The sequence below is a fragment of the Syntrophorhabdales bacterium genome (assembly GCA_035541455.1).
In the GTDB taxonomy this organism is placed as follows: Bacteria; Desulfobacterota; Syntrophorhabdia; order Syntrophorhabdales; family WCHB1-27; genus JADGQN01.
The window spans coordinates 1-57,671 of record DATKNH010000138.1 but is presented as its reverse complement, the minus strand read 5'-3'; the positions used below and the strand labels follow the sequence as shown (position 1 = coordinate 57,671).

General features: G+C 54.2%; 53 protein-coding genes and 1 pseudogene (1 of these 54 running past the window's edge). 27 read left to right on the top strand and 27 right to left on the bottom strand.

Features of this window, described 5'->3' with window-relative positions:
• The 5 genes from VMT71_15230 to VMT71_15210 form a co-directional block, all read right to left on the bottom strand.
• Positions 1-36: the 5' end (the start) of an FAD binding domain-containing protein gene (locus VMT71_15230; GenBank protein ID HVN25324.1), read on the bottom strand. The gene continues 2,304 nt to the left of window position 1, outside the view; the window shows 36 of its 2,340 coding nt (coding positions 1-36); it begins with the start codon at positions 34-36; its stop codon lies beyond the left edge, outside the window.
• A complete protein-coding gene (locus VMT71_15225; protein HVN25323.1) occupies positions 36-2,321 on the bottom strand; it encodes a xanthine dehydrogenase family protein molybdopterin-binding subunit in 2,286 nt (761 codons plus the stop codon). Before VMT71_15225 ends, VMT71_15230 begins: the two co-directional genes overlap by 1 nt.
• Positions 2,311-2,862, bottom strand: coding sequence for a (2Fe-2S)-binding protein (locus tag VMT71_15220; GenBank protein HVN25322.1), 552 nt, complete (start codon positions 2,860-2,862; stop codon positions 2,311-2,313). The genes VMT71_15225 and VMT71_15220 overlap by 11 nt, the downstream gene beginning before the upstream one ends.
• A 354-nt stretch (positions 2,863-3,216) precedes the next feature.
• Positions 3,217-3,372 carry a hypothetical protein gene (locus VMT71_15215; GenBank protein HVN25321.1) on the bottom strand — a complete coding sequence of 52 codons (156 nt, stop codon included), beginning with the start codon at positions 3,370-3,372 and terminating at the stop codon, positions 3,217-3,219.
• The gene (locus VMT71_15210; GenBank protein HVN25320.1) at positions 3,369-3,713 is read right to left on the bottom strand and encodes an FmdB family zinc ribbon protein; all 345 of its coding nucleotides are present in this window, start codon (positions 3,711-3,713) and stop codon (positions 3,369-3,371) included. The genes VMT71_15215 and VMT71_15210 overlap by 4 nt, the downstream gene beginning before the upstream one ends.
• Before the next feature lie 166 nt (positions 3,714-3,879).
• Here VMT71_15210 and VMT71_15205 point away from each other — a divergent pair, with 166 nt between their 5' ends.
• From VMT71_15205 to VMT71_15170, 8 genes are all read left to right on the top strand, one after another.
• Complete coding sequence (locus VMT71_15205) at positions 3,880-5,067, top strand: IS256 family transposase (GenBank protein HVN25319.1); 1,188 nt, start codon at positions 3,880-3,882, stop codon at positions 5,065-5,067.
• 175 nt (positions 5,068-5,242) lie between these two features.
• Positions 5,243-5,800, top strand: a complete 558-nt coding sequence (purE, locus tag VMT71_15200; protein ID HVN25318.1) for a 5-(carboxyamino)imidazole ribonucleotide mutase — start codon at positions 5,243-5,245, stop codon at positions 5,798-5,800.
• A 52-nt stretch (positions 5,801-5,852) separates the two neighbouring features.
• Positions 5,853-6,824: a P1 family peptidase gene (locus VMT71_15195; protein ID HVN25317.1), complete on the top strand. Its 972-nt coding sequence runs from the start codon at positions 5,853-5,855 to the stop codon at positions 6,822-6,824.
• Positions 6,825-6,877: 53 nt separating this feature from the next.
• Positions 6,878-7,618 (top strand): NAD-dependent deacylase, encoded by a 741-nt coding sequence (locus VMT71_15190; protein HVN25316.1) that lies wholly within the window; start codon positions 6,878-6,880, stop codon positions 7,616-7,618.
• Complete coding sequence (locus VMT71_15185) at positions 7,605-8,324, top strand: YkgJ family cysteine cluster protein (GenBank protein HVN25315.1); 720 nt, start codon at positions 7,605-7,607, stop codon at positions 8,322-8,324. Before VMT71_15190 ends, VMT71_15185 begins: the two co-directional genes overlap by 14 nt.
• Positions 8,325-8,362: 38 nt before the next feature.
• On the top strand, positions 8,363-9,424 hold the full coding sequence (locus VMT71_15180) for a mannose-1-phosphate guanylyltransferase (protein ID HVN25314.1): 1,062 nt from the start codon (positions 8,363-8,365) through the stop codon (positions 9,422-9,424).
• Positions 9,425-9,437: 13 nt separating this feature from the next.
• Complete coding sequence (locus VMT71_15175; GenBank protein HVN25313.1) at positions 9,438-10,970, top strand: YifB family Mg chelatase-like AAA ATPase; 1,533 nt, start codon at positions 9,438-9,440, stop codon at positions 10,968-10,970.
• 279 nt (positions 10,971-11,249) lie between these two features.
• Entirely contained in the window at positions 11,250-12,413 is a 1,164-nt protein-coding gene (locus VMT71_15170) for an MFS transporter (GenBank protein HVN25312.1), read from the top strand.
• Positions 12,414-12,770: 357 nt separating this feature from the next.
• Here the strand turns inward: VMT71_15170 and VMT71_15165 are convergent, their stop codons facing one another.
• From VMT71_15165 to VMT71_15145, 5 genes and pseudogenes are all read right to left on the bottom strand, one after another.
• On the bottom strand, positions 12,771-13,151 hold the full coding sequence (locus VMT71_15165) for a PA2779 family protein (protein ID HVN25311.1): 381 nt from the start codon (positions 13,149-13,151) through the stop codon (positions 12,771-12,773).
• Positions 13,152-13,247: 96 nt separating this feature from the next.
• The gene (locus tag VMT71_15160; GenBank protein HVN25310.1) at positions 13,248-15,563 is read right to left on the bottom strand and encodes a nitric-oxide reductase large subunit; all 2,316 of its coding nucleotides are present in this window, start codon (positions 15,561-15,563) and stop codon (positions 13,248-13,250) included.
• Positions 15,564-15,671: 108 nt separating this feature from the next.
• Positions 15,672-15,836: a hypothetical protein gene (locus VMT71_15155; GenBank protein ID HVN25309.1), complete on the bottom strand. Its 165-nt coding sequence runs from the start codon at positions 15,834-15,836 to the stop codon at positions 15,672-15,674.
• Between the two features lie 379 nt (positions 15,837-16,215).
• Positions 16,216-17,223: an alpha/beta hydrolase gene (locus VMT71_15150; GenBank protein HVN25308.1), complete on the bottom strand. Its 1,008-nt coding sequence runs from the start codon at positions 17,221-17,223 to the stop codon at positions 16,216-16,218.
• A 126-nt stretch (positions 17,224-17,349) separates the two neighbouring features.
• Positions 17,350-18,455, bottom strand: a pseudogene (locus tag VMT71_15145) (MFS transporter).
• Between VMT71_15145 and VMT71_15140 the strand changes: the two are divergent.
• The 7 genes from VMT71_15140 (at position 18,384) to VMT71_15110 (ending at position 27,307) form a co-directional block, all read left to right on the top strand.
• Positions 18,384-18,566, top strand: a complete 183-nt coding sequence (locus tag VMT71_15140; GenBank protein ID HVN25307.1) for a hypothetical protein — start codon at positions 18,384-18,386, stop codon at positions 18,564-18,566. The pseudogene VMT71_15145 and the gene VMT71_15140 sit on opposite strands and share 72 nt — an antisense overlap.
• An 81-nt stretch (positions 18,567-18,647) precedes the next feature.
• On the top strand, positions 18,648-19,838 hold the full coding sequence (locus VMT71_15135; protein ID HVN25306.1) for a M24 family metallopeptidase: 1,191 nt from the start codon (positions 18,648-18,650) through the stop codon (positions 19,836-19,838).
• Positions 19,835-20,791 (top strand): D-2-hydroxyacid dehydrogenase, encoded by a 957-nt coding sequence (locus VMT71_15130; protein ID HVN25305.1) that lies wholly within the window; start codon positions 19,835-19,837, stop codon positions 20,789-20,791. Before VMT71_15135 ends, VMT71_15130 begins: the two co-directional genes overlap by 4 nt.
• A gap of 23 nt (positions 20,792-20,814) precedes the next feature.
• A complete protein-coding gene (locus tag VMT71_15125) occupies positions 20,815-21,807 on the top strand; it encodes a tripartite tricarboxylate transporter substrate binding protein (protein HVN25304.1) in 993 nt (330 codons plus the stop codon).
• 57 nt (positions 21,808-21,864) lie between these two features.
• On the top strand, positions 21,865-22,887 hold the full coding sequence (locus tag VMT71_15120; GenBank protein HVN25303.1) for a tripartite tricarboxylate transporter substrate-binding protein: 1,023 nt from the start codon (positions 21,865-21,867) through the stop codon (positions 22,885-22,887).
• Between the two features lie 67 nt (positions 22,888-22,954).
• Positions 22,955-24,994, top strand: a complete 2,040-nt coding sequence (locus tag VMT71_15115; protein HVN25302.1) for a tripartite tricarboxylate transporter permease — start codon at positions 22,955-22,957, stop codon at positions 24,992-24,994.
• A 168-nt stretch (positions 24,995-25,162) separates the two neighbouring features.
• A complete protein-coding gene (locus VMT71_15110; protein ID HVN25301.1) occupies positions 25,163-27,307 on the top strand; it encodes an ATP-binding protein in 2,145 nt (714 codons plus the stop codon).
• Here VMT71_15110 and VMT71_15105 read toward each other — a convergent pair.
• Genes VMT71_15105 through VMT71_15095 form a run of 3 tightly spaced genes read right to left on the bottom strand, consistent with a single transcriptional unit; the run spans position 27,269 to position 30,534 of the window.
• The gene (locus tag VMT71_15105) at positions 27,269-28,114 is read right to left on the bottom strand and encodes an alpha/beta hydrolase (protein ID HVN25300.1); all 846 of its coding nucleotides are present in this window, start codon (positions 28,112-28,114) and stop codon (positions 27,269-27,271) included. The genes VMT71_15110 and VMT71_15105 overlap by 39 nt on opposite strands.
• Positions 28,101-30,038, bottom strand: coding sequence for a DUF4105 domain-containing protein (locus VMT71_15100; protein ID HVN25299.1), 1,938 nt, complete (start codon positions 30,036-30,038; stop codon positions 28,101-28,103). The genes VMT71_15105 and VMT71_15100 overlap by 14 nt, the downstream gene beginning before the upstream one ends.
• A gap of 28 nt (positions 30,039-30,066) precedes the next feature.
• Positions 30,067-30,534, bottom strand: a complete 468-nt coding sequence (locus VMT71_15095; protein ID HVN25298.1) for a DUF3015 domain-containing protein — start codon at positions 30,532-30,534, stop codon at positions 30,067-30,069.
• A gap of 156 nt (positions 30,535-30,690) precedes the next feature.
• Between VMT71_15095 and VMT71_15090 the strand changes: the two genes are divergently transcribed.
• A complete protein-coding gene (locus VMT71_15090; protein HVN25297.1) occupies positions 30,691-30,897 on the top strand; it encodes a hypothetical protein in 207 nt (68 codons plus the stop codon).
• A 60-nt stretch (positions 30,898-30,957) separates the two neighbouring features.
• On the opposite strand, the gene pstB is transcribed toward VMT71_15090, so the two are convergent.
• The 8 genes from pstB to VMT71_15050 all read right to left on the bottom strand — a co-directional run bounded on the left by pstB (position 30,958) and on the right by VMT71_15050 (position 38,246).
• Positions 30,958-31,725: a phosphate ABC transporter ATP-binding protein PstB gene (gene pstB, locus VMT71_15085; protein ID HVN25296.1), complete on the bottom strand. Its 768-nt coding sequence runs from the start codon at positions 31,723-31,725 to the stop codon at positions 30,958-30,960.
• Positions 31,725-32,480 carry a phosphate ABC transporter ATP-binding protein gene (locus VMT71_15080; GenBank protein ID HVN25295.1) on the bottom strand — a complete coding sequence of 252 codons (756 nt, stop codon included), beginning with the start codon at positions 32,478-32,480 and terminating at the stop codon, positions 31,725-31,727. Before VMT71_15080 ends, pstB begins: the two co-directional genes overlap by 1 nt.
• Positions 32,481-32,483: 3 nt before the next feature.
• Positions 32,484-33,320: a phosphate ABC transporter permease PstA gene (gene pstA, locus VMT71_15075; protein HVN25294.1), complete on the bottom strand. Its 837-nt coding sequence runs from the start codon at positions 33,318-33,320 to the stop codon at positions 32,484-32,486.
• Positions 33,317-34,180, bottom strand: coding sequence for a phosphate ABC transporter permease subunit PstC (gene pstC / locus VMT71_15070; GenBank protein HVN25293.1), 864 nt, complete (start codon positions 34,178-34,180; stop codon positions 33,317-33,319). The genes pstA and pstC overlap by 4 nt, the downstream gene beginning before the upstream one ends.
• Positions 34,173-34,994: a phosphate ABC transporter substrate-binding protein gene (locus tag VMT71_15065; protein HVN25292.1), complete on the bottom strand. Its 822-nt coding sequence runs from the start codon at positions 34,992-34,994 to the stop codon at positions 34,173-34,175. The genes pstC and VMT71_15065 overlap by 8 nt, the downstream gene beginning before the upstream one ends.
• 2 nt (positions 34,995-34,996) lie before the next feature.
• The gene (phoU, locus tag VMT71_15060; protein ID HVN25291.1) at positions 34,997-35,677 is read right to left on the bottom strand and encodes a phosphate signaling complex protein PhoU; all 681 of its coding nucleotides are present in this window, start codon (positions 35,675-35,677) and stop codon (positions 34,997-34,999) included.
• 158 nt (positions 35,678-35,835) lie between these two features.
• Positions 35,836-37,566, bottom strand: coding sequence for an ATP-binding protein (locus tag VMT71_15055; protein HVN25290.1), 1,731 nt, complete (start codon positions 37,564-37,566; stop codon positions 35,836-35,838).
• Positions 37,563-38,246: a response regulator gene (locus VMT71_15050; protein HVN25289.1), complete on the bottom strand. Its 684-nt coding sequence runs from the start codon at positions 38,244-38,246 to the stop codon at positions 37,563-37,565. The genes VMT71_15055 and VMT71_15050 overlap by 4 nt, the downstream gene beginning before the upstream one ends.
• A 242-nt stretch (positions 38,247-38,488) precedes the next feature.
• On the opposite strand from VMT71_15050, the gene VMT71_15045 reads away from it, so the two are divergent.
• The 11 genes from VMT71_15045 (at position 38,489) to VMT71_14995 (ending at position 51,762) form a co-directional block, all read left to right on the top strand.
• Positions 38,489-41,002 carry a glycogen/starch/alpha-glucan phosphorylase gene (locus VMT71_15045; GenBank protein HVN25288.1) on the top strand — a complete coding sequence of 838 codons (2,514 nt, stop codon included), beginning with the start codon at positions 38,489-38,491 and terminating at the stop codon, positions 41,000-41,002.
• Between the two features lie 336 nt (positions 41,003-41,338).
• Positions 41,339-41,749: a cupin domain-containing protein gene (locus VMT71_15040; GenBank protein ID HVN25287.1), complete on the top strand. Its 411-nt coding sequence runs from the start codon at positions 41,339-41,341 to the stop codon at positions 41,747-41,749.
• Positions 41,750-41,843: 94 nt separating this feature from the next.
• Positions 41,844-42,386 (top strand): hypothetical protein, encoded by a 543-nt coding sequence (locus VMT71_15035; protein ID HVN25286.1) that lies wholly within the window; start codon positions 41,844-41,846, stop codon positions 42,384-42,386.
• 37 nt (positions 42,387-42,423) lie between these two features.
• Complete coding sequence (locus tag VMT71_15030) at positions 42,424-43,239, top strand: TIGR02757 family protein (GenBank protein ID HVN25285.1); 816 nt, start codon at positions 42,424-42,426, stop codon at positions 43,237-43,239.
• The gene (gene rimO / locus VMT71_15025) at positions 43,229-44,533 is read left to right on the top strand and encodes a 30S ribosomal protein S12 methylthiotransferase RimO (protein ID HVN25284.1); all 1,305 of its coding nucleotides are present in this window, start codon (positions 43,229-43,231) and stop codon (positions 44,531-44,533) included. The genes VMT71_15030 and rimO overlap by 11 nt, the downstream gene beginning before the upstream one ends.
• Entirely contained in the window at positions 44,517-45,980 is a 1,464-nt protein-coding gene (gene lysS, locus VMT71_15020) for a lysine--tRNA ligase (GenBank protein HVN25283.1), read from the top strand. The genes rimO and lysS overlap by 17 nt, the downstream gene beginning before the upstream one ends.
• A 210-nt stretch (positions 45,981-46,190) precedes the next feature.
• Positions 46,191-47,393 (top strand): lipoprotein-releasing ABC transporter permease subunit, encoded by a 1,203-nt coding sequence (locus tag VMT71_15015; protein HVN25282.1) that lies wholly within the window; start codon positions 46,191-46,193, stop codon positions 47,391-47,393.
• Positions 47,386-48,066 (top strand): ABC transporter ATP-binding protein, encoded by a 681-nt coding sequence (locus VMT71_15010; protein ID HVN25281.1) that lies wholly within the window; start codon positions 47,386-47,388, stop codon positions 48,064-48,066. The genes VMT71_15015 and VMT71_15010 overlap by 8 nt, the downstream gene beginning before the upstream one ends.
• Before the next feature lie 176 nt (positions 48,067-48,242).
• Positions 48,243-48,722, top strand: a complete 480-nt coding sequence (locus VMT71_15005; GenBank protein HVN25280.1) for a 4Fe-4S dicluster domain-containing protein — start codon at positions 48,243-48,245, stop codon at positions 48,720-48,722.
• 1 nt (position 48,723) lies between these two features.
• Positions 48,724-50,523: an aldehyde ferredoxin oxidoreductase family protein gene (locus tag VMT71_15000; protein ID HVN25279.1), complete on the top strand. Its 1,800-nt coding sequence runs from the start codon at positions 48,724-48,726 to the stop codon at positions 50,521-50,523.
• Between the two features lie 15 nt (positions 50,524-50,538).
• Positions 50,539-51,762, top strand: a complete 1,224-nt coding sequence (locus tag VMT71_14995) for an FAD-dependent oxidoreductase (GenBank protein HVN25278.1) — start codon at positions 50,539-50,541, stop codon at positions 51,760-51,762.
• Between the two features lie 32 nt (positions 51,763-51,794).
• Here VMT71_14995 and VMT71_14990 read toward each other — a convergent pair whose 3' ends face one another.
• From VMT71_14990 to VMT71_14965, 6 genes are all read right to left on the bottom strand, one after another.
• On the bottom strand, positions 51,795-52,439 hold the full coding sequence (locus VMT71_14990; GenBank protein ID HVN25277.1) for a DUF3786 domain-containing protein: 645 nt from the start codon (positions 52,437-52,439) through the stop codon (positions 51,795-51,797).
• A 165-nt stretch (positions 52,440-52,604) separates the two neighbouring features.
• Positions 52,605-53,270 carry a ribulose-phosphate 3-epimerase gene (gene rpe / locus VMT71_14985; GenBank protein HVN25276.1) on the bottom strand — a complete coding sequence of 222 codons (666 nt, stop codon included), beginning with the start codon at positions 53,268-53,270 and terminating at the stop codon, positions 52,605-52,607.
• 2 nt (positions 53,271-53,272) lie between these two features.
• Positions 53,273-53,974: a PASTA domain-containing protein gene (locus tag VMT71_14980; GenBank protein ID HVN25275.1), complete on the bottom strand. Its 702-nt coding sequence runs from the start codon at positions 53,972-53,974 to the stop codon at positions 53,273-53,275.
• Positions 53,971-55,281, bottom strand: coding sequence for a transcription antitermination factor NusB (locus VMT71_14975; protein ID HVN25274.1), 1,311 nt, complete (start codon positions 55,279-55,281; stop codon positions 53,971-53,973). The genes VMT71_14980 and VMT71_14975 overlap by 4 nt, the downstream gene beginning before the upstream one ends.
• Positions 55,235-56,089 carry a zinc metalloprotease HtpX gene (gene htpX, locus VMT71_14970; GenBank protein HVN25273.1) on the bottom strand — a complete coding sequence of 285 codons (855 nt, stop codon included), beginning with the start codon at positions 56,087-56,089 and terminating at the stop codon, positions 55,235-55,237. Before htpX ends, VMT71_14975 begins: the two co-directional genes overlap by 47 nt.
• Positions 56,090-56,154: 65 nt before the next feature.
• Positions 56,155-57,405 carry an MFS transporter gene (locus VMT71_14965; GenBank protein HVN25272.1) on the bottom strand — a complete coding sequence of 417 codons (1,251 nt, stop codon included), beginning with the start codon at positions 57,403-57,405 and terminating at the stop codon, positions 56,155-56,157.
• Positions 57,406-57,671: the final 266 nt, after the last annotated feature.

Here is a 57,671-nt window from a genome sequence, read left to right as displayed (position 1 = left end):
TATGGACCGTGCGTTGTGGTGTTTGAACGGCTTCATCACACACCCTCCTGCGCCACGCTCTCAACGTTGCCGAGCGCCTTCAATATCTTGTTCGGTGTCGCCGGGTAGTCGTGGAGCCACGCGCCGACAGCATTCGACACGGCCATGAGCACGGCCGAAGGACCGGGCGACGTCGATATCTCACCGACACCGACCGCGTGAAACCTGTGGCTCGGGAAAGGCGTTTCGAGAACGACGTTGTCGATGACGGGCAGTTCCGAAAAAGTTCGCCACTTGTAATCGATGAGATTGGCATTCACGATGTGTCCTGTCCGGCGGTCGAGGATTGTCTCTTCGAAGATGGCGCTGTCGATGCCTGCAGCACCGAAGCACCCGTTGAGCTGCCCCTCGAGGCCCGGAGGATCGATGATCTGTCCCACGTCGGTTGCGTTGACCACGCGCACAAGGTCTACCTTGCCCGTCTCCGTGTCGACCTCGACCTCGACGAAGCTCATCATACAGTTGCACATGGTAAAATCAGGCTCGAAACGTCCGTAGCCCAGTATGGTCCTGTCGTTGCCCATGGCCCTCCACTTGAGGCTCCGTTCAGGTTTCCCCTTCACGAAGACGACGCCGTCTTCTGTATCGAGGTTCGACGGGTCCTCGTTGAGCTTTCCTGCGGCCATCTCGAGGAGCTGCCGCTTCGCATCTTCCGCGGCATTGATTACGGCACTCCCGATCGCATAGGTTCCCCGCGATCCTACGGGGCCGAACTCGAAAGGAGTGACGAGGGAGTCGGCCGGGCTCATGGAGATACGCTCGGGCGGGATCTGCAGAACCTCGGCGGCCATCTTGATGTAGTTGCTCTTCTGACCTGTCCCGTGCTCCGCCACGCAGAGAAAGATGGTTGCGGTGCCGTTGTAGCCGAGCTGCACGTAAGCTTCCGACGCATCTTCGCCGATGTCGGCATTCCCGTGAACGCCGACGCCGATGCCGCGCCGCTTTGTTCCCCGGACTGAACTCGGTTTCAGCCAGCCTTTCCACTTCTCTTTCCACCCGAAGACCTCGGCACCTCTGTCCATGGCCTTCGAGAAATCGACTCCCCGAAAATCGTACCACTCTCCGTCCCTCCAGTAATAACCACCGCCCGGTTTGACGAAGTTCTTCTTCAGCACGTCAAAGGGATCGAGATCCGCCTTCTCCATGGCGAGACAAAGGAGGGGAATGAAAGAACACTTCAGCTCCTGGCCGCCGAAGCCCCTGGTAGCGCCGGAAGCGTTCCTGTTGGTCGCGACCACGATATTCTTCAGGTCCCAGTTGGGGCACTGGGCCATGATCATCAGCTCTCCCGACCCGATGGCGACCTGGGCCTGGGTGGTAAAGGAATAGTATCCGGTGTCGACGTACCACGTTCCCTGTATGGCGGTCAGGGTCCCATCTTTCTTCATGCCGACCCTGGCGTGAATACGGGAGCTGACCCTGAGGACAAAGGTCGCCATGTGCTCTTCTTTCGTGATCATCACCTTTACCGGCCTCCCTGTCGCCCGGCTCAAGAGGATTGCATAGGACTCGACCTGCCAGCAGGTGAATTTTGTGCCGAACCCACCGCCTACCTGGGTGCCTATGCTTCGTACCTCCACCTGTCTGTTGAACACATGGAAGAGTGTTACCTTATCCATGTACGGCGCCTGGCTCGTCCCGTAGACTGTGACCTTGTCAGGTTCCTCCCAGACCGCGATAGCTCCAACCGATTCGGGGGGAAGTGCATTCGGTATGTTCTCGTACCCGAACGTGCCTTCCGTGATCACATCCGCCTCGTCGAATCCCTTCGTCACGTCTCCCCGCACAACGCCTTTCAGGCAGTTGGGGCCATAAATGATCGTGCCTCCCGGGATGACGTTGCTGCCGAACTCCTCGTAAACGAGAGGTGCCCCCGGGGCGAGAGCCGAGTCGATATCGAACACCGCAGGAAGGATCTCGTATTCCACGTCAATCAGCGCAACGGCCTCTTCCGCAATCTCATCGGTTGACGCTGCCACAAGGGCGACAGCGTCGCCCACGCACCTGACTTTGCGGTCGAGGACTCGCACGTTTCTCGGTGTTCCACCCCGGTAATCGGGAATGTCCTCCCACGTGAGCACCGCCTTCACGCCGGGAAGCGCAAGGGCCCTGCTCTTGTCGATCCGTGTGATGACCGCATGGGCATGAGGGCTTCTCTTTACCTTTCCCACGAGAATGTTCGGAAACGTGATGTCATCCAGGTATTGCGCACTCCCCGTGACGATGCTCTCCGCATCCCTGCGCTTCATCGCTTTGCCGATGTACCTGTAGTTACCGCCCATCGCTCACCTCCTCAGGCTTAGCAACGGACATGACAGCCCGGATGACGTGGTAGTGGCTGACACACCGGCAGAAATTTCCCGACAGCGCTTCTTTCACCTCGTCTTCACTCGGCTGCGGGTTCTTGTCGAGGAGCGCCCTCGCCGTCACGATCATGCCCGGCGTGCAGAAGCCGCACTGAAAGGCAGTGTGATCGATAAAGGCCTGCTGCAGAGGATCAAGCTTGCCCGTCTCCCTGTTTCTCAAACCTTCGATAGTCGTAATTGTCTTGCCGTCGCACTCGACAGTGAGAATCTTGCAGGAGAGAACTGCCTTCCCGTCCATGATCACGGTACATGCCCCGCACGCCCCGTGATCGCATGAGATTTTCGTCCCTGTAAGGCCCAATGTCTCCCGCAGCGTATGTGACAGGGTGTGAAAAGGTTCAATCTCTCCTCGCCTCTCGCCGATGTTCAAATCGAACGTCTCTCCATTGACAACGAGTCGTACGGATTCACTCTGCGGAGTTTTCGCCTGTGCCTTTCTTGCTTTTGTTGCTGTCATATTCTCCCTCCCGGCGCGATGGAGCCGCGATCAGCAGTGCTAATGTACCATGCTACGAGATGTCCTGCAATTGTGTCGGCGGTGGGATGAGATCAAAAAATTAGGCTCGATGTGACTGACAGGGAAAAAGCAAACCAGGGTGCGTATCGACTATCCACAAACGATACAACGAGGCATTTATTATGGAAGTCAGCATCACGGGTTGGAAGGATGTCGCCAGAGACGACGCTGTTTTGTATCGCCATAGGAACATCATGCACTGCAGATGGTATCAGCAGAATTGATATAGAAAGTAATTGCGAAATGGCCCCGCAGGTTCCGCCGGGTCAAATCGCAGCTTGCAGCAGACGCCGATTATTCCTTGATATCTTTGATTTTTCTTTTGACGATCTTCTCTTTGTCTTTTGGGAAGTCTGCTTTGAGGTAAACTGATTTCGTGAAGAGCTTCTGAACTACACCTTCCATTTCCTTGCCTGCGAAGGTGAACTTCACCTTATCACCTGGTTTCAAGCCGCACCTCCGGATTTCTCAGCCGATTTTTCAGATTTGGATGTCTCGGGCTTTGGTGTCTCTGATTTCGATGTGTCACTTTTTGAAGAATCTGTCTTTGCCTCTGTCTTTTCTTCCTTAGTGGCGCCGCCCTTGCTGCCGTTTCCGGCAGAAGTTCCACCGCCGTGCTTGTAATCAGTCACGTACCAGCCGGTCCCCTTCAACTGAAACGAACATTGCGAGATGAGCCGGTGGACCCGCCCTTCGCAGAACTTGCATTTTGTGATGGGTTCATCGGTAATTTTCTGAAAGATCTCAAATTGTTTCCCACATTTGCTGCATTCATACTCGTAAATAGGCATGTACTAACCTCCCGCCGGGCACTAAGCCATTATTATAACCCCATTGAGCCGCTCCGGTCAAGGACTCCGGGTCTACGCTAGCGTATCATATCTTGTGTCAGAGAAGAAGAAAGGGTACCTTCCTTAGAAAGAACGACCAAATTCTTTAATAAGGAGGAGGTACCCCGTGGAACGACAGATTGTTATCAAGAATCTACCAGAGGCGTTGCAGGTGGTCAAGGAAATGAATCTTGCATCTCAGGAAGAGTGGACGGGTGAGTACCGGGATGCAGCGCGGAACACGATCGCCACGGTACTGAAGCAGCAGATGGACCGGCAGGTGGCCGGCCATCTTTCCTGGGCCTACCAGAAAGGGATCCCGGACAGGAAGAACGGGAGCTACGTGCGCCACGTGCTCACCGAGCTCGGGAACGTTATCCTTGCTATCCCCAGGACCCGCCACTTCAGCCCCCGGGGCATCATAGCCGCCTATGCACGGCGGGTCCGGGAGATCGACCATCTCATCCTCGCCTGCTTCCTTCTGGGCCTTTCCACCCGGAAGGTCGGCGTTTCCCTTCTTTCGCTCCTCGGGGAAAAGGTGAGTCCTCAGACCGTGAGCAGGGTGGCGACGACCCTTGACGGTGCAGTCCGGGCCTTTCATCTCCGGCGTATCACGGGCAAGTTCCGGGCCCTTATCCTGGACGGGATCATCATCAAGAGAAAGACCGGAGCAGGCACCCTTACGCGTCCGGTCCTCGTGGCGTTAGGCATCCGCCCTGACGGCAAAAAGGAGGTCATTGACTTTTATCTTGCGAAAGCTGAGAGCGGAGCCGCATGGAATCGCTTTCTCACCGACCTCACCAACCGGGGACTTGCCGCACCTGAGGTCATCTGCGCGGACGGCGGCGAGGGCCTGATCTCCATTCTCCCCGAGGTCTTCCCTCACATCCCCCTGCAGCGGTGCTGGGCGCACAAGATGCGCAACATCCTCGACAAGGTGCCGAAGAAAAAACAGAAGGCCGTCAAGAGAGGCTTGCAGAAGATCTACAGCGCGAAGAACCTGCGTGAGGCGCAGCGTGCTGCAGCGCGTTGGACCAAATCATGGATCGAGAAGTATCCGAAGGCTGTCAAGTGCTTGAGGGACGATCTTGAAGATCTGCTCACCTGTTTTCAGTTTGACGACCCGGAGTTCAGAAAGGCGATCCGGACGACCAATGCCATCGAGCGGCGGTTCCGGGAGGTGCGGAGGAGAACACGGCCTATGGGCGTATTCAGCAACAGAACCAGTGTTGAGAGGATCCTCTATGCTGTACTGATGTACGAGAATATAAATCAGGGAGTGTACCCGGTCTTCGTGCTGACACAAAACACTTGACATTAGCGGGTATACTGTGGGTCAAGGGGCAAAAGCGGACCGCGCGGCAGAGAGAAGCCCGCGCACGCGACTCAACAACTCAGCTGTTCAACTGGAGTACGAGCAAAACTATTGATGCGGTAATGGTCCCATGGTATAGAAAAGAAACATCACACCGGGCGGAAGGAGAAACCGTATGACAGCACCAAGAATACTGATCATCCTTGGCAGCGACAGTGACCTCCCCATCATAGAAGATGGGCTCAACTTCTTGAAAACCATGGACGTTGCCTATGCGCTCGATATTTCCTCTGCCCACCGCCATCCGGAAAAGACCGTAACTCTCGCACAGAAAGCGAGAGGGCAGGGGATAGAAGTAATTATTGCCGCCGCGGGACTTGCGGCACACCTTCCGGGAGTGATTGCCTCCCACACCACATTGCCGGTAATAGGCATCCCGCTCAAAGGGGAAGCGCTGAACGGGCTTGATTCGCTCCTTTCCATAGTCCAGATGCCCAAGGGGGTGCCGGTTGCGACCGTAGGGGTCAATTCTTCACGCAATGCCTGCATTCTGGCCTGTGAAATACTCTCGATAAAATACCCGCAGATCAGCAGGAAAATGGAGCTGCTCAAAGAAACCATGAGAAACGAGGTGGAACAGAAGTCGCGAAAGATTGCACATCACACTGCCAAAGTCGAGTCACCAAAACGCCCGCAAGCGGGTACCGGGCGAGGGTCACGAAAGATCAAATAACCGGATGAGTCTGCCTTTTGACTTTGAGAATCTCTTCTGATACGTTTGTCTCATGTTGAACAGCATTTCTGATGTGCAAGGCATTCTTGTCGGCCACGCGTCAGATTACAAAGGCTGCACCGGCTGCACTGTCGTGCTCTGCGAAAAGGGCGCGGTCGGCGGTATCGATATACGGGGCGGAGCATCGGGCACGCGTCAGGTTGATGCCCTCGCTATCAACCATGTGGTTGAAGAGGTCCACGCGATACTGCTCTGCGGCGGGTCAAGCTTCGGGCTGGATGCTGCGAGCGGCGTCATGCAGTTCCTCGAAGAGAAAGGCATCGGTTTCGATGTGGGCGTGGCGCGGGTGCCCATTGTTCCGACCGCGGTCATTTTCGATCTCGGCTTCGGTGAATACAAGGCACGGCCGACCCGCGAGAGTGGCTACGAAGCGTGCTTGAACGCGTCGGACCAGGTGGACGAGGGAAGCGCAGGTTGCGGTGTCGGTGCCACCGTCGGTAAACTCTTCGGGATCCATTGCGCCATGAAGGGCGGTGTGGGAACGGCGAGTGTTGCCATGCCCGATGGCCTCATCGTGGGAGCCCTTGTTGTAGTTAACGCGTTCGGCGACATCCTGGACAACCTCACAGGCAAGATCATAGCAGGCGTGAGAAAGAAACAGGAGAGTCTCCAGTTCGCCGGCACCGTTGATTCGTTAAAGCGGGGCTATGTAAGAAAGCAGTTCGGCCTTGAAAATACGACGCTCGCTGTTGTTGCGACCAACGGAGCATTCCACAAAAGAGAGATCACGAAAGTAGCACAGATCGCTCAGGGCGGACTGATAAAGACGGTCAGCCCCGTGCACACGACGTTTGACGGCGACCTTGTGTTCGCGCTCTCAATGGGAAGCGTGGACGCAGACGTCAACAGGGTAGGTATCCTTAGTGAATTCGTGGTGGCAGAAGCCATCAAGAGGGCAGTGAGAAAAGCTGACGGATTGGGCAAACTTCCGGCGGCCAAAGATGTGGCTAAGGCTCGTAAATAGTTGTTTTCCGCGCCAGGCAAAGAAGAGCCTTAGCCTCGAAAGCGAGTGAGGGTATGGACAAGTATCGTGAAGTGGCTGACCTGATCAAGGAAAGAGGTTATGTGGTTGCTTTCACAGGATCGGGCATCTCGGTAGACAGCGGAATCCCTACCTTCCGGGGTGGGCAGGGACTGTGGGAGAAATATGACCCGATGGAGTATGCGCATATAGATGCATTTCGACGCAATCCAGAGAAGGTATGGAATATGCTCCGGGAGATGGCGGGTGTGATCTTTGCGGCAAGGCCGTCTGCGGCCCATGTCGCGCTCGGCGAGTTAGAGAAAATGGGCTTCCTCAAGGCCATCATCACGCAGAACGTGGATGGGCTTCATCAGACAGCAGGTAACAGCACGGTTATCGAATACCACGGAAATCACAGGCGGCTCATCTGCGTTGGTTGCTCGGCAAAGATCGACTTTACTGAAGTGGAAGCACGCGTTCTCCCGTATCCTATATGCGATCGTTGCTTTGCACCTTTAAAACCGGATGTCGTCTTTTTTGGCGAGCCCATACCCATGCTCGATATGATACGGGCAAACGAAGAAGCGCGAAAGTGCAAGCTCATGTTTGTCATGGGTACCTCCGGCGTTGTCTATCCCGCAGCGGACTTGCCGCATCTTGCTCACTCCAGCGGGGCCAAGATCGTGGAAATCAACATGGAGGAGACACCATTCACCTCCTCTATATCTCATTTTTTCTTCAAAGAGAGCGCATCGGAAGTGTTGCCGAAAATCATGGAGTATGTCAGGGCCTAGCGTGCTCGATGCATGGCTCGGCGAGAAGCATAGTCTTTACAACAAGGACTCGTCGTTCAAGTGCGATGACACTTGTCCGAGGTACGGGTGCCGCGGTGACCTGCTTGTCGATGCGAGCCTTTTTGAAATTTATGCTCTGGCAAAATATCTCCAACGCCCTGTAGCAGAAACCTTCAAGCGCTATTTTTCTCTGGCGCCTTTTGTGGAGCATGGGTTTGACAGAGTGAGAGTGCGCTTTGCTTTGAGTAAACCATGCCCTTTTCTGAATGAGAAAGGTTACTGCACCGTCTATGAGAAGAGGCCCGCTGCGTGTGCGCTTTTTCCGGAGTACCTGAGCATCGCTGGTACGATCGATTCGTATGTTGAATTCCCCTGCGTCAGTTACGCTGGCGATGTACCCGAGTCGAGGAAGGATGCTTTGAAGAATCTTTTCTCCATGCACAGCAAAGAGATGTATGCGGGAGAGATTTATCTTTTCGGCTGCGCAGGTTACACTGTGGATATCAGAGAGGAAATAGCTTGCCGACGGGGCAATGCAGCGGGTGATGAGGTTTCCTTTGGCATTCAGAGAGAGGCCTTGCAAGCCGCTCTGAACAGGAATGGACGCTTGCGCCGGATACATGAGAAGACTGAATCGCTGGATGCGCCGGGAGGGATCGAGCAATTGTTTCTCGGCATGAAGATTGTAGACGCACTGAAGCTGTAGTAGTCTGAATGTACTCTAAAGGTTCTGCAGAGGTGCCTATGGAACACGTATTTTGCGTTATCATGGCGGGTGGCAAAGGGGAGCGCTTCTGGCCGCTGAGCACCAGCACGACCCCTAAGCCGTTCTTGAATCTGATGGGAGACAAGACGATGATCCAGATGGCACTTGAGCGGGTACGCCATCTGGTCCCCGAAGAGAGAACATTTGTTGTCCTGGGAGAGGACCAGCTGGAGGTCGCGAAGAAACAGCTTCGGCAACTACCCGACGAACACTTCATTGTTGAGCCTGCAGGCCGGGATACGGCTCCGTGTATAGGGTTTACTGCAATGGCCTTGCGCACGATCGACCCGGAAGCCCTGATGGTGGTGATGCCCGCAGACCACTACATACCCGACGAGGACGCCTTCGTAAAAACGCTCTTCCAGGCTGTTGAATGTGCGCGCAGCGGGGAACATCTCGTCACGATCGGTATCAAGCCGACGCGACCTGAAACAGGCTACGGCTACATATACGCCGCGGAAGAGATGAAGGAGGATTACGGCCCGTCTTGTTTTCAGGTCAAACGATATGTGGAGAAACCTGACGCGGCCAGGGCCGTCGCCTACCTGGCGGAGGGACACTACTACTGGAATAGCGGCATTTTCGCCTGGAAAGCAGACACAGTTTTACAGGGAATCGAATGCCACATGCCCGACCTCTACGAGGGGCTCGTAGAAATCGACGAGGCGATTCTTGTCAATGAAGATGAGAAGATCGGATCGATCTTCAGGGGTTTCGAAGCTATCTCGATCGATTACGGTCTTATGGAAAAGGCCGACAATGTGATTATGGTAAAAGCGAACTTCGGCTGGGATGACGTGGGGACCTGGGGTTCCCTGCTCCGGATTTCTGAAGTGGACCGGAACGGAAATTACACGAAAGGCGAGCCGGTCTGCATTGACACGGAGGACTGCGTCGTATACGGCGACGGTATTGCGGTAGGCACTATTGGTGTGTCACACCTCATTGTGGTGGCGTCGAAGGATGGGGTGCTTGTCTGCGACATAAACCGGGATCAGGAAGCGAGAAAGATCGCCAAGCTGCTTGGGTCAGGAAGTTAAGAAGGAGTCCTGGATGATCAGCCGCGTCTGCGCTGCGACGCTTCACGGAATCGATGCCATCAAGGTTGATGTGGAAGTTGACATATCACCGGGTCTGCCCTCCTTCAGTATTGTAGGTCTTCCTGAAACGTCCGTGAAAGAGAGCAAAGAGCGGGTGCGGGCCGCAATCAAGAATGCAGGCTTCGAGTTTCCCAATGACCGGATCACGGTTAACCTTGCTCCCGCGGATGTGCGGAAAGAGGGCTCGTCCTTTGATTTGCCGATAGCGCTCGGGATACTTACGTCGACCGGGATCGTCCGTCAGAGCGCCCTCGATGGTTTCCTGATGAATGGCGAGCTCTCGCTCGACGGCACCATCAAGCCAATCAGGGGCGCGCTCTCGGTGGCCTTGCTTGCCAGGAGGGAAAAGCTGGAGAGTGTTGTCGTGCCTCTCGAAAACGGACCCGAAGCGGCCGTAGTCAGGGGCGCCCGTGTGCAAGGGGTTGGTCATCTTCTCGAACTCGTGCATTTCCTGAAAGGTGAGCGCGAGCTCGTTCGCTTCCAATCGCAGGAGATGAGCGAAAAGACCCATGGAAGCGCTGAGGGGCTCAATTTTTCTGACATAAAAGGGCAAGCCCAGGCTAAACGAGCCTTAGAGATCGCGGCAAGCGGTGCACACAACGTGCTCATGATCGGTCCCCCGGGATCAGGCAAAACCATGCTTGCCAGGAGGCTGCCGACAATACTGCCTCCTCTCACGCATGACGAGGCGGTAGAGACGACAAGGGTCCACAGTATAGCGGGGCTCACCAGTAAAGACGTGTACCTCGTAACGGAAAAGCCTTTCCGTTCCCCCCACCACACCATATCCGATGCAGGTTTGATCGGCGGAGGCCATGTGCCGAAACCTGGAGAGATAAGCCTTGCCCACAATGGTGTGCTTTTTCTCGATGAGTTCCCTGAGTTCAAGAGGAATGTGCTTGATGCGTTGCGACAGCCCCTCGAGGACGGCAGCGTGGTGATCTCGAGGGTAACGCACGCCATTGCATTTCCTTCACGCTTCATGCTGGTTGCGGCAATGAACCCGTGCCCGTGCGGCTACTTCGGGGATGCCAGGCGCGCATGCATCTGTACCGGTGCGCAGATACACAGGTACCGCTCGCGGATTTCGGGACCACTCCTTGACAGAATTGATATCCAGATAGAGGTCCCGCCCGTCACCATCAGAGAGCTCTCCATGGAATCGGATGAAGAGACGTCGGAGTTGATGCGGGAACGGGTGATCGCTGCCCGCGCCATACAGCAGATGCGTTTCACGGGCAAGCCCATCTACGCAAACGCTCAGATGCCCACCCGCTCGATCAAGAAATTCTGCGCCGCAGGTAATTCGGCAAGAGAACTGCTCGAAAGAGCGGTCGAGAAGTTCGCTCTCTCTCCGAGGGCGTATCATCGCATCCTCAAAGTCTCCCGAACAATAGCAGATCTCGATGGGAAAGAGCAGGTAGAGGAATCTCACGTGGCAGAAGCCATCCAGTACCGCGTGCTGGATAAGAGAGTAATGTTCTAACTGTCTTGACTCAGCAGATTTGAAAATTCTTTTGAACACGGCCGTTGTTATACGCAGCGAGTACCCCCGTTGCCTGGCCTACCTCCGTTCCTGCTACGTGGTCCCGTTTGTGGGGATTTTTCGAGAAGAATTCCCTTGGTTTGTTGCTATCAAATGTCGGGCGGTCTTATTCTACGCCCGGATGAAACACGTCCTTGCTGCATGTGATCTCCATTGATTTATTCTTCACTCTTCTCTATAGTACGCGTTATGGTTCCCGAGCAGACGAGGACGTCCCGCATGGCATTTTTTATTGTCTGCTGGTTTGGCATGCTGTTCTATTTTGCCCAGAGATGGATCTTCGGACCCTTGATACCCTCGCTCATGCAGGCATTCGGGGCTGACAGCACAACGCTGGGCCTAATCGGGTCTGCCTCTATGTGGGGGTACATGTTCATACCGATCGTGGCCGGCTCGATCTCTGACCGTTTCGGAAGAAAACACGCTATTCTCCTTGGCATATTCGGATTTTCTGGCCTTAGCGTGCTTTCTGGCTGTGTTCACAGCACGACTCATCTTTTCTGGACCCGCTTCTTCACGGGTACGCTGGAGGCATTTTACTTTGTGCCGCTCACGGCCTTCACACTGGAACTCTTCCCGGAAAGGCCCGCGTTCTTCATAGGCATCCTGACTTCCGGTGCTGCACTAGGTTGGTTCGTCGGCCCGGCCCTCGCCGGATGGTTGTTGGATGCCACGGGTACCTGGCGGAGCGCGTTCCTTGTTGTCGGATCAGCAGGGTTACTTGTCGCTTTTCTCCAGTGGTGGTTTTGGCCAAAAGTAGGACACGAAAAGCACAGCGGCCTATTCTTTAATAAAGGCATTCTTCTCCCCCGAAACATGCTCATGCTCTTTTTTCTTGGCCTCGTGCTCACGTTCCAGATGGCCGCTGAGTTCGGTTTCTCTATGTGGTTTCCCGTGTATCTTCGCACCGAGGTGATGATGACCGCAACGGGTGCGGGCTTACTTGCCGGTTTCTTCGGGATCGGGCAGGCGGTGGGACGACCGATCACGGGCATCGTCTCGGACCGGGTAGGGTACAGGCGCACGGGTATGGCGGCGAGCGTGCTGATGGGAGTGTTCTTCATGCTCACCATGTGGACGTTTAACACGCCCCTGAGATTCCTCTTCACGCTCGTTGCGGGCTTTGTGGGGACTGCGGCGACCGCCGGCGTCTGGACCTTTACGGGCCTCGCGTTTGCTTCCTTCAAAGGGCTGGCTCTGGGCATTGTCGTCACCCTCGCCTACTGTGTCTCATCGTTCTCGCCCATCGCGATGGGTTACATCGGAGGGCAGTACTCGATCGCGACTGCTCTCTGGACAGTCTCAGTGCCCTGTGCCTTTGCGGCTGGTGCTTGCGTAATGCCTACCTTATTGCTCAAACGAACCGAAACGTCTCGACAATAGACGCGAAGGCAATCACCGCATCAAATCGAGCTACTTAAACCTAAATGCAGACAGCGATGGGCGGATATAACTTTGTAGAAGTGGAACTCTATGAAAAAGACAGGGCCACGCGCTCATCTAGGTCCAGGCCGTAATGGTCAAAGGCTATCTCCTCTAGAGGCAAAAGATGTGCTGTGGGTAAGCGATCCGCTAATCCGTCCTCGACGACTCTCCCTGATTGTCAATTCCTTCCGTGTTTAGAGACACCAGTTGTGACGCTGCAAGGATCTGCAATACCGATGAAAGACAGGACGGCTCATCAAGCGTAAAACCATCACAGAACTGGATTGGTAGCCCTGTAACAGCGTTACGCAGTCATCATCTCACGGTCAGCTTGTGCCCGGTGAAATAGAGGATAGCGATAACAAGAATAACGCATACTATGGCGAGGATGGCGATCTCGACACCGTCACCGCCGACCCTCAGGTCATCCAGTTTCTGGGCTATTGCGTGGACCTGCTGGTCAGTCAGCTGGGCGAGTCTGCTGGTTATCTCCTCCGTGCTGTAGCCAAGGTCGTGCAGCCGCTGACGAATCAGTTTGTTTTCAAGCGCTGTCTGAATATTCTCCAGATCAGTCACTCTCACTGAGGGACCGAGTATAAAGGCTTCAGACGGGGAAAATGCTGCCTCAACGCGAGGAACCATCCCGATAATAAGAAGCGCCATTGCCAGATAGCACACCAGTGCCCTCTTAACCATACTGCACCTCCTTGACAGTGCCAAATGCTTCAAGCGTATACAACATAGGGTTGAGAGCTCCAGATTGCAAGGCAATGAGATCAGTCCGACAGGGCCTCAGCGCAGTCCCTCACCTCCGTGACCGTCAACAGCGTCACTCCCTGCCGTCTTCCTTACGAACCGGTATGTCTCTCCGACCGCCAGAAGCATCGGTAGAACGCCTGCAAAAATGAAGATGAGGTCGGCCGGCATCCGAAGCCATTCGATCATCCGTGTGGTCGGTTGGTTCAGAAACTCGGGGCCCCTCGCGTGCCAATACCCGTAAGTGAGCACGTCCCGGAGCTGCAGAACGCCTCCCGGGAAAAGGTTGAGGATGACCATGAGCGCAAGGCCGACATTCAAACCCCAGAAGGAAAACCGCACGTAGCTCTCCACACGCTTCCAGTAGCTGTCGGAGAGCACCTGCCTCATCGCAAAGACGGTGAAGGATAGGGCTAGCATGCCGAACACGCCCATCATCGCCGCATGGCCGTGGTTGGGAGTGAGTATTGTCCCTACCTCGAAGTAGCTGACGATGGGCAGATTGATCAGGAAGCCGAATATGCCCGCGCCGACAAAATTCCAGACCCCGACCGCCATCATGAAGTAGAAGGTCCATTTGTGGGGCACGGAGATTTCCTGCCCGCACACGTCGCAGCGTCCCTTGGTTAACCGTATGAAGTCCCAGGCATCAAGGGTCAGAAGCGTCAAGGGAATCACCTCCATGGCAGAAAAGAGCGCCGCGAGCGCCATGGTAACGTTTGACTGCCCGGTCCAGTACCAGTGGTGCCCCGTGCCGATGATGCCGCTCCCGAGGAAGAGGATCGCATCGAGGTAGATGACGCGGGTCGCCGTCTGGCGGCTTACCATGCCCAGTTTGTAGAAGAGCACGGCTACCATGGTGGTGACGAAGAGCTCGAAGAAGCCCTCGACCCACAAGTGAATGATCCAGAAACGCCAGTTATCCACGACCGTCAAATGGGTAGTACTAGTAAAGAAGAGTGCCGGCAGATAGAACAGAGGGATCGCCAACGCGGAGCAGAGAAAGAGCCAGACGATCTCACGATCTGTGCCTTCTCTCTTTGCTGAACCAGCCGCTCTGACGAGCAGTACGAACCAGATCAGCAGTCCGGCGGCCAGCAGCAACTGAAAGCCTCTACCGAGGTCAAGGTACTCCCAGCCCTGGTGACCGAACCAGAACCATAGTTTCCCGAGAAGCTGGCGAATACCGAACATCTCACCGAAGAGGCTGCCGAAGATCACGATTGCCAGCGCTACAAAAAGGAAGTTGATCCCGGTCGTCTGCCGTTTTGGCTCCTTGCCTCCCAGCGTGCTTGCGAGAAAGAGCCCGCCCGCGACATATGCGGTTGCAATCCAGAAGATCGCGAGCTGGAGATGCCAGGTCCTGAGCAGATTCGTGGGAAAGATCGTTGTCAGATCGAAGCCGTAAAACGTGCCGGGCTCTGCCCGGTAGTGCGCGGTTGCGCCTCCCACAAACACCTGGGCGAGAAAGAGAAGGCCCATCACCATGAAGTATTTTATCGTTGCCCTCTGGCCCTCGGTGGCCCCGCCGGGAATCATAACCGGATGAATGTGCTCTGCTTTGCCTTTCCAACCCAGATAGTTAAACCTGCCAAAGGCGAAGAGAATGAGAGCCGTCCCGCCGAGGAGTGTTATGAGGCTGAGCGCGCTCCACAGAAAGGCGTCGCTTGTGGGCCGATTCCCCGCGAGGGGATCGTACGGGAAATTGTTCGTATACGAATAGGTCTTGCCGGGCCGGTTGGCGACAGAGGCCCAGGCGGTCCATGCGAAGAAGGCGGTGAGGTGCCTCAACTCCTCAGGATCGTGCACCTGCTTGTTCATCAGGCCCCGATTGGAAAGCGGGTCCGCAAAGTACATCCTCCACCTTTTGATCTGTTGCCCGTAGGACGCTTCCTCCGGGGGCGTGAATGTCAGCGCATGAGTCTCGGGATTGTAGCGATTCTGTTTGAGCATTCCAGAGGCTTCGGCGGTGACGCCAGCGCGCTCCAGAGACGAAAGCCGGGAAACGGGTCGGTTGAAGCGTTCCTGCGCGATGAACTCTGCTGCGTCAACCGCGAGACCATGCAGATACGTTGCGGAAAAATCAGGCCCGAGGTACGCGCCGTGTCCCCATATCGTGCCATTCTCCATGAGGCCGTGTTTCAGAAAGACCTGCTGACCGGCAAGGATGTCGGCACCGGTGAAGAGAACAGCCCCTGCGCCGTTGACTACTTTTTCGGGGATGGGAGGAGCGTCTTTATAGGATCTGACCGCAATCCAGATGAGCACTGAAAATCCCAGAATCAAAATGAGGAGGACGGCATTTCTCCAACGGGGAGAAAGTGTATCCGTCGCATGCTGTTCATCAGGCATGACACCCTCCTTGGACAGGTACGCTCTTTTGGGAACGGGCTACTAAGGCTATCGTTAATGTAGTTCTGCCGTGTGGCTTGTGCAAATAGAAGCGGTGTTATAGAGAAGTTACGTTCCTGTTCTGAATTCCGGTATCGGGTTTATTCCGTTGTTACCCAGAAAGAGGGGCTTCTGGATTGCAACGTGTCCGGCCCTCTCCAGGAACATAAGGTGGTAACCGCCGGGGTCGGGCAGTTCTACCACGTCGAACCAGTATTTACCGAGCGACTTCACGACTTCCACCGGCGCGTTGAAGGTAACGGGTTTCGTGATGTACGAGTTCTGCGGCTGGAGCGCTTTCTTCCTGCCTCTGACTCAAGACATCGAAGAGCCTTTTCATCTGTTCGTGATTCGAGCGAAGTCTGGCGAGGAGAACCTCCTCCTCAGGGTTGCCCGCTATGCGTTGCGACAGGACCTTTCCCGGAGATGCATGCATCAACTGTTTGGGAGGCCGCATTCATCTGCCTGGCCGCTAACACGACCGTGAGCGCGACGACCAGGGCGAGCCCGATCGTGATTGACCGCGTTCAGCCGAAACTTCGTCCTGCGAAAACGAGCCGCAAGACCAAGATAATAAAGAGGCTACTGGAACGAACAATAAAGTCTCATCGATTTATTTCGGCGTAAGCTTCATCTGTTCGAGCTCGGCTCGACCCAGAAGTCCGTAAGGGTTGGCGAGCGTCTCGATGATCTCAAAGTGATTGTAGCCCTCGGCGACGAGCAGCTGCACAGGTTTATGTGCCGCTTTCAAAGCGGCGGCGAAATCACGCGACTGGCGTTGGAACTCCGGCGTCTCGAACGTGCCGTGGGCAACGATTACGGGACAGTTCAGTTTGTCGAGATGGCGCTGAGTGCTCAAGGATTGCTCCATCTCATCAGTGAACTTGACGTACTTGCTGCGAGCCGAGAGTCGTACGGGTTTGAGGTCGAACATACCGCTGCAGCACAGCCCACCTTTCACGGTATCCGGAGGGAGGTCGAAATCCCTCTGCCAATCGGTGACGAGTATGACGCCTGCCAGGTGGCTACCTGACGAATGGCCTGAAACGTAGATGCGGCCGGGATCGCCGCCGAAGCTTTCGGCGTTGCGGTAGACCCAGGCAACTGCGCGACGTACCTGTTCTGCCATGGGCAGCAGGCTGTCCCCTGCATCCTGCACTGCGGTGAAATCAGGCACGACGTAATGGGCGCCCGCGTTCACGAAGAGTTCCGCCGGGAACGCATAATCCTTCGCAAAACCGCCGCGCCAGGCGCCGCCGTGGATGAAGACATGAACCGGCGCTTTGGGGTGCTTCGTCACGAATACGTCGAGCGCCTCGACCGGTGTAGGTCCATAGGCGTAGCGCCGCGGCTGACCGAGCCTAGCGCGGGTGGCATTACTGTTGGTGGCGTAGCGGCCGACGATCTGCTGCGCGTTCGGAGCGTACACGCTCTGGTCATACGCGTCGTCAAGTTCCTTCTGATCCATGTCGAGCCAGACGCGCGGTCCTTTTACGCGTGGCGCCTGCGGGGCTGCCTGCTCTGCAAGCGCCGCACCGGCCGTTGCGAGCATCATACCGGCTGTTCCGAGGAACGTCCGTCGTGAAAGCTCATTCCCGAGAAAATTTTTCCTTGCCGACATAGGTCACCTCCTAACTCTAATCTGTGCTGGAGTGTAACAGACACAACTCGGGCCGACAACTAAAATGTGATGGGCGACGTGCATCGCGCGTTGTTTCGCGTCCACGAGAGAGGGGACACGGTCACATCAGTGGTTTGGCTGTCTTCTTAACTGTTTCAGAAGAAAGAGGAGTCCGCTTGAGAGTGCAGTGAGGAGGCCAAGCAGAAAGATGCCCAGACGAAAGCTGACGAGATCTCCGGAGAGACCTATGAGCCAGGGGAAAACTGCCGAACCTGCCATCCCCAGCGTAATAATGAATCCTGTGGCGGGACCGCGGGATTCTACGTCGAACATTCTGGAGATCGCGACCAATGCTACCGGGAAGAGGCCTGTCGCGACGCTTGCCTGCATGAAGAGCAGCGGTTTGACCCAGGCGGTTGTGGCGAGGGCCAATAGCATCGTCATCCCGCCGGTGGCGAGAGCGAAAAAGAAAAGGGTCTTCCTGAGGTTGACCCGGTCGACAAAGAGACTGGCTCCCAACGCCACAGCTATACCTCCGAGCCGCGATAGCCCGAAGATGGCATTTCCCTGCTGTACACTCATGGAAAGCTCTTTTACGAGATAGAGCGGCATCACGTAGTAAAGGCCCAGCAGAGACCCTGAACTGAAGCCCCATGTTGTTCCCATGATCCAGAAGGCGCGGCTCCTGAAGATCTGAGGCTGAAAGAGCTTTGTGCCCGGCTGTATCTTTACGTCAGTAGTGGAGAAACCGAAGGCTACCGCACCCAATAGAAGCAGGATGGCAAAGATCATGAAGATACCGCGCCACGGAAGAAAGGAAAGAATAAAGAGGGCGACAAAAGGCGCTGCAAAGATGCTGACGGAACTCGCTGATTCGTGGAAAGCGATGACTTTCCCCCAAACCCCCTCAGAGTAGTAATTCGTAATGATAGGGATGATAGTTGGCAGATGCACACCCAGCGCAAAAGCAAGTAGAAAGGCGGCTGGAAAAAAAGCTCGAATCTGTCGATGAAGGGGATGATAGAAAGAACAACCCCCGACACGCTCATTGACAGAAGAATGGTGCGCTTACGCCCAAGGCAGGTCGTCACAGGTCCTGCGAAGGAGAGAGCGAGCGCATAACCGAGTGTGACGAACGTAAATATACTTGCAGCCCTCGCATGGCTGACGTGGAACTCATCCTCGAGAAGGGGCAGGATAGGCGTGAAGACGAGTCTCCCATTGAAATTCATGAACCAGATAAACCAGAGGAAAAGAAGAAAGAGGAGACCTTTGCCTCTGAGCGATGTGAAGCGCGGCATAAGGTGATCAGTTTATCCCGGAACAGCGTAGATTGCACTTGACAAGAAACTGATCGTGCAGCTATTATCGTCTGCGCACGGGGTTTCCGGCAACTCCGACGCACCATTCAGGAAGGAGAAATAATGGAAGATCCGAAAGAAAGGCTGGTCACGTCAGTTTCTCACGCAGAGCTGGAAAGGAGATGGAAAGCCGCAAGAGAACTCATGCAGGAACGCAAGGTGGATTTCCTGGTGATGAGGCAGGACGAGGAATTCTACGGCGGCTATGTGCGGTGGTTCAGCGCAATTACACCCCGCCATAGCTATCCTTTCACGGTCATCTTCCCGGTTGATGACGAGATGACAACCATCAGCAGCGCACCTCCGAACGTAGGCAGGCCGCCGGAATGGTCCGTGTACGGCATCAAGAGTAGATTAGGGGCGCCGTACTATCCATCGATGCATTACACCAACAGCTATGACGCCGAGCTGGCGGTGAAGGTTCTCTCGGAGAGGAAGGCACCGACCATAGGATGGGTGGGGGTATCGTCGCTTCACGTAAACTTTTATCGATATGTGACAGAACACTGCCCTGGTGCCACATTCGTCGATATGACAGATCCTATAGATTACCTGAAAGCCATCAAGAGCCCTGAAGAAATCGAGCTGATCAAGGGCACAGCCGCGCTGCAGGACAAGGCGCTCGATTACGTGCGGCAGCGGATCAAGCCCGGCTTGAAAGACGTGGATCTTCACGCAGAGGCGGACTACATTTCCACCAAGCTCGGGTGCACCCGGCTCCAGGTGCTGATAAGCTCCTATCAGCAGGGGGATGCGCCCATGGGATTCATGGGCCGCCATTTCATGAACAGGACTTTGAAGAAAGGTGACCAGGTCGTCGTTCTCCTTGAGGGCAATGGACCGGGCGGTTATTACACGGAGATTGCGAGGGTTTTCTCGCTGGGACGGGAACCCGACCAGGAGACGAAGGATATGTTTGCACTTGCCGTTGAGACGCAGAAACTGAACCTGTCCTTTATGAAGCCCGGAGCCGATCCGAAGGAAATATGGGACGCCAGCAACGCGCACCTCGTGAAGATGGGCTCAGGTCCTGAAGGCAGGCTCTACGCGCATGGTGAGGGCTACGAGCTGGTGGAGAGGCCGGCCATACGCTATGACGAACCCATGAAGCTGCAGGCAGGGATGAACCTGGCCGTCCACCCTGTTGCAAAAAACAGCCGGGTCTGGATCACACTCTGTGACAATTATCTGATCACGGAGAACGGTGTGAGCGACTGTCTCCATAAGACCCCCAAGGAGATATTCGTCGTATGAAAGGCAGCGCTGAAGAGATGTACATACTTCTCGCGATGCCGGATGCTGAAGATTACCACAAGGATCTCCGGGAGAAATTCCCCGACTTGCAGATCCATGCCGTCACCAGCGAAGAAGGAATCAGGCCGCACGCGGACAAAGTGGATATCCTCATCACGCTTTACCGGGTTGCCGATGACATCCTGAAGCAGACGACCAATCTCAAATGGATTCAGGTCATCACGTCAGGCGTGAACTATCTCCTGAGCCGTCCTTCTCTCAGGAAGGATATCATCATTACTTCGGGCCGGGGCATTCACGGGCCGCAGGTGTCCGAGATGGCCATTCTTCTCATGCTCGCTTTGAACAGGAATTTTCCGGAGAACGTGAGAAACCAAGATAAGAGAGCCTGGGTCAGGTGGAAATCAAAGCTGCTCTATCAGAAGAACGTCGCCATTGTCGGCGTTGGCGTGATCGGGGAGCAGCTGGCCCGGAAGTGTAAAGCGTTCGGCATGACCGTGTATGGGATTGATATTGTGAAGAGGGATCTGGATTGCGTCGATTTCTTCTATGGCCCCGAGGACCTGCTCAACGTGGCGGGCGAGGTCGATTACCTCGTCCTGGTTGCACCTTCAACGCCCGAGACTCAGAAGATAGCGGGAAAACAGCTCCTCGCAAAGATGAAGCCGACCGCGTTCCTGCTTAACGTTGCGCGAGGAGAACTGGTAGATGATGCGGCGCTGATGGAGGCGCTCGATAGGGGGCAGATTGCAGGCGCGGCGCTGGATGCTCTGTCTACCGAGCCGTTGCCTGCGGACCATCCCTTGTGGCATGCGAAGAACCTGATCATCACACCGCATGTTGCAGGTGAGGCAGATATGTACCGCAAACAGATAATGCCTATCATCGAAGAGAATCTTCGAAAGTTCCTGAGTGGAGAGCGACGAAACCTGGTCAACTTTATAGAGCGCTAGCGACGAAGGAGGCAGTGCACGTGATGATATCCACCCGTTTATGCGTCTGGTCCTTTTTCTTGTGGTGGCTGGGATTCTTTACCATTGGTGTTGCCCTATTTGTTCCTGCCGCGGTCGATGCAGCGGGCTATCCGGACCACAACATACAGATTGTCATCCCCAATCCGGCCGGTGCGCAGACAGACATCACAGGAAGGTTGCTGGCGTCGGAAATGGAGAAGGTTGTCGGCGGGAAGATAATCCCCAACAATAAACCCGGAGCGTCGACGGTTCTCGGCACGGATGCGGTTGTCCGAGCAAAAAAAGACGGATACACGTTGCTGTACGGCGGTGCCTCTTCCATCGTCTATGTGCCGATTGCCAACCCGGACGTCGTCCACTATGATCCGGCCAGGGACCTGGAGTCTCTCGGGCTGCACTTCTTTCTTCCCCAGAGTATAACCGTCAGGTCCGATGCTCCATGGAAAAGCTTCCAGGAGTTCATCAGCTATGCAAAGGCGAACCCTGGAAAAGTTCGTGTAAGCACCACCGGTATAGGCTCATCACCACATTTTATATTGGAGATGATCCAATCCATGACCGGCACGCACTTCACCCATGTTCCTTTCGAAGGAGGGGAATCGGTAGTGACCGCAGTTCTCGGAGGACATGTGGAAGCCACCTGCGAAGCAGTCGCGAAGGTGAAGCCGCACGTGGAAGCGGGAAGGATGCGGATTCTCCTCATCACGAATAAGATGGCTGCTTTTCAGTCTGTTCCCACAATCACGGAACTGGGCTACAAACAGGATCTGCCACTGACGTGGTGGGGACTCTGGGCTCCGAGCGGGATTCCGGAGCAGGCGAGAAAGGTCCTGATTCCGGCGGTGGAGCAGGCGGTGAAGCTGACCAAATCCAGGATGGACCAGTTGGGAAATATTTGTGAATACAGATCGCCCGAGGAAGTCAGGAAGCTGAGGGAAGAGGAGTACAGGAAAGTCTACGAAATAGCAGTAAAGATAGGCATACGAAAAAACTAGCCGGAAATCGTTGAGCAGTATTTTCTTGACGACTCAACCGAAAGGGAGGACCAGACCATGAGAAAAGCTCTTTGGCTGACCGCTGTGGTGTTGATAGCGCTTAGTCCGCAGATCACGCTTGGCGCAGCGCCATTTTACGAAGGAAAGACTATACGCGTGACAGTCGGAGTCTCAGCGGGCGGCGGCTTCGATAACGAGGCGCGCATTCTTGCCCGGCATATGCCCAAGTACATCCCGGGCAAACCGACGATCATTGTTGAGAATATAACCGGGGCAGGTGGGTTGATTTGTGCTAATCAACTCTACAAGCTTGCGGCGCCTGATGGTCTGACCTTCAGTCACTTTAACGGCGGCTTTCTTTTCGCGCAGGTGCTGGAACAGCCGGGCATCGAGTTCGACGCTCGAAAATTCACCTATCTCGGCGCCGTCTCCATGGAGAACGCGGTCCTCTTTGTCACCAAGGCGAGCGGCATCACGAGCATAGAACAGTTCATGAGTTCAAAGACGCCGATTAAATTGGGTGGAACAGGAATTGGAGCGTATGCACCAGACGCGATCATCAAGATATGGAAAGCAGTCTCTGCGATGCCCGCACAGCTTATCGGCCCCTATAAGGGCGGAGCTGACGTAAGGCTTGCCTGTGAAAGCGGAGAACTCGCAGGCAGCGTTATTTCCTGGGATGCGATGAAATCAGCCTGGGGAAAACGTTTCGACAGCGGTGAAGCACGGGTCATCATGCAGGCAGTAGCTAAACCGCGGCCGGACCTTCCCAAAGTTCCCACGGATATGATGCTAGCCAAAACGGATGAGGGGCGGCAGTTGATCGATATCGGCGTCCATCTTAATAATGTTTTTGCGAGGCCTTTTGTCCTTGGGCCTGGCGTGCCCAAGGAACGTGCAGACCTCCTGAGAAGTGCGTTTCAGAAGACAATGGGCGATAAGGAGTTTGTCGATGAGATCCTGAAAGCAAAGCTTGGCGCGGATCCTGTCACCGGAGAAGAAGTGGAACAGGCGGTCCTTAATGCTTTTAAGACGCCGAAGCCGCTGGTGCAGAAGCTGAAGGAGATTTACTACAAGTGATGATGAAGCGCTCCTGTTCTTCCGCATCTTCGCATCTTCGCTTCATCGCTTGCTCGAGTTTTGGCCTATGCTCGAACTGATCAATTCATTCATTTCGGGCCTCACGCAGATCTTTGTCTGGTCAACCTTCGGCCTCATGCTGCTTGGCATCGCCATCGGTTTTGTGGTCGGCATTCTTCCAGGGTTGGGAGGGCCTGCGACGATTGCGTTGATGCTGCCCTTCATCGTTAAGATGCGGCCTGTGGAAGCCTTTGCCATTCTCCTTGGCATGGCTTCAGTGCTGGCAACGACGGGCGATATCACCTCGGTGCTTTTCGGTGTACCCGGCGAGCCGACAACCGCAGCCACCATCATCGACGGTCATGCCATGGCCAAGAAGGGACAGGCCGGCCGGGCGCTGGGTGCGGTATTGATGAGCTCGCTTGTGGGGGCAGTATTCGGCGCTTTTGTGCTCGCTCTTTTTATCCCTGTCGTTCGCCCCCTGGTCTTGACGTTCGGATCACCGGAACTCTTCATGCTCGCAATTCTCGGCCTTACGTTTATCGCCTCACTGAGCGGCGGTGCTTTGCTGAAGGCGCTCTTGGGCGCCGGGATCGGCCTTTTCCTCGCCACAGTGGGCATGGATCCGCAGTCCGGCATACAGCGCTTCACCTTCGGCCAGGTGTTTCTGTGGGACGGGGTAGGCCTGGTGCCCATCACAATGGGATTTTTTGCTATTCCGGAGATTATTGATCTTGGCATCCAGCGTTCCAGCATCGCGACCGGGCAGATAGAAAGGCTGGGCGGGGTCATGCAGGGAATAAGGGATACCTTCCGCCATTGGTGGCTCGTCATGCGCTGCAGCGCACTGGGCACTTTCTGCGCCATCATTCCCGGCATGGGTCCCTCTGTCTCCCAGTGGCTGGCCTACGCACAGGCGCTGCAGAGCTCCAAGGAGAAGGAACGATTCGGAAAGGGCGCAGTGGAGGGAGTGTTAGGACCCGGTGCTGCAAATAATTCCGCTATGGGTGGTAGTCTGATTACCACAGTTGCCTTTGGCGTTCCTGCCAGCGTGCTGATGGCGATTCTGATAGGCGCATTCCTCATCCAGGGCATAGTGCCCGGTCCTGACATGCTGATCCCTGAGGCGAAGGGCGGCCATCTGGGGCTTACCTTTTCTTTTGTATGGATCGTTGTCGTCTCCAATATCATTACGGTCGCCGTCTGCCTTCTGTTCCTGAACCAGCTGGTTAAAATCACGTACGTGCGCGGAAGCGTGGTCATTCCAATCATTCTCCTTCTTATCTATCTCGGTACCTTTGCGGAAAAGAATGCTTTCCCCGACCTGGTGCTCATGCTCTTTTTTGGTGTACTGGGGTGGATTATGCAGCGCCTCCATTGGCCGCGTCCACCGTTCATCCTTGGTCTGGTGCTCGGCAACCTGGCTGAGAGCAGGCTTTTTCTTTCAGTCAATAACTACGGCCTTGCCTGGCTTTCACGGCCTGCGGTCCTCGTGATCATGGCACTCACGCTTGCCGGAGCCTTTTATCCGCTGGTTAAGAGAATGCGGGAAAAGAGGGAGGAAAAAGAAGATGGGGCAGCTGTCTCGGGCCCGACTGCGCAGCAGAAGAAGCGTCTTCAGTTCAACTGGGCAAGTGCCTTCAGCCTCGCGCTGGTGCTCATTTTCGGCGCTGCCTTGTGGCAGAGCAGAACATTCAGTTTTACCGCCGGCTTCTTCCCGTGGGTGATAGGCTTCCCGGTATTTGTGTTTGCGATGATACAGTTACTGTTTGACCTCACAGGCCGCAAGGCTCGCAAGGGGCATGACGATGATATGGAGGAAGCAGGGGCAGATCTCCCGAAGCATGTGGTTAATCTCCGTACTGCTAATGTATTCATGTGGACGTTCGCCTGGTTCCTTTCGATCTGGCTTTTCGGCTTCACCATTGGCGCGCCGCTCTGCACGTTTATACAGCTTAAGATGGGTGAGCGTGAAGGTTGGCTGCTGACACTTCTTCTTACCGCAACCGCCTGGGCGTTCATCTATTTCGGATTCGACCTCCTTCTCCATGTTCCATTTCCAAAGGGTCAGCTTTTCATCTGGCTCAAAGGGTTTTCTTCAATCTAGTGTCGCAGCTGCAATCCTCGATTTGTGCTTGCAAAAATAGAGACTATATTCTACGCTTCGAATAGGGGGTGTCAACTGAGACTCGAACGTGTCCCGTGTGTCAACGTAAGAAAGAAAGCTAAACCCGAGGCAGAATGGTATGTTGCGCGCTTCTTGTGAGATGAGCAGATGGAGAGAAAACGTACAGAGGAGCCGCTGAAGAGAAGTGAAGAAGAAGCCCGGCGGTTAGCCCAGGAAGCGAGCGTTATTGCCGAGATCGGGCGCATCATCAGTTCAAGTTTCGATATTGAAGAAGTCTATGAGCGCTTTGCCGAAGAGGTGCATAAACTCATTCCCTTTGACCGTGTTCTGGTCAACCTTGTGGATCATCAGGGGGGCACCATCACCACTGCGTATACAGCAGGGATGGAGGTCCCAGGCAGAGCGAAGAGAGTCGTCTTTCCAATCAAGGGGACTGTCACCGAAGAAATGATACGTTCCTATGCCCCCGTTCTTTTTAATCCAGAGTCTGTCGAGGAGGTACAAGAGCGCTTTCCCGGGTTGCTGTTCGCTTACAAAGCCGGTCTGCGTTCCAGACTTTCCGTGCTCCTGATCGCCAGGGGGACAGTGATCGGAAGCCTTACGCTCTGGTCAAAGCAGACGAAGGCGTACGGTGAGCGTGACATTACGCTGGCGCAGAGTGTTGCCAGCCAGATCGCCGGTGCTATTGCCAATGCCCAGCTTTTCCAGGAGTGCAACCGTGCAGCCGAGGCCCTGAAAGAGAGCGAGGAGAGATATCGGGGCATCTTCGACAATGCCCTGGAAGGCATTTTTCAGAGCACTCCAGAAGGACGGTTTGTGAGTGTCAACCCCGCCCTTGCGAGGATCTACGGCTGGGAATCCTCTCAGGAAATGATACGGGAAGTCCCCAGTGTCTGGAGCTTATATACTGACCATGCAGTCTGTTTGCACCATAGGAAGCTTCTCGACGATAAGGGAGTCGCACGAGGCCTCGAAGCGGAACATTGGCGAAAAGATAGAAGCAAATTTCTCGTTTCTCTTGAGATCAGGGAAGTGAGGGACTCTAGCGGGATAAAGGTATACTACGAAGGGTTAGTGCAGGACAGCTCGGAGAAGAGGGAACTTGAAGACCAGCTTCGCCAGGCTCACAAAATGGAGGCCATCGGCACCCTTGCAGGCGGCATTGCCCATGACTTCAATAACATACTTGCGGCGATGATGGGATTTTCGGAGCTTGCTCGTGACCGCATCCCCTCTGATTCCGATGCGCAGCATTACCTTAAAAGGGTGTTGGATGCGGGTCTCAGGGGGAGAGAGCTCGTCAGGCAGATTCTTGCTTTCAGTCGCAAAGCCGAAGGCGAACGAAGTGATGTCAGGCTCACGTCGGTCGTAAAAGAAACGTACGAGTTATTAAGGTCCTCTCTGCCGAGCACGATTCGTATGCCGCTTGCCATTACGACGAACGAGGATCACGTGATTGCCGATCCGACGCAGCTGCAGCAGGTGATAATCAACCTTGCCACTAATGCGGCGTATGCCATGCGGGATTCGGGGGGAGAACTCGCAATCAGTGTCTCTTCTGTCACCTTTCCTCCGGACAGTTCCTTTGTAAATCCCGATCTCAAGCCGGGGACCTACGTGAAACTGACCGTACAGGACACCGGAGGCGGAATTCCCGAAGAAGTACGAGGGAGGATATTCGAACCGTTCTTTACCACCAAGGGCAAGGGTCAGGGCACGGGCATGGGTCTGGCGGTAGTACATGGCGTGGTGAAGGGACACGGGGGCGCGATCGCTGTGCAAAGCGAGGTCGGGAGAGGATCAAGGTTTGATGTTTTCTTGCCGTCTGCGCAGATTAGGACAACCAGTGAAGAGAATTCAAGAATATCTACACCCACAGGAACTGAGCAGATACTCTTTGTGGATGACGAAGAGATGCTCCTCGAAATGGGTAAGGCTATGCTGGAGGGACTCGGGTACCAGGTAACTCTTGCTCAACATGCTTCGGAAGCCTGGAGGCTCTTCAGCGATCAGCCCGGGCGGTTCGATCTCGTAATCGTGGATCAGACTATGCCTGACATGACGGGGATGGAACTGGCGAAAAAGATGCTCAAGGTACACCCGAAGGTGCCTATCATCCTCTGCACCGGATACAGCGACCTGGTATCGGCTGAAAAAGCAAAGGAAGCCGGTATCCGCGAGTTCTCGATGAAACCGCTGGCCAAGAAGGAACTGGCAGAGGTTGTGCGCAGAGTGCTCGATCAGACAAAGGATTCATCGGCCGGGAAGGTATCTACGCACAAAGCTCGTTAGCCCGGGTTCATACACGGGCAGAGACTGATGAAAACCCCCGTTATGAGATCCTGATGTGAGGAGCAATTCCTTGGGAGAGGGAGCAGCTTCGTAGAGCTCCTCCGCATGGTGAAGGGCAATCATTTCGTCGTCGCGGCTGTGTATGATGAGCACAGGACACCTTGCGGACCTGATATACTCTACTGTGTTGTAGGCATTGCCAAGGATAAGCCCCGCCGGAGCCCATGGGACGAGCTCATGGCCGACAGTTGCGATGCGGGTAAAGGAAGAATCGACGACGAGCACAGCCGGCGTTCTGTCCCGGGCAAGGTGTGCGGCAACTGACCCGCCGAGTGATTTTCCATATATGATAATGCAGCGGGGGTCTACTCCCCGTTCCCGCACAAGATAGCGCCACGCGGCCTCGGCATCCAGGTAGGTGCCCTTTTCTGTGGGAGAGCCTGCACTCATGCCGTACCCGCGATAATCAACGGAAAGAGTGCTGAGCCCCATCCTGTGCCAGACGAGCACCGGTTCAAGATAGTGCGAGATATTACCACCGTTGCCGTGAAAAAAGAGAATCACGCCGATCTGCTCTTGTGCGGGTATCCACCAGGCCGAAAGCCTGACGCTGTCTTCCGTTTCAAATGAGACACTCTCGTAGGTGAGGTTCTCGTCTTCAGGAGTAGCCCTGATCACCTTATCGGGACGATACATGAACTGAGCCCCGCAACCGGGAAAAACAAAGAGCATGAGTAGAACGATCGCGGGGAAAAGCGGGAGTTTACGGCGGGGGTCAAAATTCTTTTTTAATTCAGAAGTAAACATTGATGCCGCACTTCAGCTCCGTCTGATAGAAAGAGTAACTTCTGCTTCGTGTGAGACCGAGAGAGATGGTTGAATTAGTGCTGAGGATAACGCTCTGCATGAGTCCGGCTTCAAAGAAGTTGTACTCGCTTCCCAATCCATAGTAGATGTTTTTTGCGTAGAGGTGCACCCTCCAGGAGTCGTTGATCTTCCTCAGGAGTCCCGCTGAAGCGCCCGCTCCGATTGCGTAGTTGTCCGGGATAGCGCCCCCGGCGGTGAAACTCGACTGCACCATAAAATAATAGAGCCCAAGAATGTCGTTCTTCCAGGAAAATCCGCCGGCGGGAGTGAGATGGGCGATCATGTGATCCTTACCGTCGTTCATGATCCTCTGTGTCAAGCCGGTATCCACCATCCAGGAAATCGGCTGGAACAGCATATCCCTGGGCGCCAGAGAAACGATATTAATGACGTCCAGGCCCTCCAGCTTAAACTTGTTCTCCTGGGAATAGTACCTGACGCTGGTTTCTCCAAAGATGATCTGCGCTCCCTCACGGTACCCCTTCCCATCATCGAGAAGGCTGTGATAGACAGGCCTGTAACTGAGCTCCTGGAAGGGACTGCCTCCCTTTGAGCCTGCTGCGAACCCTATCCGGCTCGGGTCGTGCCCCTGGTCCGGTCTCGGCGGAACAGGCACCCGGTATTGTTGGCTATCCTGCGCCCCGAGGTTGCTCCTTGTCTGCAGGATTTTAAGGAACCTTTCAATGTACGTCTCCGTGGGTATCTCTTTTCGTGTGCGCAGGTATTGAAGGTAATCAATTGAAAGGTCGTATGTCAGTATCTTTTTTTCCGGCTGCGGGACGTCCTGCTTCAGTCCCTCATCGGGCGGAAGCTGCCCTCTGGCCATACGGATTGCAGTCATTTTTTCATCTCTCGTCATCAGGGACCCGAGGTACTCTATCTTCGTTGTTTGCGAGGGTCTGAACTCAGCCCCGAGAACTATGCCTTTCTTTTGCGCGTCCTTAATCGTATCGAGGGGAATGACCCAGAACCTCTGTTGATCCGTCAGATGCAGGGAGGGTCGGGCAGCCTCAAGGAGAAAGAGCAGGTCGTAGGAACAGTTTTCATCAAAGAAATAGTAGTACGCATAAATGTTGTCCAGCTCGTAGAGATGCATGAGAAGCTGTTTCGTTTCGTCCCGGGTCAGGTTGAGAGGGTATTCCCAGATGTCCCTCCTGTCGATATCGCCGTATTCCTGCAGTTTGCCGTAATAAGGTAGCATGGAGAAATAGCCTTTGTAGAAACCAAAGAGACCCTTAACCGCGTAAAGAGGACCGAACGTCTCCTGGGTGAACGCGGCGTAATTGACTGCATACGCGAGGAGCTTACTTTTTGACTCGGTCTCTATGACCAGCAACGTGTGGCCGAACATTGACGCAGGACTATTGATGTGCGCGTCCGGAAAAACGAGCGTGACCGATTCTGGTTTCATCTCGTCCAGCAGGCTGTCGAAAGACTTGATCGGTTCATTGTAATTACTGCATTCCGGAGCAGGGATACGCGACTCGTCCAGACGAAGCTTCTCTTTTATCCATGCATATCGCGCCACAAACTTGCAGGCCACAGGCTTTCCGTCTCTGACCTCGTTAGTGAAAATACCTCTGATAGTTGCCTCAAGTTCTGACGCCGCATTGTACTTGCCGTCTTTCGCGAGGAAGAATTTCGGATCGTCGATCAGGCTTCGCGTGCCGAAAAAGCCTTTGTTGTAGTGAAGGAGGATCTGCCAGTACCGATCTTGATACAGGGCTTTATCGCGGGCCTCTGTCAGTGCGGAATCGAGATAAGAACTATCTTCAGCGCAGAGCCTTGCAGCAAAGCCGGCGCTGTATAAAATCAGGAGGCATGAAAGAAAGATGGAGATGCGCGCCTTTTTTAGGCGCAGCATCTCCTGGGATTGTCTAATCGTAAACTGATTACGTGGAAGAGATAACAGCCTCTATATTCCTTACCACGTCTTGAGCGCTGACCGATTCAGATGTATAGATACGGGCAAAGTTCTTCTGAAGCTTTGCATTAAAGGCTGTTCTGTCCTTCTGGGGTACGTTCATGAGCGAGGCCAGTGTATCGAGGTGCTCGCCGTTACCTTTGGCGATATCTTTTGCCAGGCTGTCCATATTGTCTGCCACGAAAACATTCACTTTCTGATTTGAGGTCCATTCCGAGTACTGTGTGCAGTTGGATGTACCTGACGTGATACCAAAAGTCTGGTTACCGGAAGAGCCGTTCGTGGTCGCTGCCGATATTTGGGAAATAAGGCCGTCATTTCCTTCCCAGGCCATCGAGCCGAGACCACAGCCGTAATTCTTCTGGTCGGCAAGCAGAGTCGTGCTGAAACCAATCACCATGAAACCCACGAACAACAGGACAAGCGTTTTTTTCATTGACCTACCTCCTCTGATATTTTATAAGGGATGTTAGTACAGCCGGCACGATAAGTCAAGTCAATTAACGGTGAATCTATGTTAAATATCGGTTAAGTAATCGCGTGACTTTCCGCGCGAAAATAGTAGACTACTCCTGAGGTCGAGAACAAAGAGATGAATTGCGGAGACGAGAATGGGCGCAAGCCAGATAGCCTGAAGCAGGGCGATACTGAAAAAGAGAAAGGAAAGCTGGCCACCGTTGCGAAGGCATTTCGAGCTGTCAATGCCATCGTGGTGTTCGGCATTCCATTGCTTGCAGGTACTGCCGCGTTACTGGGCTATGGCGTGCACAAAGCATACAAGCGAATGACCCGCAGGTGATTATGACCGCGGGAACACTCAGGTGCGGGGAATTGCTCCGGTTGGAGTCCTCCGGCGCGATTACCCGAAGCGGCCCGTGATGTACTGTTCTGTCCGCTCGTCTTTGGGTGATGTGAAGATCTGGTCTGTTTTGCCAAACTCAACAAGTTCACCGAGCAGCATGAAGCCTGCATAATCGGAGACTCGCGCAGCCTGCTGCATGTTATGCGTGACGATGAGGATGGTGTAATCCTTTTTTAACTCTGCCATCAGCTCTTCTATTCTGAGCGTTGCTATGGGGTCAAGCGCCGAGCATGGTTCGTCGAGGAGAATTATTTCAGGCTCGATGGTCAATACGCGGGCAACACAGAGTCTCTGCTTCATCTCGTCCGAGAGAGTAAGAGCCGGCTGCTTGAACCTATCCTTGATGTCATCCCAGAGGCCGACTGCCCTCAGGCATCTCTCGACTGTTTCATGGTGCTTCTGCCTTTTCACGCCATGGACCTTGAGACCGTACACCAAGTTCTCGTAGACGCTGAACGGGAAGGGGTTGGGCCGCTGAAAAACCATGCCTACTCTTCTCCGCAAATCTATCACGTCGATTTCATCCATAGGGGTCTCATTGATGTACAGTTCACCCTCGATTCTGACCTCGGGAATCAGTTCATTCATCCGGTTAAAACAACGGAGCAGCGTTGACTTGCCACACCCCGAGGGACCGATCAGTGACGTTATGGAATTCTTAATTACCTTGAAGTCCACATTGATGAGAGCGTGAAACCCTCCGTAGTACAGGTTGAGCGACTCTGTCGCTAAGGCAAAGCCCTGCATGTCCGTATCTGTGGCCATTAGCCGAATTTCCCCTGGATATAATCTTCCGTCATCTTGGCGGTAGGCGTTGTGAAGACTTTATCTGTGGGGCCGAACTCGATCAGTTCGCCCAGGTAAAAGAAGGCCACGAAATCGGTGGCGCGCGCTATCTGCTTGGTGTTGTTTGAAACCAGGATAATGGTGTGCTGGTACTTCAATTCGGCGAGCGCCTCCTCGATCTTTGCGGTTGATATAGGATCGAGTCCGGAGCACGGCTCGTCAAGAAGAATAATCTCCGGTTTCAGGGAGAGCGTCCTTGCGAGGCAGAGCCGCTGCTGCTGGCCGCCGGAAAGCTTCGTTGCCGATTCCTGCAGCCGGTCCTTGACTTCATCCCAGAGAAAGGCCTTCCGCAGGCTTTCTTCTACCAGCGCGTGGAGCTCGACTCGGGAATAGTTCTTGTTGAGCTTCGGGCCGAATGCGACATTCTCGAAGATTGAACGGGGAAGGGGAATAGGGGTCGCGAACACTGTTCCTATTCTCTTTCTGAGGTGTACCTCGTCGATGCGGCCGTTAATGATTTCCTGGCCGTCGAGCAGCACGCTTCCGCTTATGGCAACGCCATCCTCGAAGCTGACCATCTTGTTGAGCACTGAGATGAGGGTCGACTTCCCGCTTGCCGCCGGTCCCATCAATCCGTAAATCCTGTTCGCATAGATGTCGAGGTCGATCCCCTTTAACACCTCTTTAGTGCCGAAGCTCAGCTTCAGCTGTCGTATCGTCACCTTGGTATTCATGGGTTAGCTGTACCTGGCTATCATTTTATTCATGGTGTAATAAGCGGCCACGTTGATCAGGAGAATGCTGACAACGAGCACCAGTGCGGTCGCATACGCCTTCTCGAGGGATATGCCTTCCCGTGCCAGAATGTAAAAGTGCACGGCCATGGTTCTTCCTGAATCGAGCAGGCTTGTGGGTAGTCGCAGAGAGCTTCCCATGGTGAAGATCACTGCAGCGGTCTCGGAAACAGCCCTCCCGACGCTGAGCATGATGCCCGTGAGAATCCCCGGTGCAGCTGAAGGAAGAACGACCTTTGTGACCGTTTCCCATTTTGTCGCGCCCAGCGAGAAACTGACCATGCGCAAATTTCGCGGCACTGCTTTGATCGCCTCTTCTGCGGTGCGTATGATCGTGGGCAGGACCATGATCATAATCGTCAGCGTTCCGGACAGCAGCGACCATCCGAGCTTAAGCTTTATGACAAAAAAAATGAACCCGAAAAGTCCGTAAATGATCGATGGAATGCCGGCAAGGGATTCCACACCGAAACGGATCACACGGGTGAGTGTGGACTCCTTGGTGTACTCGGTTAGATAGATGGCGGTGCCCACGCCAAGGGGCGTGGCAAGGACAATAGAAAGGACGGCAAGAAAAATTGTCCCAAGAATGGCCGGGAATATGCCGCCGTGACGCCCCATGTCCTCCGGGTAAGAAAAGATAAATTCAGGCGTTATGTTGGCGGCTCCCTTGATAAAGACGATAAAGACGATGAAGACAAGGATGCTGACCGTGAAGAGCGCCTGGAGCAGCAGGGCAGTGCGTATGAACTTGTCTGCGAACCTCGGATTGAGTCTCACCCGGCAACCTTCCGTTTTACCCAGAAATTGGCAATGAAGTTGAGTATCATGATGATGGTCAGTAGCACCACTCCCGTGGAGAAGAGGGCGCTTCGGTGATCCCCGGAGGCGTATGCAAGCTCCAGGGCGATGTTGCTGGTCAGGGTTCTCAAGGGATCGAGCAGGCTCATGGGTATGCGCAGCGCATTTCCGGCGACCATGATGACGGCCATGGTTTCGCCTACGGCCCTTCCCATGCCCAGGATGAAACTCGCCAGGATGCCCGACCTGGCGGCCGGAATAACCACATTGTAGATGGTCTGCCACTTGGTCGCGCCCATGGCCACTGACGCCTCCCTGTAGGTAGGTGGAACGCTCATCAGAGAATCGAAAGAGATGCTGATGATTGTGGGCAGAATCATAATGCCGAGCACGATGGAGGTGGCAAGGATGGAGAAGCCTGGACCGCCGAAGTGCTCCCTGATCAGTGGGACGATGTAAACGACGCCTAGAAAGCCATACACTACCGACGGAATACCCGCGAGGAGCTCAAGTGCAGGTTTGAGGAAGAGCTTCATTCTTCGTGACGCGTATTCGGAAAGGTAGGTGGCGCAGCCAAGGGCGAGGGGAGCACCGAAGACGAGGGCTCCGAGCGTTACCATGTACGACGAGACGATCATAGGGAAAATCCCGAAGAACCCCTTGGTCGGTGCCCAGGTGAAGCCAAAAATGATGTTGACCGTTCCTACTTTGTAAAAGAGGGGTAGCCCTTCTCCCAGAATGAACGCAAAGATAATGAAAAGAAAGAGAAGCGAAGACAAAGCAGAGATCACGAGCAGGTATTTGATCAAGCGTTCCCGACTGAGAAGTTGACTAGCCATTGACCGGTACGAGTCCCTCTTTGCGCAATATGGTTTGTCCCTCCCGTGAGAGTACGAAGTCCACGAACACTTTCACCGCTCCGGAAGGCTCGGCTGACAGCAGATAGAGAAAAGGCCTCACCATGCCGTATTTGTGCTGGGTTATGTTTTTGACGGTGGGAGCTATGCCGGCGATCGTGAGGGCTTTTACCTTCTGGTCGACGATGCCGAGCGAGATGTAGCCAATTGCATAGGGGTCTGTGGCTACGACCTCCTTCACTGAACCATTCGAATCCTGAACCATGATACCGTCATCGATGAAGACTTTTCCCATCACAAGCTCTTCAAACGCCCCCCTTGTGCCCGAACCCTCTTCTCTGCTTACGGCATCAATGTTCCTGTCTACCCAGCCAAGCTCTTTCCAGTTCATGATCTTTCCGCTGTAAATCTTCCGTATCTGGTCCAGACTGATATCCTGAAGGGGATTACTGGGGTGGACGATGATGGAAATGCCATCGTAGCAGATGGTTATTAGTTTATGAACTTTTTCATCGCTCTTCAGTTTTCTCGATGACATGCCGATGTCGACCGTTCCGTTCATGGCTGCTTGTATTCCGGCCGAAGAGCCACCACCCTGGACCTCTATCGAGAATCTGGGGTGTCCGACCATAAAATATTCAGCAAGTTTTTCGGAGAAAGGCATGACGGACGTCGAGCCCGCAAGGGTAACCGTATCCTTCCGGCTCGCACCGGACTTGCGTATGTCGAACGTACCCCAGCAGATCAGGGCTATGAATAGAAGCAGCGCTATCGGCGTTGCCAGGTTTTTTCTCATTATTATGGATCAGGATCAGCCTTCAGATGCCGGATGATCTTCCCCTGCACGAGAAATATCACGAGTTCGGCGATGTTGACAGCGTGGTCTGCCAATCTCTCCAAATATTTGGAGATGAAAAGCAGTCGCGTCGCCCTGGATATTGTTCTCAGGTCTTCAGACATATACGTCAGCAACTCGCGGAAAATCTGTTCGTTCAGGTGATCGACGTCCTCGTCTTCCTTGGTGACCTTCCAGGCGAGCTGCGGATCCTCTTTTACGAAAGCGTCAAGGCTTTCTTTAACCATCTGCTGGGCAATCTCCGCCATTTGAGGCAAATCGATGTAAGGTTTGAGCTGCGGCTCCTGATTGAGCTCCAATACCCGTTCGCAGATGTTAACCGCCATGTCACCCATACGTTCCAGATCGTAATTGATCTTTATGGCAGTGGCTATGAACCGCAAGTCCTTCGCAGCAGGCTGTCGCAAGGCAAGCAGTTTGAGACAGAATTCATCGATCTCCACCTCTTTGGTGTTGATGACATCATCATCCTGTATGACTTTGCGCGCGAGATCGGAATCCCTCGTCTGCAGGGCGGTCACTGCGTTCTTCACCGCCTTCTGAACCAGTTCCCCTTCGAACAGCATCGATTCTTTCAGCTCTCTCAATTCTTCGTCGAATATGCGGCTGATGTGGCCTTCCATGGGTCCCCTTTCTCCCTGGCGGATATGGCTACAGTATAGGCAGATTAGACTGTTGATTACAACACAGTATTAGCGGAATTTGCAGTACTCTGCTGCCGCGAAACACGACCTCTTTTCTTCACTTGAAACGCGGTCGTCAGCGGATGATGGGCTGTTCTTTATGCCACTCCGGCAGGGAGCGTCACTGTAATTGTTGTGCCGACATTCGGGCTGCTCCGGACTTGAATGGTGCCGTTGTGGAGCATCACGATATGCTTTACGATAGAAAGGCCGAGACCTGTGCCGCCGAACTTTCTCGAGCGGGATTTGTCCACCACATAGAAACGTTCGAATATGCGAGGGAGGTCCTGTCTTGGGATGCCTATGCCTGTGTCGCTGATCCGGACTGAAACCTTGTCGTTGTTCGACTCCAGGGAGAGGGATATGGAGCCTTTTTCCGTGTATTTGACGGCGTTATCCATGAGGTTTACAAACATCTGCTCCAATCGGAAAGGGTCCCCTTTCATCATAAGTGGACCTTCCGCAGCCTCGAGTGAAAAGGTCAGTCCTTTCTCGCTCAGACGATGGTCAAAGAGCCGCATGATATTTTGAACCAGGGCCTTTAGATCGACCTTCTCGATCTGGAGTTCCTGTTTTTCCTCCAACTCAGAGAGAAGAAGCAGATCGCTGACTATATTGATCAGCCTTTCCGTGTTCTTTTGAATGATGTCGAGGTAATTCCGCCCCTGTTGAGTGACCTCATCTTCGAGTGTTTCGAGAAAACCCTTGATTGCAGTAAGGGGGGTTCTTAATTCATGTGAAACGTTGATAACGAAATCCTTCTTGACGCGTTCCAGCTTTTTAATTTCAGTAATGTCATGGAAAATAGAAACTGTCTTCTCTTCATCGCCCAGGAAAGTGATACTGCACGCGTAAACAGTATCCCCGACTTCTACCGCACCGGACTGTCCGGTTTTCTGACTGCGAGTCGAATCGAGGAGCTGTATGAAATCCGGGTTCCTGAAAACTTCCCAGAAAAGCTGGCCCTGTGCTACGTCTGTGGCGGCTATGGCTTTAAAGCTCTCATTGTAATGGAGAATTGCTCCCCTTTTGTCCAGCACCACGAGCCCTTCTTTGAGCGAAGAAACAATGGCGTTCAGTTCGGTTTTTTCGCGGGACAGTTCCGAGAAGGAATCACTGAGCTGTTCCGCCATAGCATTGAATGTATCCGCAAGGCTTCCGATCTCGTCCTTCTTTTTCAGAAAAACTCTTGCGCCCAGGTTCCCCGAACCGACCCTGCGGGTTACAGCCATGAGCTCCTTTATGGGCTTGGTGAGACTCCTCGAAAAAAGCAGAGCGCCTATGAGTGAGAGGATCGTGATGATGAGGGCGACACTGAGAATGTCTCCTTTGATGCTTGCGAGCAAAGTCTCTATCTGCGTGGTGAACATGCTTGTCCGGACCACGCCGACAATCTTGCCGTCCCTCTCCAAAGGGATGGCGGCGTAGAGCATCTCCTGATTCCGGGTGCTGCTGAAGCGGAGGGCGCTGCCCACTTTTCCTGAAAGAGCCTCCACTATTTCGGGACGACCGGCGTGGTTTTCCATCTTTGTCGGATCTTCCTGGGAATCGGCAAGCACGACACCCCGGGAATCGATAACGGTGATTCGGGTACTTGTTTCCTGCCCCACGCTCCGCACAAGGTCGTTCAGAGCCCTGGTATGCTCCCTGTTAAGCAGGGGCACCACAGAGGGCCTGAGAGCAGACCCTATGTACTGGAGCCTGTCAGTTAGAGATCCTATATAATGTTGCCGTATGGTGCTGAAAGAGAAAACGATGATGAATGTAGAAAGAAGGATGATTACGAAAAGATACCCTCCGAACAATTTGGTGAAGATGGTCTGTTTCATGTTTCCAGCTTGTAGCCCACGCCTCTGATGTTCTTGATTAGCTTGGCCGCCGGTCCCAATTTCTCGCGTACGTGTTTTATATGGACATCCACCGTTCTGTCTACGACCGTCTTTTCATTGCCCCAGAGATGGTCGAGGATCTGGTCTCTGGAAAAAACTCTCCCTTTCTTTGAGGCGAGTAAATGCAGAATACGGAATTCAGTAGACGTGAGGTCGACCTTACTGCCTCTTACCGTGACTTCATGTTTCTGTGGATCGAGCGAGAGGATGTCTTCTACGTCTATTCTCTCAATCTCTTCCCGCGGCGGTTCCCTTCTCCTCAGCACTGCCTTTACCCTGGCGACCAACTCGCGAGGAGAAAAGGGCTTTGTCACGTAATCATCTGCTCCCAGTTCCAGACCCAGGATCTTGTCGGTCTCTGCGACCCTCGCGGTGAGCATGATGATGGGGACAGCGCCAAGCTTTTCTGAGGTACGAAGGTGCTTGCAGACTTCGAAACCGTCAGCGTCAGGGAGCATCAGGTCGAGAATAATAAGATCCGGGACTTCAGAGTGAAGAAAGGAATAGAGAGCTTCTGCATCGGAAAAGCCGCGCACCCTGAACCGGTTCTTCTTGAGGTGCACTGAAACGAGTTCGAGGATATCGGGCTCATCATCGATGACTGCAATCAGCTCATTCATCAAACAGGCTCAGGGATGGGGAGAACTTTGTTCCCATCGGCATACGTAAGTTCATTGTACATCGACATATTCTACTTTACAACATATGGTGAAGGATATGGGGCGCCTGTTAAGACAGTTTATATTTTCTGTTAATTTTCCGTTAATTGCACGTGTTACCCCCGATTCGGCGGCGGAAAAATGGGTAAGTACAGGAGAGTTTGGTTCGGATATTGCATGATGTGCTGCCAACGAGGAGACGTATGCCTGAACCTTCACTGGTCGAGGAGTGGGTGGAAACTGAGGAACTGTGGCAGTCTGCTGATTTTCTGCGACTGCAGTTCGAGCACCACCTGCACTACACGCTTGCGAAAGATCCATACACGGCAACGGACGATGATCGATACCGAGCGCTGGCGAGAGCGGTACGCGACCGGCTGGTCGACCGCTGGATGGAGACCCAGCAGACCCACCACAAGAAAAAGGTAAAACGTGTCTATTACCTGTCCCTCGAGTTCCTCCTCGGCCGGTTGCTGGGCCTGAGCGTCATCAACCTTAAGATAGAAGAAATATGCCGCGACATATTGGATCAGTTTGGCGTTGACTGGATCGCTTTGCGCAACTACGAGCCCGACGCAGGGCTGGGTAACGGAGGCTTGGGACGGCTGGCAGCCTGCTTCATGGAATCAATGTCAACCATGAAAATACCAGCTATCGGCTACGGGCTGCGCTACGACTACGGTATTTTTAATCAGCGCATCGAGAACGGCTATCAGGTCGAAGAGCCCGATTACTGGCTCAAGTACGGTTATCCCTGGGAGATCGCGCGGCCCGAATACTCTTACGAGGTCCACTTCGGCGGACGCGTTGAGACTGTACCCGGTCCCGACAGTCTGCAATGGAAATGGGTGGATACCAGGCCTGTCATCGGTGTGCCCTACGATCTGCCCGTGGTAGGTTACGGCGGCAAGGCTGTGAACACGCTGCGGCTATGGTCATGTCATGCTGCCGAGGAATTTCACCTGGAGGATTTTAACCGGGGTTCGTATGTCGAAGCTGTTGCACACAAGGTTCAGGCGGAGAATCTCACCAAGGTACTCTACCCGAACGACAACGTGTTCGAAGGGAAGGAGCTGCGTCTGCGGCAGCAGTATTTTCTTGTGTCGTGCTCCCTGCAGGATATCATCCGCCGGTTCAAGGCGGACAAGGAAGATTGGAGGGTTTTTCCTGACCGGGTCTTTCTCCAGCTCAATGACACCCACCCCTCCCTGGCCGTACCTGAGCTGATGCGGCTCCTCATGGACTGCAACGGGCTCGGCTGGGACCAGGCCTGGAAAATTACCACGGCCTGCACCGGGTATACCAATCATACGATTCTGCCGGAGGCCCTCGAGGTGTGGCCGGTGGGAATGTTTGAGAAACTCCTCCCCCGTCATCTTCAAATAATCTACGAGATCAACGCGCGGTTCCTGGGTGCAGTGGCAAACCGTTACCCGGCTGACATGGAGCGCCTGCGACGCATGAGTATTTTTGAGGAGCAGGGTGGCAAACAGATCCGCATGGCTCATCTCGCCGTGGTGGGCTCCTGCTCGGTCAACGGTGTTTCCAAGATTCACACGCAACTTCTTAAAGAACGTGTGCTGCGTGATTTCGCGGATTTCTGGCCGGAGAAGTTCAACAACAAGACCAACGGGGTTACGCCCCGGAGATGGCTGCTCAAGGCCAATCCGAGACTGGCAGGTCTTATCACCAAGGTGATCGGCAGCGGCTGGGTGACCGACCTCGGGCAGTTGAGGCGACTGGAACCGCTTGCGAAGGACAAAAAGTTCCAGGAGGAATTCAGGGCCGCTAAACGGGCGAACAAGGTTGACCTCGCCGGGTATATCCGCGCCCGCGTCGGTATCGATATTTCACCTGATTCCATGTTCGACGTGCAGGTCAAGAGAATCCATGAGTACAAGCGGCAGCTCCTCCTTGCCCTCTATGCGATCGTCCGCTACAACCGGCTCCGGGATAATCCCTCGCAGGAGCACGTTCCCCGTACAATCCTTATCGGTGGCAAGGCGGCGCCCGGTTTCTTCATGGCCAAGCTCATCATCAAGTTGATCGAGCAGATCGGTGACGTGATAAACAACGAGCCACTGATGCACGATCGGCTGAAAGTGGTCTTCGTTCCAAATTACAGGGTATCGCTTGCCGAGCGCATGATACCCGCAGCAGACCTCAGCGAACAGATCTCGCTGGCAGGTACGGAAGCCTCAGGCACCGGGAATATGAAGCTTCAGCTTAACGGTGCGCTGACTATCGGCACGCTGGATGGTGCGAACGTTGAGATGATGGAGGAAGTTGGTGAAGAAAACATCTTCATCTTCGGCATGAACGCAGATGAAGTTGAAGAACGGCGCCACTCTTACAACCCATGGGTCATGTACAACAGCGACGAGGAAATCCGCCGGGCTGTTCAGCTGATTGAGGACGATTCCTTCAGCAGGCGAGAGCCTGGTATATTCCACCCGATTATCCGCGCACTGCTTCGCGAAGGTGATCATTACATGCTGCTGGCTGACCTGCGGGCATACATCGAAGCGCAGGAGCGTGTGGACGCGCTGTATCAGGATCCATCCCGCTGGACCGAAAAAGCTGTTTTGAACGTGGCTCGCGCGGGGAAATTCTCGTCCGATCGCACCATCTGCGAATATGTGTCCGATATCTGGCACGTGAAGCCTTGCGACTGCTTGAGTGCAGCAGAGCTGGACGCCCGCGCCGAAGATCGATAAACTCGCGACTGCTGCACAATTCTGGTTCCTGCTCTCTCTCTTGATTTGACGGTTGTTTGCCCGTATATTGTTGCGGTCACAAGTACTTAAAACCTTTATCGCAGATTAACGCGGATAGAAGCCAAGAGAGATGTTCACAGATGATTATGCCCGTGGCCAGCATGGTGATAGAACGTCCATGCTGCCCACACTCTGTCGCTTCGCGGAGAGTATACCCCACCGGAGGTGCTGGATTTGACCGGCTGTGCCGCTTCATCACACGGTCGGTCAAATGAATCATCCGTAATTATCAGAGCTCTTATCCGCTGTTATCCGTGATAAAAAAGTGGTGCTTTGATGAAAAAGCTGCAGATTGAGAAAGTGCCGGACAATAGAGACCTCGACGGAGTCAAGCGCTGGGAAGAAGAAAAAGGTGAATTCGTGCAGATCGCCTACGGAGAGCTGATCCGTCATCTCGCCTGGTTTACCATCCGGAAGGGTTTCTGGCGGGGCATGCATTACCACGAGAAGAAAGAGGAGATCTTTTACGTGATTGACGGCAGGGTACGGGCTGTTTTTATCGATATGGACACAAAGGAGAAGGAAGAACATTTCCTGGAAAAAGGTGACAAGCTGCGGATCGAGCCCCGCTGCTGGCACATCTTCTATGGATTGGAGGAAGCCTCTGTTGTAGAATATAGTCCTCAATTGTATGACAAGGGGGATGCACCCAAAATAGATTTCCCGGACCTTGGGGAATCCACCTAGCGAACGGGGGTGGAAGGGCGGCCGGGTACCTGCTCGCGGGTGGGGTTTGCCCGACGCGCGACGCGAACCCCGTTGATTGACATGGGTATATAAGATGAGCGAGATAAAGAGCGCTATAGAGCTTGCGATGGAGAGAACGAGAAATCTCGTAATGGATGAGAAAGAGAAACAGCAGTCGCTCATCCAGGATGCCGAGAACAGGCTCAAGGTGCTGGCGCGCCGTTTTCTTGAGGAGGCAGTGGACCTGGATGATTTTCGCAACCAGTATGACAGGCTGGAGTTGGCGGAGAACGTCAAACGGTCCCTGCTTGTTGATATTGTCGTGAACGGTTTCAATGTGGGCGGGGACGTGAAATCTTTTGATCTTCTGCACGTGGTGGACCGCAAGTTGGACAATCGGCTAAAAAAAGAACTGGACACATTGCAGAGACAGTTTTCAGAAGCCCTCGAAAAAAAGAGTCAAGATGTACGCAAGCGTATCCTGGGGCGGCTCAAGACAATGGGTATAGCGGGCAGCGCCCTCGAGCCTAACGTAACTGTGTGGGATGAATGGAAAGAGGCTGCGGCTGAAACGCAACAGGCCTTCGGCAGCCGCCTCCAGAAATGGAAAGATGAAGTGAAAGCAGCAACGGTATAATCTCCCTTCAACTGTTGCATTGTCAGTGTAAATATCGTTGAACAAAAACTGTAGCAGAGGGAAGAAGCTTATCATCCTACGGGACGTCTACGACAAAGAAAAAGCGAAGATTGCAGGCGCGATAGAGCAGGACCCTGTTGTCTTTGTGCATAAGTACAAGAAGGTCCTGGATCAGGAGATTGCCGGCTTCATGGCCTCTCAATTTGCGTATGGCAACATCAAGGCTATGAAACAGTTCATGGCACGTCTCTTTGACGCGATGGGCGAAAGCCCCTACGCCTTCGTACGAAAGGGTGACTTTTCCTCTGTGAACCGACTCTACTATCGTTTTCAAAAAGGGGAAGAGATTATCGATCTCTTTGAGACGGTACGTAGAATAATTAACGATTACGGGTCGATAGGTGCAATGTTTAAAGCAGAATATAAGGGTGATATCAGAGAGGCACTCTGGAGCGCCAGGGAACGTTATTTCAATCAGGACCCTGATCGTCTCATCTTCTTCTTCCCGAAGCGTTCGCCAACAAACCCTCTGAAGCGGTGGAACCTGTATCTTCGCTGGATGGTAAGAAAGGACGCGATTGATATCGGCATCTGGCCCTTTATCGAGAGGAAAGACCTGATCATTCCTCTCGATACTCATCTGTACAAGATCGGCAGGTGTCTCGGCTGGACCAGTTCACGGACACAGTCGTGGAAGGCGGCATGCGACATAACAGCCGCCTTGCGGAAGCATTCTCCGGCGGATCCCCTGAAGTACGATTTCTTTCTCTGTCACATGGTGGGTATCGAGGCAGGCTGCACAGGGAGCAAGGGCAAGGGTTGCGCGGAGAGGTGCAGAGTCTATGAAATTTAAGATGGTTAGTCTTGGCTGCCCCAAGAATCTGGTTGATTCCGAGTACCTGGCGCACGTGCTCGCCGAGAAGGGGTATGAACTCTCCGACGATGGCGAATTGGTGATTGTCAACACCTGTGCCTTCATTGAGGATGCGGCAAAGGAGTCGATCGAAACAATAATCCAGGCCGCAAGCGCAGAAGAGGGCGCCAAGAGGAGACTGGTAGTAACCGGCTGCCTGGTGGAGCGTTACGGAAAAGAGCTGCCGGAACTGCTCCCCGAGGTTGATCTCTTTGTGGGCCGCGGCTGTTACGGGGAGTTCGAGCGACTGATTGAGGGCAAGGGGTGCTTCACTTCGGAGAAGCTGTTTTGTGAGACCTACCCGCGCAGGGTCTTGACGCAGCCACCCTCAACGTACCTGAAAATACAGGAAGGATGCCGCAACCGCTGCACCTACTGCACCATACCGTGCATCAGGGGCCCTCTTGTGAGCAGGGGCAGTGATGAGGTGCGTGCGGAGTTCGAAGCTCTGCTTTCGCGCGGCTTCAAAGAATTTACGATCGTGGGGCAAGACACCACCTCTTTCGGGAAAGAACGCGATGGAGATACCGGCGATGACATCAAGGGGCTGCTGCGCAAGCTCCTCGCCGTGAAGGGAGATTATCTCCTGAGGCTGCTTTACATGCATCCCAGGGGACTGGATGAGGAGTTGATCGATCTCATCGCCAGCGAGGAACGAGTCATCAAGTACTTTGACGTCCCTATACAGCACTCGGAAGATCGAGTCTTGAGCCTTATGGGAAGAGGCTACACAAAACAGGATCTTGAAAGTCTCGTCACGAAGATACGTGGTCGCGTACCCGATGCAGTACTGCGGACAACCGTGATAGTCGGGTTCCCCGGAGAGACTGAAGAGGAGTTTGCACGTCTCTGCGATTTTCTCGGCACATGGCGTTTCGACAACCTGGGTGCTTTCATCTATTCAAAAGAAGAGGGCACACCCGCTGCGCGGCTCAAAGGGCACTTGAGGAAAGGGGTGAAGCGGGCGCGTTTCCAGAAGGTCATGGAGCTGCAGAAGGAAATATCGAAGGAGCGGTTAAAGCGTTTGAAAGGAACGCGTGCAAAGGTTATAGTGGAGTCACAAGAAGGAGAAAGGAAGATAGGCCGTATCGTGCAGCAGGCTCCTGATGTGGACGGTCTCGCGTTTATCCAGGGAGAGTGCAGGGTCGGCGAGATAAGAGAAGGCATAATAGCTGAGACGCTCGATTACGATGTGATTATCCGGTTGGGAGGAAGCAATGGAACCGATACATGACCTGCTTGCGGTGAGAAAAGAGAAAGCGGAAAGCCTGAAAAGCGCAGGCATTGAACCATATCCTCAGGTGCGATGGCCAAACATGGACAGCGCTGAGATGCAACGGGAATTCGGCACACTCGATGCGGCAGAGCTGGAAGGGAAGGATGTGCGCGTGTCTGCCGCGGGCAGAATCATGGCTTTCCGCGATTTCGGGAAGAGCACCTTTCTCCATATTCAGGATCGCAAGGGGCGCATCCAGGTGTACGTGCGCAAGGATATCCTCAAAGAGCCTGAGTACACCTCCTTCAAGAAGTTTGACACCGGCGATATCATCGGTGTCGAAGGGAGAATATTCAAAACAAAAACGGGTGAGTTGACGATACTTGCCGAGAAGATCCTTCTCCTCACCAAGTCGATGCGTCCACTGCCTGAAAAATGGCACGGATTGAAGGATGTGGAAGAACGATACCGTCATAGGTATGTTGATCTCATCGTCAATGAGAAGGTGAGGGAGGTCTTTGTCAAGAGAGCGCGGATAATCGAATTCATACGAAAATTTTTCACAGGGCGGGACTTTGTCGAAGTGGAAACGCCCATGATGCAGATCATCCCGGGAGGCGCGGTAGCCAAGCCTTTCATCACGCACCACAATGCACTCGGGCTCGATCTCTATCTGCGTGTTGCACCTGAGCTGTACTTGAAAAGACTGATTGTCGGCGGCCTCGAGCGGGTCTTCGAGATCAACAGAAATTTCAGGAACGAGGGCATATCCGTGCGCCATAATCCCGAGTTCACCATGCTTGAGTTCTACCAGGCCTATGTGACCTATGAGGACTTGATGGATCTCACCGAGGAAATGGTCTCGTTATTGGTGGAGGATCTTTGTGGGCAGCATAAAGTCGTATATAATGAACAGGAGATTGATTTTTCCAGACCGTGGCGCAGGATCACTATGAGGGAAGCGCTGGCTGAGTTTGGCGGTGTTGATATAAGCGCCGATGGTGATCTTGGTTCTCTGAGAAGCCGCGCAAAGGCCTTGGGAATAGAGGGGCTGGAGAATGCTCCCAAAGGGAAAGTAATCACCGAGTTGTTCGAAAAGCTATGCGAAGAAAAGCTCCAGCGGCCCACGTTCATCACGGACTATCCCGTGGAGGTCTCGCCGCTGGCGAAGAGGTGTAAAGATCGGCCGGATTTCGTCGAGCGGTTCGAGCTCTACATCTGTGGCATGGAGATCGCAAACGGATTCAATGAATTGAATGACCCTGAGGACCAGCGGGCTAGATTTGCGGAGCAGCTGAAAGAGAAAGAGGAAGGCGCCTCCATGGACGAAGACTACCTGATGGCGCTTGAGTACGGATTGCCGCCGACAGCCGGAGAGGGAATCGGCATCGACAGGCTGACCATGCTTTTGACCGACAGCCACTCAATCAGGGAAGTGATACTCTTTCCGCTGCTGCGGCCATGAAGCAAGGATCGACCGCTGTGCTAGGACGTCCGCGTTTTGTGCCAGGAAGGTGTAAACAAGGAGACACGGAGGACGGAAGCGCTCGAACACAAAGGCGTCAATAAAGGTCGCCGCCTGTAGGGAATCTATCTAGCGAGCACCGCGAGCGAGAGGGGGAGGATCCGGCGGCTTTGCCGCCGGAGGGGGCGACGCGAGCCCCAGGGATAGACTATGAAATACGAATCAATGATCGCACTCAGGTATCTGCGCTCCAAGCGGAAGGAGAAGTTTATATCCTTCACCAACTGGGCTGCGGCAGTTGGCATCGCGATCGGGGTAATGGCGCTTATCGTTGTGATTGCCGTCATGACCGGATTTCAGGACGAGATCAGGGACCGCATACTGGGAGTGAATCCTCACATGCTTATCAGCGATGTGCTCAACGGCCCGATCACTAATCCGGATGCGATAGTTGAGGCAGCGAAGAGCACACCCGGTGTCGCTGCCGCTTTTCCTTTCACGACGTTCCAGGGCCTGGCGCAGGGACCGCAGCGGGTATCGGGCGTGGTTGTGAAGGGTATGAATCCCAAGGACCTGTCCTTTTTGAACCACCTCGTCAAAGAGGGCAGTATAGAGTCGCTGAATGAGAAGGGAAGCATCCTGGTGGCCAAGGAGCTGGCGCGGGAACTGGGCCTGAGAGTGGGCGACGTCTTTACATTGCTTGTGCCGTTCGGTGGAATTTCCCCCATGGGTGCAACACCTGAGACCATCCGTCTCCGTGTCGGAGGGATATTCCAAACAGGGATGTACGATATAGACAGTATGCTTGCGGTCATGTCTCTTAACGATGTGCAGGCTCTGCTGGGAGCGGGCGTGAGCGGTGTGGAGGTGAAGCTCAACGATGTGTATGAGGCACCTGCGGTGCGGAGCGCTCTGGCACGAAAGCTGGGCCCGAGGTACATCGTCCGCACGTGGATCGAGATGAACAGGAACCTTTTTTCAGCGCTCAAGCTGGAGAAAATAGCCATGTTCGTCATTCTGGTGCTTATCATTCTGGTGGCGAGCTTCAACATCATCAGCTCGCTCGTCATGACCGTCATGGAAAAGAAGAAAGACATCGCTATTCTTAAGGCAATGGGCGCCAGAAACAGAAGTGTCATGAAGATCTTCATGGCCGAGGGCCTCACCATAGGAGCCTTCGGGGCGCTGGCGGGCTCCATAATCGGCTACCTCATGTGCGTGATCCAGAACTGGCTCCACATCATAAAGCTTTCCCAGGAGGTCTACACCATCAACGTCCTGCCGATGAAGATCAGCGTGACAGACGTTCTTCTGATTGCATCTGTGACTATCGTGATCTGCCTCCTTTCCACGCTCTATCCTTCGTACAAGGCTACCAAGATAGATCCGGTGGAGACGTTGCGCTATGAGTGATCTGATTCTCTCCGCGAAGGGCATTAAGAAGAAATATGACAAAGATGGGGGAAGCTTGCACGTGTTGAAAGGGATTGACCTTGATGTACGGGCGGGCGACTTTATCACGATCATGGGTCCGTCGGGCGCCGGGAAAAGTACATTCCTTCATATACTCGGCTCCCTCGATACGCCGACAGAAGGCGAGATACTTTACAGGGGAACCGCTATCTCTTTGCATGGAGAACAGGAGCAGAGCGATTTCAGAAATAAAAGAATAGGATTTGTTTTTCAGTTCTACCATCTTCTGCAGGATTTCACTGTCCTGGAGAACATCATGATGCCCCTTTGGATCAAAGGAGTGAAGCCGGAAGATGCCCTCTCATCCGCGCAGGAATTTCTCGGCATTATGGGGCTTGAGGAGAGAGCAACCCACAGGCCGGGCGAGCTATCCGGAGGAGAGCAGCAGCGCGTAGCCATAGCAAGGGCGTTGATAAACAAGCCGGAGCTTATTCTTGCCGACGAACCCACGGGCAATCTGGACCGGAAGACAGGGAGGGAAGTGCTCAGTTACATTCTCTCTGTTCGCGAACAGTTGTCGGCCGCTCTGGTACTTGTGACTCACGATCCCGAAATCGGGATGCTGGGGCAGCGCCGGTTGCAGATGGTAGACGGAGAGCTCTCCTCGTTATAAAGGGACCGGCCGATCTTTTCCTGTAATTATCATCCTCGTCACTCTGTGCATTCACCCCCGGGCATGTCTATGACATGATTCTGTTGTCTTCGTGGCACCGGGCGCATTTCACGATGTTGACAAATTGTCTCACTTACCCTAGGATGGCAGTTAGGAAGAGGTGAAGGAGGTGCACCATGCAAAAGATGATCAGAGTGGAGCCGAGCAAGTGTATCGGGTGCAAGTCGTGTGAGCTTTCCTGCTCATTCAAGCACGCAGGGGAATTCGCACCTACGAAGGCCCGCATAGTCAACGAGATATTTCCTGAAGAGGCAGCCTACATAACCGTCACGTGCATGCAGTGCGACGAACCCTGGTGTGTAAAGGCCTGCCCGAGCAATGCCATTGCCAAAAATGGTGAAACGGGCGTGGTCAGTGTGGATGAGGACAAATGCGTCGGGTGTCGCACCTGCGTGAGCGCCTGTCCTTTTGGCATGATCAAGTATGCTGCATGGAAACAGAAGGCGGACAAGTGCAACTTGTGCGGTACTGATTTTCCTGAATGTGTCACCTTCTGCCCTACACAGTGCCTCACGTTCGCCACGGAGGATACGCCGCTGCGGGCAAAGATCAAGAGATTTGCGACCGCGGTGAAAGAGGGAAGGATGGAGGTGTGATATGGCAGGGGGATGGACAGGAAAAGTACTGCGTGTAAACCTTACGGATGGCTCCTGGAAAACCGAGGGCTTGAAGTACGAATGGGCCAGGAAGTTCATCGGCGGCAGGGGCCTGGCCACAAAGTACCTTGCAGAGGAGATAGATCCTAAAATCGATCCCTTGTCTCCCGGCAACAAACTTATTTTTGTGACAGGTCCGCTGACAGGCACCGTCGGCGTGGCGAATGGCCGCTACATGGTGGTCACCAAAGCTCCCCTGACGGGCACCATTGGCTCCTCAAACTCGGGCGGCCATTTCGGGACCGAGTTAAAGTGCGCGGGCTATGATATGGTGATCATAGAAGGCAGGGCCGAAAAGCCAGTGTACCTCGCGATCTACGATGACACTGTACAGATCAGGGGCGCATCCCACCTGTGGGGCAAGTTGACATTCAAGACAGAGGAACTCATTCAATCCGAGTTTCACGGCGATGCGAAGATTGCCTGCATAGGCCCGGCGGGCGAAAACCTGGTCAATTTTGCCTGCGTCATGAACGATAAGGGCAGGGCTGCCGGAAGAAGCGGTGTGGGCGCGGTCATGGGAAGTAAGAACCTGAAAGCCGTTGCGGTGCGAGGCACGGGTGGCGTGAAGGTGAATAACAGGGAAGAGTACAGGAAGGTCGCGCTGGACGCGTACCACCAGATCAAGGCAAATCCTGTGACGGGCAAAGGGTTGCCTGCCTTCGGCACGGCAGTGCTTGTCAATGTCATCAATGCGAGTGGCCTGCTGCCGACGAAAAATTTCATGCTGGATACCTTTGACGGCGCGGAGGACATCTCAGGAGAAACGCTTGCGAAGACCTTCCTCAAGAGAAACAAGGGGTGCATGTGCTGCACCATCGGGTGCGGCCGCGTGAGCCGGGTTCCTGACCCGCGGTACGCCACGATCAGCGAAGGGCCCGAGTACGAGAGCATATGGGCGCTCGGCGCAGACTGCGGCGTAAATGATCTGGGTGCTGTGGTCACTGCCAATCATATCTGCAATGAATTCGGCTTTGACCCCATCAGCGCAGGCGGTACTCTCGCGTGTGCCATGGAAATGTACGAGAAGGGACTTATACCGGAGAAGGATGTGGATATGCCGCTTGAGTTCGGAGATGCAAAAGCCCTGGTCGCCATGATGGAAAAGATCGGGAAACGAGAAGGATTCGGGGACAAGCTCGCCCTTGGTTCTCAAAGGCTGGCCCAGGCTTACGAACATCCTGAATTTTCGATGACCGTGAAGAGACAGGAATTCCCTGCTTACGATGGCAGGGTCGCGCAGGGGATGGCCCTGGAGTATGCGACGAGCAACCGGGGTGCCTGCCATGTCCGCGGTTACCTGACATCACCGGAAATCCTTGGTGTGCCTCAAAAGCTGGACCCGCTGGCTACCGAGGGAAAAGCCGCATGGGTTAAGGCATTCCAGGATCTCACCGCAGCATTCGATTCGGCAGGGGTATGCCTCTTCACCACATTTGCCCTCGGGGCGGATCAACTGAAGGATCTACTCAACGCGGCATGTGGATCGAATCACAGCACCGCCGACATCCTGCTTTGCGGGGAGAGGATCTGGAACCTGGAGAGACTCTTTAACCTGCGGGCTGGTATCAGACCGTCCGAGGACACGCTCCCGGACAGAATACTGAAGGAACCGGCTGTAGGACCCCACAAATCCGTGGCGAGGCTTTCGGAGACGCTTCCGGAATATTACTCAGTACGGGGCTGGGATCCTGGCGGCACGCCCTCGGAGGAAAAGCTCAGGGAACTTGAAATCGCATAGCATAAAGGGTTGGATGTGACGTACGACATCATCATCATCGGAAACAGTGCAGCGGGACTGACTGTACTGAAGACCTTGAGGAGGCTGAACCGGGACGTATCAATTGCACTCATCGACCGGGAGGATGTGCCCGCCTATTCGCGCGTGCTCACGCCGTATTACATCGGCGGGGACACCTCCCGAAAGAACCTCTTCCTCGTTGCCATGGCGTTCTATGGTGATCTCGGTGTCGACACTTTTTTCGGCAAGAATGCGGTTTCTGTGGATGGCGGGAAAAGACAGGTGCTGCTTGATGACGCGACCGGCCTTTCTTACCGGAACCTCCTGATAGCTACAGGAGCCGAGTCGAAGGAGATCGGTATCAGGCATGAACGCGTCCTCGGACTGCGCCACCTCCGGGATGCAGACAGGCTCCGGGCTCTGTTCCAGAACGCAGCAAGCGTCGTCGGCCTTGGTGCCGGATTGGTAACGCTGCCGACCTTATCGCACCTGGCTCCCGGGGTAGAAAAATCTTTGGTTGTTTCTTCCGGCCGCATACTCAGCCGCGTACTGGACGCGGAAGGCTCTCTCATACTGGAAGAGCGCATGAAACAGCAGGGAATAGCCATCTACAAGAAGGACGATATCTCTGACGTGCAGGGGACGGAAAGGCTCGCTGTGCGACTTGCTTCGGGAGCCGTAGTGAAGAGTGACGTTGTTCTTGTCGGCAAGGGAGTAACGCCCAATGTTGAACTGGCACGGAAGGCAGGCTGCAGCGTTGACAGGGGTATAATCATCGATGAGTACTGCAGGACTACCGTGGAAGGCATCTGGGCTGCCGGCGACAATGCCCAAGGGGTGGATTTTGTCACGGGCGGAAAGGTGGTGCAGGGTAACTGGATAACGGCCGTGGAGCAAGGCGAGATCGCCGCGATGAACATGCTCAACGTTGGTGTCCGCTATGCGGGGAGCCTCCGAAACAACACGACTGAAATTTTCGGACACGATATTGCGGTGGCGGGGTATACCGGAGACGATGCGCCGCAGACGCTCAGTTATGTGTATGAGGATGTGCGCCTATACCGAAAAATCTTCCTTGACAAAAAGGAGCGGGTCATCGGGGTCAGCATGATCGGCGAAACAAATGATGCGGGCATTTACTACGGCTTGATTCGCCGAAGAGCAAAACTTGCGGATTCAACAGCCATCAATCACCAACAGAACTACGCCAGGACGCTTCACTCCATGGATTATCGGTGAGCTGACCGGAACTGAAGCGGGCGAGGAACGTTTTATAAATCCGAACTATACGCCTTTCGTGCTGCTTTGGTGATGCGGACGGCGGCAAGTTTTGAGAGGACCGTTATATCTTCGAGGGGTAGATACGTGTCTATGGATGGATCAAAGAGGACTTTGAGGGAAGGCGGAAATTCCTGATCTCCCTCCCAGAGAATAAACGTGAGGGGAATCATCGGCAATGCATTCAACGTAAACGATACATCGCCGAAAGATTCCGGAACGGCCCCCAGACTCTCTCCTGCAGACCTGAATTGATCTCTGTTGTACCCGAACGCAGAAAGTAAGGGATGTACCACGCGGCGCTCAAAGACGGGCAGATATGGCCTGCAACCCGGAACATCTTCGTAGGGTATTTTATCCTGCCGGAGAGGTTCGCCCGAAGCTTTGAGGAGATAGTGGAGGATAAGAATCTTCGTGGCGAGCGTCACGTTGCTTCCCGCTGAGCTTCGGAACGAGAAACCCGGGATTTGGATAATAATGTGTTCCTCGAAGAAGGGTACATCGATTTCGTAGCGTCCGTCATCTGTTGTGTACTCAACGTGTGCGTGCCGGAACGTTGCCGTGAGGTCTGAGGCGCGCAGTTCCTCGCAGGCAAGATCAAAAACTTTCTTATACGTTTTCTGTTTTTCCAGTGGCATGCCGAATCCCACGAAAACAAGTTGCGAGTTACGGGTTCCGGGTTACGCGTTCAACAACATTGCGAAGAGCCCCACAGATACTGGTTGTAAATCGAATTGTTTGGGCATACTAACCTCGGATGTGTTGTGTCGGTGGGCACTGAACTCGTAACTCGTAACGAGTTGTCACTTCACGCCTTTCAGTTCTTCCCGCACTTCTCTTATCTTCTGCTTGTAATCTGCGCTGTGGAATATTTCCGTGCCCATCACCAGGAGCCTGCCCCCTAGATCTGCCACCTGCCGGGCGTTGCTCGCCTTCACGCCGCCGTCGACCGCGAGGATAATCTGCCTTCCCGACTCGGCGATGATGCGCGATGCGGCCCTGATCTTCTCATTCATTGCGGTTATATAACTCTGGCCTCCAAAACCAGGATTGACCGTCATGATGAGGAGAAGGTCGATCTCGGTAATGAGATACTCCACTGCCCAGAGTGGCGTTGACGGATTGAGTGCTACGCCGGCTTTTTTGCCGAGAGACTTTATTGCGTCGACTGTTCTGAAGAGGTGGTTGTCGCTTTCCGCATGGATAGTGATAATATCCGCGCCGGCATGGGCAAAGCTTTCTACAAAGGCTGCGGGATTGTCGATCATGAGGTGTGCATCCACCTGCAGTGTCGTGGCTTTTCGCACTGCCTCGGCTATCATGGGTCCGATGGTTATGTTGGGAACGAAGTGGCCATCCATTACGTCAACGTGCAACAGGTCGGCTCCTGCTTCTTCTACAGCCTTTATCTCCTCTTCCAGCTTGCGAAAATCAGCAGACAGGATCGAGGGCGCTATCAGTACCGCCATGACTATCCTCCAACGGCTAAAATTTGCACTGTGTCGTCCTCTCCAAAGAGCATCTTGGGAGGTATCGACGTCTCCAGGATGGTCTTCTGAGGTTTCCCGGGCCTCTCTACGTAGGTCACGTTATACTTGATCTGTTTCGTTTCCAGTTCATTGATAACTTCTGCCACGGGTCTCCCGACGAGATCAGGCATGATGTAGAAGCGCTTCTGCCTGGTTCCCAGCACGAGAGTTACGCCCTCATCGTCAACTATATTCCGGCCGCTGCCCGGCGACTGGGCCAGGACCGTTCCCACATTGCCACTGGGAACATTGATAACCTTCTTCAGAGGGAGGCTTTTGTCTTTGAGCGTTTCCTCTGCATATGTCAGGTTATGGTTGGTGAGAAGAGGAACATCAACAAGCAGCGGGCCTTCAGAAACGACGACCAGCAAAGTCCGCCCTTTTCTTACGGGCATGCTGGGCTCCGGTCTTTGAGAGATGATGTAGTTGTAGGGCACTTCTTTTCGCTTTTCATATCGGGAGACCACCACGGAAAGGTCCCTGTCGCCTGCAAGCCGCTTTGCGTCGGAGAGTTCTTTGCCCACAAGATCAGGACAGGTGATCGTGCCCTGTTCCTGGATGAGAAGACGCATCGCAACGTAGCTGGAGATCGCAAAGACGGCTACAAAGGCGCAGCAGTAAAGGAAGGTCTTGAGCCAGCTCATGCTTTCCTCAGTCTTGCGATAAAGAAACCATCAACACCTGTTTCGTGGGGCAGAGAAAGAAAATATTCCTTATTAAACAGGAAGGGTAGGGGATTTTCAAGTATAAACTGCTTATCAGCTGCAAAGTTCCGGAGCACGTCCAGCGTCTCTTCCGGTTCAAACGAGCAGACACTGTAGATACAGTAACCCTTCTGCTTCAGACACGGCCAGACTGCGTTGAGCAGGGCCCGTTGGTACTTTCCGTAGCGGGCTATCTCCTCTTCTTTTCTCCGCCACTTTATTTCCGGATGCTTGCGGATGATGCCAAGAGAAGAGCAGGGCGCATCCAACAGGATGGCGTCAAAAAGCCGTTCCTTGAAAGGTGGGTACAAAGCATCGCCCCTGATGATGCCCAACCGTGGTCTATCCTGCGTTAACGCTCCGGTCCTGAGATCCATGGCTATGAGACGCGTGTCGGGAAAGAGCTCCAGCATCTGCTCAGTCTTCGTGCCGATGCCCGCACACGCATCCAATACGAGCTGACCCGGCTCTGCTGCCACGGCATGGCCGACCAGCTGGGAAGCCTCGTCCTGCACGTGCACCAGGCGCGACCTGAAAAGCTCATGGTTAAGCAGGGGGCCGATCCTGTCCACTGTTATTGCGGAGGGCAGCAGCGATCCCGGGCGGCAGACGAGCCCCACGCCTTCGATCTTCCGCACAGCCGCATCCAGCGCTATCCTGCGCTCATCAACGCGAAGGCTGAATTCAGGCGCTTTGTTCATCGTCGTGAGCAAGGCCTTGGTCCCCTGTTCCCCGAGCTGTTTCACCCAGCGACGCACCAGCCATTCGGGAAAAGAGTAGGCGACGGAGAGCCGTGACAGCGGATCCTCGGGAAGGGCGAGGGCTCTGCCCTCTCTCGCGGCCTTTCGCAGAACGGCATTCACGAAGTTGGCAACAGCCGCACCCTTCTCCTTTTTGACGTATTCGACTGTCTCGTTCACGACGTGATGAACACCCTTCCTCATGAAGAATGCCTGGTAGAGAGCTGTCCACAGGATGTAGCGTACATCCTGCTTGAGGGATCTTCGCACGTAGTGGGAAAGGACCCAGTCCAGGTAACCCTTCCTGCGGAGTACACCTGCGGTTATCTCATAGAGCAGAGCCTTGAGAGGTTCGCGAACATCCAGGCGCGAGAAGGATCGGTCTATGGTCTCGTCAAGCAGGCGCCCATCCTCGACCTTCCGGATGATGTCTACCGAGAGAGATCGGATAAGGTAGGAATCAGCGTCTATGCGCCATTCCCTCCAATCTTTCGATGCGCTCTTCAATGGGAGGGTGCGTACTGAAAAGGGCCAGCACGCCCTTGGCACTGAAGGGGTTCAATATAAACATGTGGGCAGTTGAGGGGTTTGCGTCCTGCATGGGCACGCGGGCGACACCGGCCTGAAGTTTACGGAGTGCACTCGCCAGGTAAAGAGGATTTCCGGAAAGCTCGGCTCCTCCCTCGTCCGCGTAGTACTCGCGCGAACGGGAGATGGCCAACTGGATGAGCATGGCTGCAAAAGCTGCAATCATCGAAAAAATGATCACGCTGAATATGTTACCGCCTCCCTCTTCGTCGCTATCCCGGCCTCCCCCGAAAAAGGCTGCGAACCTTGCCCAGTTGGCGAGCATGGTGATGGCTCCTGCCATAGCAGCTGCCACTGTTGATACCAGTATGTCGCGGTGCTTCACGTGCGAGAGTTCGTGCCCGAGGACACCTTCCAGTTCGGTCCGGTTGAGCAGCCTCAGAATTCCCGTGGTCACAGCAACTACAGCATGTGACGGGTCTCTACCCGTTGCAAAGGCGTTAGGACTGTCCTCTTCTATGATATAGACTCTCGGCATCGGGATAGACGCCTTCTGCGACAACGATGCCACCAGTGCGTAGAGCTCAGGTGCTTCGCTTTCGCTGACCTCCTGGGCCCGGTACATCGCAAGCACGATCCGATCGCTGAACCAGTAGCTCACGAAATTCATCACCAGCGCAACCGCAAAAGCCAGCATGGCGCCATTTTTTCCACCTATCATGCTGCCAAGCGCCACGAAAATGATCGTAAGGATGACCATCAGAAAAAATGTCTTGGCTTGGTTCATATGGTATCTCCCCTTGAGTGCTCCTTTTGAGGATTGTTCTTAACCACTCAATATTACTAGTATATCTATTTTAGCAGTGCTTTGTCAAGGGCATTGCAACCCTTCGAACGGGAGAATGAGTAGAACAGGAGGCCTGCCGCCATGACCAGCGAGCAGATGAGAAAGCAGGTCTTGTAGGCTGCTGCCGGGTAGGAGCCGCCGGTACGGGGAAAGAGCGCTACGATTTTGCCGAAGAGGGTGGTGAGCACCGCGCTGCCCAGCGTCATACAGAAGTTTACCCAGGCCATAGCCGTACCCGCTATGCTGAGAGGAAAGAGTTCCTTGGCGTGTGCATACAGGAGCGTGCCGGCTGCATGAAAAAAACCGAGGCAGAAGGAAAGGAGCACGTAAGAAAACTCGCTCTCCATCTTCCACCCGGCGGTGAGGTAGAAAAGCAAGAAACAGTAGAGGACGAGCCCTGTGAAGGCCACCTGTTTTTCCGAACAATGCGCCCTGTCAACAATAGCGCCTGCCAGGGGACCGCCGCACGCATTTCCTATCGACAGGAAAATAAGCACGTTACCTGCCTTGATGGGTGAAAAGCCTCGTGCGTCCATGAGGTATAGCCCAAGCCACATTCCCTGCAGGCTCACGAATGTTCCGTAGCGGACGAAGGCAGTTATGGCTATTTGCCAGAAAGAAAGAGAGCCGAGAATAAGCCTTGTAGACGTGCGGAGATTCAGGAGTTGCGTGTTGGCTGTTACAGGATTGTGTACTGTTTCCCTGCGTACGTTCAAGACGAGGAATGCCGTTATGCCGAGCAGCAGCGTGACTGCTGCTGTCCAGACGAAAGTGATCCTCCAGCCACTCATCGCTGCCACATAGGCCAGCGGAGAGGCGGCGGCCATCGTGCCTACATAGCCAAAGGAAACGAAAAGGCCTGCCAGGGTCGAGAAACTCTTGCTGGGAAAATAGAGGGTGAACACCTTGAAAGAACCCATCAGCATGGCGGCCATACCGACTCCCATGAGTACTCTTCCGAGCGTCGCCCCAAAGAAGTCTTGAGCCTGGGAGAAGAGAATTGAGCCGCCGGCACCGACGACAGAGCAGCAAAGTATCACGAAGCGCGGACCGACACGATCCAGCAGCGGCCCCAGGACAATCTGAAACAATGCAAAGGAATAGAAGAAGGCACCGCCCAATATGCCGAGGGTCTCTGCCGACAGGTGGAGATCGGTCATGAGGCTCGGGGCAATGATCCCGCTTGAGATGCGGTAGAACATTGAGAGTATGAAGAGGAGGGATAGAACAGCGAAGATGGTGATGAGTCTATTCATCAATGGATCGGCTGGTGTATAGCGAACAGTAAGCAGTAAGCCGCGCGCATTCTTTACGGCCTGTGCACGTGCGTCTTGTAGGTCTTGATGTCAGCTCCTTGAATCCTTGATCCTTGAGCCTGTCTTAATGGTGGTGATGTTCCGGTTCTTCGCCCGCCGCTATCTGGCAATACAGGGCGTCTTTTTCACACTCGGCGCACTCCATCTGCAGAACAGTGTGCTTGATGCCGAGGTCAGCCAGCTTTTCTTCGATGTTTTTTCTGACG

Bases quoted from the DNA above. Each gene is read 5' to 3' on its own strand.
- VMT71_15225 (HVN25323.1), bottom strand. From the start codon at position 2,321: ATGGGCGGTAACTACAGGTACATCGGCAAAGCGATGAAGCGCAGGGAT.
- VMT71_15220 (HVN25322.1), bottom strand. From the start codon at position 2,862: ATGACAGCAACAAAAGCAAGAAAGGCACAGGCGAAAACTCCGCAGAGT.
- VMT71_15210 (HVN25320.1), bottom strand. From the start codon at position 3,713: ATGCCTATTTACGAGTATGAATGCAGCAAATGTGGGAAACAATTTGAG.
- purE (HVN25318.1), top strand. From the start codon at position 5,243: ATGACAGCACCAAGAATACTGATCATCCTTGGCAGCGACAGTGACCTC.
- VMT71_15195 (HVN25317.1), top strand. From the start codon at position 5,853: ATGTTGAACAGCATTTCTGATGTGCAAGGCATTCTTGTCGGCCACGCG.
- VMT71_15190 (HVN25316.1), top strand. From the start codon at position 6,878: ATGGACAAGTATCGTGAAGTGGCTGACCTGATCAAGGAAAGAGGTTAT.
- VMT71_15185 (HVN25315.1), top strand. From the start codon at position 7,605: ATGTCAGGGCCTAGCGTGCTCGATGCATGGCTCGGCGAGAAGCATAGT.
- VMT71_15180 (HVN25314.1), top strand. From the start codon at position 8,363: ATGGAACACGTATTTTGCGTTATCATGGCGGGTGGCAAAGGGGAGCGC.
- VMT71_15175 (HVN25313.1), top strand. From the start codon at position 9,438: ATGATCAGCCGCGTCTGCGCTGCGACGCTTCACGGAATCGATGCCATC.
- VMT71_15170 (HVN25312.1), top strand. From the start codon at position 11,250: ATGGCATTTTTTATTGTCTGCTGGTTTGGCATGCTGTTCTATTTTGCC.
- VMT71_15165 (HVN25311.1), bottom strand. From the start codon at position 13,151: ATGGTTAAGAGGGCACTGGTGTGCTATCTGGCAATGGCGCTTCTTATT.
- VMT71_15160 (HVN25310.1), bottom strand. From the start codon at position 15,563: ATGCCTGATGAACAGCATGCGACGGATACACTTTCTCCCCGTTGGAGA.
- VMT71_15150 (HVN25308.1), bottom strand. From the start codon at position 17,223: ATGTCGGCAAGGAAAAATTTTCTCGGGAATGAGCTTTCACGACGGACG.
- VMT71_15140 (HVN25307.1), top strand. From the start codon at position 18,384: ATGGCTGACGTGGAACTCATCCTCGAGAAGGGGCAGGATAGGCGTGAA.
- VMT71_15135 (HVN25306.1), top strand. From the start codon at position 18,648: ATGGAAGATCCGAAAGAAAGGCTGGTCACGTCAGTTTCTCACGCAGAG.
- VMT71_15130 (HVN25305.1), top strand. From the start codon at position 19,835: ATGAAAGGCAGCGCTGAAGAGATGTACATACTTCTCGCGATGCCGGAT.
- VMT71_15125 (HVN25304.1), top strand. From the start codon at position 20,815: ATGATATCCACCCGTTTATGCGTCTGGTCCTTTTTCTTGTGGTGGCTG.
- VMT71_15120 (HVN25303.1), top strand. From the start codon at position 21,865: ATGAGAAAAGCTCTTTGGCTGACCGCTGTGGTGTTGATAGCGCTTAGT.
- VMT71_15115 (HVN25302.1), top strand. From the start codon at position 22,955: ATGCTCGAACTGATCAATTCATTCATTTCGGGCCTCACGCAGATCTTT.
- VMT71_15110 (HVN25301.1), top strand. From the start codon at position 25,163: ATGGAGAGAAAACGTACAGAGGAGCCGCTGAAGAGAAGTGAAGAAGAA.
- VMT71_15105 (HVN25300.1), bottom strand. From the start codon at position 28,114: ATGTTTACTTCTGAATTAAAAAAGAATTTTGACCCCCGCCGTAAACTC.
- VMT71_15100 (HVN25299.1), bottom strand. From the start codon at position 30,038: ATGCTGCGCCTAAAAAAGGCGCGCATCTCCATCTTTCTTTCATGCCTC.
- VMT71_15095 (HVN25298.1), bottom strand. From the start codon at position 30,534: ATGAAAAAAACGCTTGTCCTGTTGTTCGTGGGTTTCATGGTGATTGGT.
- VMT71_15090 (HVN25297.1), top strand. From the start codon at position 30,691: ATGAATTGCGGAGACGAGAATGGGCGCAAGCCAGATAGCCTGAAGCAG.
- pstB (HVN25296.1), bottom strand. From the start codon at position 31,725: ATGGCCACAGATACGGACATGCAGGGCTTTGCCTTAGCGACAGAGTCG.
- VMT71_15080 (HVN25295.1), bottom strand. From the start codon at position 32,480: ATGAATACCAAGGTGACGATACGACAGCTGAAGCTGAGCTTCGGCACT.
- pstC (HVN25293.1), bottom strand. From the start codon at position 34,180: ATGGCTAGTCAACTTCTCAGTCGGGAACGCTTGATCAAATACCTGCTC.
- VMT71_15065 (HVN25292.1), bottom strand. From the start codon at position 34,994: ATGAGAAAAAACCTGGCAACGCCGATAGCGCTGCTTCTATTCATAGCC.
- phoU (HVN25291.1), bottom strand. From the start codon at position 35,677: ATGGAAGGCCACATCAGCCGCATATTCGACGAAGAATTGAGAGAGCTG.
- VMT71_15055 (HVN25290.1), bottom strand. From the start codon at position 37,566: ATGAAACAGACCATCTTCACCAAATTGTTCGGAGGGTATCTTTTCGTA.
- VMT71_15050 (HVN25289.1), bottom strand. From the start codon at position 38,246: ATGAATGAGCTGATTGCAGTCATCGATGATGAGCCCGATATCCTCGAA.
- VMT71_15045 (HVN25288.1), top strand. From the start codon at position 38,489: ATGCCTGAACCTTCACTGGTCGAGGAGTGGGTGGAAACTGAGGAACTG.
- VMT71_15040 (HVN25287.1), top strand. From the start codon at position 41,339: ATGAAAAAGCTGCAGATTGAGAAAGTGCCGGACAATAGAGACCTCGAC.
- VMT71_15035 (HVN25286.1), top strand. From the start codon at position 41,844: ATGAGCGAGATAAAGAGCGCTATAGAGCTTGCGATGGAGAGAACGAGA.
- rimO (HVN25284.1), top strand. From the start codon at position 43,229: ATGAAATTTAAGATGGTTAGTCTTGGCTGCCCCAAGAATCTGGTTGAT.
- lysS (HVN25283.1), top strand. From the start codon at position 44,517: ATGGAACCGATACATGACCTGCTTGCGGTGAGAAAAGAGAAAGCGGAA.
- VMT71_15015 (HVN25282.1), top strand. From the start codon at position 46,191: ATGAAATACGAATCAATGATCGCACTCAGGTATCTGCGCTCCAAGCGG.
- VMT71_15010 (HVN25281.1), top strand. From the start codon at position 47,386: ATGAGTGATCTGATTCTCTCCGCGAAGGGCATTAAGAAGAAATATGAC.
- VMT71_15005 (HVN25280.1), top strand. From the start codon at position 48,243: ATGCAAAAGATGATCAGAGTGGAGCCGAGCAAGTGTATCGGGTGCAAG.
- VMT71_15000 (HVN25279.1), top strand. From the start codon at position 48,724: ATGGCAGGGGGATGGACAGGAAAAGTACTGCGTGTAAACCTTACGGAT.
- VMT71_14990 (HVN25277.1), bottom strand. From the start codon at position 52,439: ATGCCACTGGAAAAACAGAAAACGTATAAGAAAGTTTTTGATCTTGCC.
- rpe (HVN25276.1), bottom strand. From the start codon at position 53,270: ATGGCGGTACTGATAGCGCCCTCGATCCTGTCTGCTGATTTTCGCAAG.
- VMT71_14980 (HVN25275.1), bottom strand. From the start codon at position 53,974: ATGAGCTGGCTCAAGACCTTCCTTTACTGCTGCGCCTTTGTAGCCGTC.
- htpX (HVN25273.1), bottom strand. From the start codon at position 56,089: ATGAACCAAGCCAAGACATTTTTTCTGATGGTCATCCTTACGATCATT.
- VMT71_14965 (HVN25272.1), bottom strand. From the start codon at position 57,405: ATGAATAGACTCATCACCATCTTCGCTGTTCTATCCCTCCTCTTCATA.